Annotated in this window: 54 protein-coding genes, 1 tRNA gene and 1 other RNA gene (1 of these 56 cut by a window edge); 14 read left to right on the top strand and 42 right to left on the bottom strand. The window is 59.4% G+C overall.

Translation table 11 applies throughout. From position 1 onward, the window contains the following. From EPN96_00860 to EPN96_00815, 10 genes are all read right to left on the bottom strand, one after another. A protein-coding gene (locus EPN96_00860) for a hypothetical protein (protein TAL18688.1) crosses the window boundary here: on the bottom strand, positions 1-374 show its 5' end (the start). 865 nt of this gene lie to the left of the window's left edge; 374 of the gene's 1,239 nt are visible here — the first part of the coding sequence; its start codon is at positions 372-374; its stop codon lies off the left edge, out of view. Positions 375-404: 30 nt separating this feature from the next. Further along, the gene (locus tag EPN96_00855; protein ID TAL18687.1) at positions 405-1,901 is read right to left on the bottom strand and encodes a hypothetical protein; all 1,497 of its coding nucleotides are present in this window, start codon (positions 1,899-1,901) and stop codon (positions 405-407) included. A gap of 132 nt (positions 1,902-2,033) precedes the next feature. Beyond that, complete coding sequence (locus EPN96_00850) at positions 2,034-3,635, bottom strand: hypothetical protein (protein TAL18686.1); 1,602 nt, start codon at positions 3,633-3,635, stop codon at positions 2,034-2,036. Next, the gene (locus EPN96_00845; GenBank protein ID TAL18685.1) at positions 3,632-5,383 is read right to left on the bottom strand and encodes a peptidyl-prolyl cis-trans isomerase; all 1,752 of its coding nucleotides are present in this window, start codon (positions 5,381-5,383) and stop codon (positions 3,632-3,634) included. Before EPN96_00845 ends, EPN96_00850 begins: the two co-directional genes overlap by 4 nt. A gap of 325 nt (positions 5,384-5,708) precedes the next feature. After that, complete coding sequence (gene cobO, locus EPN96_00840) at positions 5,709-6,251, bottom strand: cob(I)yrinic acid a,c-diamide adenosyltransferase (GenBank protein TAL18684.1); 543 nt, start codon at positions 6,249-6,251, stop codon at positions 5,709-5,711. Further along, the gene (locus EPN96_00835; GenBank protein TAL18700.1) at positions 6,245-6,541 is read right to left on the bottom strand and encodes a YbaB/EbfC family nucleoid-associated protein; all 297 of its coding nucleotides are present in this window, start codon (positions 6,539-6,541) and stop codon (positions 6,245-6,247) included. Before EPN96_00835 ends, cobO begins: the two co-directional genes overlap by 7 nt. A gap of 40 nt (positions 6,542-6,581) precedes the next feature. Beyond that, positions 6,582-8,258: a DNA polymerase III subunit gamma/tau gene (gene dnaX / locus EPN96_00830; GenBank protein ID TAL18683.1), complete on the bottom strand. Its 1,677-nt coding sequence runs from the start codon at positions 8,256-8,258 to the stop codon at positions 6,582-6,584. A gap of 49 nt (positions 8,259-8,307) precedes the next feature. Then, positions 8,308-8,405, bottom strand: an RNA gene (gene ffs / locus EPN96_00825) — signal recognition particle sRNA small type. Between the two features lie 61 nt (positions 8,406-8,466). Further along, a tRNA-Ser gene (locus tag EPN96_00820) sits at positions 8,467-8,555 on the bottom strand. 26 nt (positions 8,556-8,581) lie between these two features. Next, positions 8,582-9,010, bottom strand: a complete 429-nt coding sequence (locus EPN96_00815; protein ID TAL18699.1) for a nucleoside deaminase — start codon at positions 9,008-9,010, stop codon at positions 8,582-8,584. A 201-nt stretch (positions 9,011-9,211) separates the two neighbouring features. On the opposite strand from EPN96_00815, the gene EPN96_00810 reads away from it, so the two are divergent. Beyond that, positions 9,212-10,720: a hypothetical protein gene (locus EPN96_00810; GenBank protein TAL18682.1), complete on the top strand. Its 1,509-nt coding sequence runs from the start codon at positions 9,212-9,214 to the stop codon at positions 10,718-10,720. Positions 10,721-10,722: 2 nt separating this feature from the next. Here EPN96_00810 and EPN96_00805 read toward each other — a convergent pair whose 3' ends face one another. From EPN96_00805 to EPN96_00795, 3 genes are all read right to left on the bottom strand, one after another. Further along, positions 10,723-11,685 carry a hypothetical protein gene (locus tag EPN96_00805; protein ID TAL18681.1) on the bottom strand — a complete coding sequence of 321 codons (963 nt, stop codon included), beginning with the start codon at positions 11,683-11,685 and terminating at the stop codon, positions 10,723-10,725. Positions 11,686-11,897: 212 nt separating this feature from the next. Then, positions 11,898-12,257, bottom strand: a complete 360-nt coding sequence (locus EPN96_00800) for a hypothetical protein (GenBank protein TAL18680.1) — start codon at positions 12,255-12,257, stop codon at positions 11,898-11,900. Between the two features lie 9 nt (positions 12,258-12,266). Beyond that, entirely contained in the window at positions 12,267-12,467 is a 201-nt protein-coding gene (locus EPN96_00795) for a YtxH domain-containing protein (protein ID TAL18679.1), read from the bottom strand. Positions 12,468-13,003: 536 nt separating this feature from the next. Here EPN96_00795 and mgtE point away from each other — a divergent pair. Further along, a complete protein-coding gene (mgtE, locus tag EPN96_00790) occupies positions 13,004-14,380 on the top strand; it encodes a magnesium transporter (GenBank protein TAL18678.1) in 1,377 nt (458 codons plus the stop codon). A 291-nt stretch (positions 14,381-14,671) separates the two neighbouring features. On the opposite strand, the gene EPN96_00785 is transcribed toward mgtE, so the two are convergent. The 19 genes from EPN96_00785 to rplU form a co-directional block, all read right to left on the bottom strand. Further along, entirely contained in the window at positions 14,672-15,304 is a 633-nt protein-coding gene (locus EPN96_00785) for a transglutaminase domain-containing protein (protein TAL18677.1), read from the bottom strand. Between the two features lie 65 nt (positions 15,305-15,369). Next, the gene (locus EPN96_00780) at positions 15,370-17,127 is read right to left on the bottom strand and encodes a fatty acyl-AMP ligase (protein TAL18676.1); all 1,758 of its coding nucleotides are present in this window, start codon (positions 17,125-17,127) and stop codon (positions 15,370-15,372) included. After that, complete coding sequence (locus tag EPN96_00775) at positions 17,124-17,852, bottom strand: 1-acyl-sn-glycerol-3-phosphate acyltransferase (GenBank protein ID TAL18675.1); 729 nt, start codon at positions 17,850-17,852, stop codon at positions 17,124-17,126. The genes EPN96_00780 and EPN96_00775 overlap by 4 nt, the downstream gene beginning before the upstream one ends. Next, positions 17,849-18,721 (bottom strand): universal stress protein, encoded by an 873-nt coding sequence (locus EPN96_00770; protein ID TAL18674.1) that lies wholly within the window; start codon positions 18,719-18,721, stop codon positions 17,849-17,851. The genes EPN96_00775 and EPN96_00770 overlap by 4 nt, the downstream gene beginning before the upstream one ends. 14 nt (positions 18,722-18,735) lie before the next feature. Further along, a complete protein-coding gene (locus EPN96_00765) occupies positions 18,736-19,617 on the bottom strand; it encodes a phosphoribosylaminoimidazolesuccinocarboxamide synthase (GenBank protein TAL18673.1) in 882 nt (293 codons plus the stop codon). 8 nt (positions 19,618-19,625) lie between these two features. Further along, entirely contained in the window at positions 19,626-20,096 is a 471-nt protein-coding gene (greA, locus tag EPN96_00760) for a transcription elongation factor GreA (protein TAL18672.1), read from the bottom strand. Between the two features lie 208 nt (positions 20,097-20,304). Continuing rightward, a complete protein-coding gene (locus EPN96_00755; protein TAL18671.1) occupies positions 20,305-21,681 on the bottom strand; it encodes a YchF/TatD family DNA exonuclease in 1,377 nt (458 codons plus the stop codon). Next, on the bottom strand, positions 21,678-23,219 hold the full coding sequence (gene metG / locus EPN96_00750) for a methionine--tRNA ligase (protein TAL18670.1): 1,542 nt from the start codon (positions 23,217-23,219) through the stop codon (positions 21,678-21,680). The genes EPN96_00755 and metG overlap by 4 nt, the downstream gene beginning before the upstream one ends. Next, complete coding sequence (locus EPN96_00745; protein TAL18669.1) at positions 23,212-24,324, bottom strand: hypothetical protein; 1,113 nt, start codon at positions 24,322-24,324, stop codon at positions 23,212-23,214. Before EPN96_00745 ends, metG begins: the two co-directional genes overlap by 8 nt. Further along, the gene (holB, locus tag EPN96_00740; GenBank protein ID TAL18668.1) at positions 24,306-25,235 is read right to left on the bottom strand and encodes a DNA polymerase III subunit delta'; all 930 of its coding nucleotides are present in this window, start codon (positions 25,233-25,235) and stop codon (positions 24,306-24,308) included. The genes EPN96_00745 and holB overlap by 19 nt, the downstream gene beginning before the upstream one ends. Beyond that, the gene (tmk, locus tag EPN96_00735) at positions 25,232-25,879 is read right to left on the bottom strand and encodes a dTMP kinase (GenBank protein ID TAL18667.1); all 648 of its coding nucleotides are present in this window, start codon (positions 25,877-25,879) and stop codon (positions 25,232-25,234) included. Before tmk ends, holB begins: the two co-directional genes overlap by 4 nt. Next, complete coding sequence (locus EPN96_00730; GenBank protein ID TAL18666.1) at positions 25,872-26,906, bottom strand: NAD(P)-dependent glycerol-3-phosphate dehydrogenase; 1,035 nt, start codon at positions 26,904-26,906, stop codon at positions 25,872-25,874. The genes tmk and EPN96_00730 overlap by 8 nt, the downstream gene beginning before the upstream one ends. After that, on the bottom strand, positions 26,903-27,298 hold the full coding sequence (gene rsfS / locus EPN96_00725) for a ribosome silencing factor (GenBank protein TAL18665.1): 396 nt from the start codon (positions 27,296-27,298) through the stop codon (positions 26,903-26,905). Before rsfS ends, EPN96_00730 begins: the two co-directional genes overlap by 4 nt. Further along, positions 27,291-27,938, bottom strand: a complete 648-nt coding sequence (gene nadD / locus EPN96_00720; GenBank protein ID TAL18664.1) for a nicotinate (nicotinamide) nucleotide adenylyltransferase — start codon at positions 27,936-27,938, stop codon at positions 27,291-27,293. The genes rsfS and nadD overlap by 8 nt, the downstream gene beginning before the upstream one ends. A gap of 6 nt (positions 27,939-27,944) precedes the next feature. After that, positions 27,945-29,201, bottom strand: a complete 1,257-nt coding sequence (locus EPN96_00715) for a glutamate-5-semialdehyde dehydrogenase (protein TAL18663.1) — start codon at positions 29,199-29,201, stop codon at positions 27,945-27,947. A 227-nt stretch (positions 29,202-29,428) separates the two neighbouring features. Continuing rightward, on the bottom strand, positions 29,429-30,556 hold the full coding sequence (gene proB / locus EPN96_00710; GenBank protein TAL18662.1) for a glutamate 5-kinase: 1,128 nt from the start codon (positions 30,554-30,556) through the stop codon (positions 29,429-29,431). Beyond that, positions 30,553-31,569, bottom strand: a complete 1,017-nt coding sequence (gene obgE / locus EPN96_00705; GenBank protein ID TAL18661.1) for a GTPase ObgE — start codon at positions 31,567-31,569, stop codon at positions 30,553-30,555. The genes proB and obgE overlap by 4 nt, the downstream gene beginning before the upstream one ends. 495 nt (positions 31,570-32,064) lie before the next feature. Further along, a complete protein-coding gene (locus tag EPN96_00700; GenBank protein TAL18660.1) occupies positions 32,065-32,337 on the bottom strand; it encodes a 50S ribosomal protein L27 in 273 nt (90 codons plus the stop codon). A gap of 13 nt (positions 32,338-32,350) precedes the next feature. Continuing rightward, the gene (gene rplU, locus EPN96_00695; GenBank protein TAL18659.1) at positions 32,351-32,662 is read right to left on the bottom strand and encodes a 50S ribosomal protein L21; all 312 of its coding nucleotides are present in this window, start codon (positions 32,660-32,662) and stop codon (positions 32,351-32,353) included. Positions 32,663-33,037: 375 nt separating this feature from the next. Here rplU and EPN96_00690 point away from each other — a divergent pair, with 375 nt between their 5' ends. After that, a complete protein-coding gene (locus EPN96_00690) occupies positions 33,038-33,829 on the top strand; it encodes a hypothetical protein (protein ID TAL18658.1) in 792 nt (263 codons plus the stop codon). A gap of 76 nt (positions 33,830-33,905) precedes the next feature. Next, a complete protein-coding gene (locus tag EPN96_00685; GenBank protein TAL18657.1) occupies positions 33,906-34,373 on the top strand; it encodes a hypothetical protein in 468 nt (155 codons plus the stop codon). A gap of 915 nt (positions 34,374-35,288) precedes the next feature. On the opposite strand, the gene EPN96_00680 is transcribed toward EPN96_00685, so the two are convergent. Next, on the bottom strand, positions 35,289-36,053 hold the full coding sequence (locus EPN96_00680) for a cytochrome c (protein ID TAL18656.1): 765 nt from the start codon (positions 36,051-36,053) through the stop codon (positions 35,289-35,291). 230 nt (positions 36,054-36,283) lie between these two features. Here EPN96_00680 and EPN96_00675 point away from each other — a divergent pair, with 230 nt between their 5' ends. Genes EPN96_00675 through EPN96_00660 form a run of 4 tightly spaced genes read left to right on the top strand, consistent with a single transcriptional unit; the run spans position 36,284 to position 39,212 of the window. After that, positions 36,284-37,213: an ATP-binding cassette domain-containing protein gene (locus tag EPN96_00675; protein ID TAL18655.1), complete on the top strand. Its 930-nt coding sequence runs from the start codon at positions 36,284-36,286 to the stop codon at positions 37,211-37,213. After that, a complete protein-coding gene (locus tag EPN96_00670; protein TAL18654.1) occupies positions 37,213-37,986 on the top strand; it encodes an ABC transporter permease in 774 nt (257 codons plus the stop codon). Before EPN96_00675 ends, EPN96_00670 begins: the two co-directional genes overlap by 1 nt. Before the next feature lie 3 nt (positions 37,987-37,989). Then, positions 37,990-38,667, top strand: a complete 678-nt coding sequence (locus EPN96_00665; GenBank protein TAL18653.1) for an isoprenylcysteine carboxylmethyltransferase family protein — start codon at positions 37,990-37,992, stop codon at positions 38,665-38,667. 41 nt (positions 38,668-38,708) lie between these two features. Next, complete coding sequence (locus EPN96_00660; GenBank protein TAL18652.1) at positions 38,709-39,212, top strand: peptidyl-prolyl cis-trans isomerase; 504 nt, start codon at positions 38,709-38,711, stop codon at positions 39,210-39,212. Between the two features lie 60 nt (positions 39,213-39,272). Here the strand turns inward: EPN96_00660 and EPN96_00655 are convergent, their stop codons facing one another. Next, positions 39,273-39,593: a BON domain-containing protein gene (locus EPN96_00655; GenBank protein TAL18651.1), complete on the bottom strand. Its 321-nt coding sequence runs from the start codon at positions 39,591-39,593 to the stop codon at positions 39,273-39,275. A gap of 28 nt (positions 39,594-39,621) precedes the next feature. Next, on the bottom strand, positions 39,622-39,867 hold the full coding sequence (locus EPN96_00650; GenBank protein TAL18650.1) for an SHOCT domain-containing protein: 246 nt from the start codon (positions 39,865-39,867) through the stop codon (positions 39,622-39,624). 175 nt (positions 39,868-40,042) lie between these two features. Between EPN96_00650 and EPN96_00645 the strand changes: the two genes are divergently transcribed. The 5 genes from EPN96_00645 to EPN96_00625 are packed head-to-tail and all read left to right on the top strand — an operon-like array spanning position 40,043 to position 46,285. Beyond that, positions 40,043-41,170, top strand: coding sequence for a hypothetical protein (locus tag EPN96_00645; protein TAL18649.1), 1,128 nt, complete (start codon positions 40,043-40,045; stop codon positions 41,168-41,170). Beyond that, on the top strand, positions 41,170-42,603 hold the full coding sequence (locus EPN96_00640; GenBank protein ID TAL18648.1) for an NAD(P)/FAD-dependent oxidoreductase: 1,434 nt from the start codon (positions 41,170-41,172) through the stop codon (positions 42,601-42,603). The genes EPN96_00645 and EPN96_00640 overlap by 1 nt, the downstream gene beginning before the upstream one ends. Beyond that, positions 42,590-43,762, top strand: coding sequence for a hypothetical protein (locus EPN96_00635; protein ID TAL18647.1), 1,173 nt, complete (start codon positions 42,590-42,592; stop codon positions 43,760-43,762). The genes EPN96_00640 and EPN96_00635 overlap by 14 nt, the downstream gene beginning before the upstream one ends. Before the next feature lie 16 nt (positions 43,763-43,778). Beyond that, positions 43,779-45,227, top strand: a complete 1,449-nt coding sequence (locus EPN96_00630; protein ID TAL18646.1) for a B12-binding domain-containing radical SAM protein — start codon at positions 43,779-43,781, stop codon at positions 45,225-45,227. Continuing rightward, positions 45,227-46,285, top strand: a complete 1,059-nt coding sequence (locus tag EPN96_00625) for a type III polyketide synthase (protein ID TAL18645.1) — start codon at positions 45,227-45,229, stop codon at positions 46,283-46,285. Before EPN96_00630 ends, EPN96_00625 begins: the two co-directional genes overlap by 1 nt. Positions 46,286-46,288: 3 nt before the next feature. Here the strand turns inward: EPN96_00625 and EPN96_00620 are convergent, their stop codons facing one another. From EPN96_00620 to EPN96_00605, 4 genes are all read right to left on the bottom strand, one after another. Further along, positions 46,289-47,779, bottom strand: coding sequence for a DUF4070 domain-containing protein (locus EPN96_00620; GenBank protein TAL18698.1), 1,491 nt, complete (start codon positions 47,777-47,779; stop codon positions 46,289-46,291). 76 nt (positions 47,780-47,855) lie between these two features. Beyond that, positions 47,856-48,155, bottom strand: a complete 300-nt coding sequence (locus tag EPN96_00615; GenBank protein ID TAL18644.1) for a hypothetical protein — start codon at positions 48,153-48,155, stop codon at positions 47,856-47,858. A gap of 176 nt (positions 48,156-48,331) precedes the next feature. Beyond that, positions 48,332-49,390, bottom strand: a complete 1,059-nt coding sequence (mnmA, locus tag EPN96_00610; GenBank protein TAL18643.1) for a tRNA 2-thiouridine(34) synthase MnmA — start codon at positions 49,388-49,390, stop codon at positions 48,332-48,334. A 16-nt stretch (positions 49,391-49,406) separates the two neighbouring features. Then, on the bottom strand, positions 49,407-50,528 hold the full coding sequence (locus tag EPN96_00605) for a cysteine desulfurase (protein TAL18642.1): 1,122 nt from the start codon (positions 50,526-50,528) through the stop codon (positions 49,407-49,409). A 237-nt stretch (positions 50,529-50,765) separates the two neighbouring features. Here EPN96_00605 and EPN96_00600 point away from each other — a divergent pair, with 237 nt between their 5' ends. Beyond that, positions 50,766-52,427, top strand: a complete 1,662-nt coding sequence (locus EPN96_00600; protein TAL18641.1) for a hypothetical protein — start codon at positions 50,766-50,768, stop codon at positions 52,425-52,427. Between the two features lie 71 nt (positions 52,428-52,498). Here the strand turns inward: EPN96_00600 and EPN96_00595 are convergent, their stop codons facing one another. From EPN96_00595 to cls, 3 genes are all read right to left on the bottom strand, one after another. Continuing rightward, positions 52,499-53,524, bottom strand: coding sequence for a hypothetical protein (locus tag EPN96_00595; GenBank protein ID TAL18640.1), 1,026 nt, complete (start codon positions 53,522-53,524; stop codon positions 52,499-52,501). 3 nt (positions 53,525-53,527) lie between these two features. Continuing rightward, positions 53,528-54,604 (bottom strand): serine hydrolase, encoded by a 1,077-nt coding sequence (locus EPN96_00590; GenBank protein ID TAL18639.1) that lies wholly within the window; start codon positions 54,602-54,604, stop codon positions 53,528-53,530. A gap of 232 nt (positions 54,605-54,836) precedes the next feature. Continuing rightward, positions 54,837-56,255 (bottom strand): cardiolipin synthase, encoded by a 1,419-nt coding sequence (gene cls, locus EPN96_00585; GenBank protein TAL18638.1) that lies wholly within the window; start codon positions 56,253-56,255, stop codon positions 54,837-54,839. Positions 56,256-56,638 lie beyond the last annotated feature (383 nt).

Genomic DNA, 56,638 nt, shown 5'->3' with positions numbered 1-56,638 from the left:
GGGTTCCAGCCGCCGCCGGAGTTGGATCTGCCAGCCGCGTTGGGGCCGGCGACGGTGTGGCTGCCCTGATGGGTACCGGGAAGTATCGCGATGCCGCCGGCGTGGGTGGACGGAGCGGTAATCCTGTCGGAGGGGTTGCGGCTGTGGCACTCCACGCACATGGCGGAAGTGTAGGAATCGAGCACGGAGAGTTTCGTGGTGGCGGCGGTGCCGTCGATGGTGCCGGGAAGAACGGCTGCGTCGCCCACGACCGTTGTGTAAACGGTGGAGGTCCAGCCCTGGGGCAGGCCCGGATCAAAGGGGTTGAGACCCGCTATGGCGGGATAAGCAATGAGAGCGGTTACGCCCGCAACTGCTGCTGCAAGTTTTTTCATTATATATCTCCCTTCTCTTCTCAGTTGCACTTACCAGTTGTGGGCGGTGTTGCCGAAAGCGTGGCAGTCCGCGCAGCCAAGGCCGTCAGCCATCGTCATGTTGCCTGCGTTACCGTACTGGGCGTCCCAGGCGAGAGCGGCGGCGGTGTTGTAACCGGGGTCGATGCCGGCAAGAGCGACGGTCGGATGGTGGCGGTTGATGCCGGCGCCGCCGGCGGGCTGGGGATTGGTGCCGTGGCAGGCCCTGCAGATAAGCTCGGTGGCGGTGTCGACGGTGCCGATCTGGCGGATCGCCATCTGGCCCACTACGCCGCCATGGACGTCGTGGCAGGTTTCGCAGAGAATTTCCTGGTTGGCGCCGACATGAACGGCGGTCAGGTTATCAGCGCCGCTGATGCCGCCGACGGGGTTGACCACGTCGAGGGGGAAGGTGCCGGCCGAGGGAATGTTGGGATGGACGTTGCCGTGAGAGGCGTGATCGTGTTCGTAGGGCTGGGCAGCGGCTTCGTTGGCCGGGTGTCCGAAGTTGGTGTCGCCCACGTTCCAGATCACCGTATTCGCAGCGCCCGCGCCGTGGCAGGAGATGCAGATTACGGAGGAAGCGCCGCCTACGTGCGCGGCGTTGGTCGCGCCGAGGGTAAGGGTGGCTGCGAGAGCGCCGTCATTCTGGTGGGCGCTGTGGCAGGAGTAGCAGCCAAAACGCGTGGTGGCGTTGGCGCCGACCGCGGTCTTGGGCATGTTCGCGACGGTGTCGATCAGATGTCCGCCAGTCACCCAGGCGTCGTTGCTGGCGTTGTTGAACAGCGGCACCGTGAGCTGCGCGGCCACTGTGTTGACTAGGGGGGCCTTGAAGGAGATGGAGCGGCCGGACTTGCCCGGGGCGGCTGCGTAAGCGTCGCCGGTGGCGGAGTAGACGAACTCCGTCGGGTGCGCGCCCTGGTTGGCGATGTTCTGCCAGCGGCCTGCGACGGCGAGTGCGCCGGCGTTCGCGCCCGTGTGGCAGCGGTTGCAGAAAGCCGTGGTGTTGTCGCCGGTAGCCAGCGGGGCATTCAGGAAGGGGGGGTTGGTGCCGTCATGAACCGCGTGGCAGGTGGTGCACTGCATCGAAGCTTCACCGGCGTGCGGCCAGTTGGTGCCGGTAACCGCCGCTACGGTGTCAAGGTTGCCGTAGTTGACGATGTTGGCCTTCATGAGACCATGTGAGGCGGTGAGAACGGCAAGGCCGGAGCCGCCGACGGTGGTCGTGAGGTCGGCGGGGGTGATGAAGCCGGGGGCGTCAACGGCCGCATTCGCTATACGGGTGGCGTCATGGCAGACGAGGGCGCAGAAAACGCCGACGGTGCCCAACCCAGGCGTAGCTACGCTGGGGAGAGTTATCGAGTGGCAGTACGCGCACTTCTGTGTGCTGGTACCAGCGCCGCCAGGATAAACGGTCATGTCGTGATGGGTACCGTCGATGGCGGCCCAGCCTGCCATCGGTGCCAGCATGACAGCGCCGGCGAGCAATGCTTTGAGAGTCCTCTTCATCAGTCTTTCCTCCTTAGACTGTCGGCCCGGTTGATTCAGGGCCGGTTTACTTTACCTGGTTTTTTTGGCCCACTCGGGCCCGAGATACGTCAAAACAGCAATAAATCCTGCTCCCTCCTTTCAAGCTGTTATCTACTGGACGGTGAAAATGCCAATTAAGTCCGACAGTTTGTCGCTGACAAAAACCTTGTTGCCCACCGAAAGCACTCCGGCGGGAGCGTCGATTGCGGATGAGCGGATCTTGTCCTTGCCGGACTCGGTCTGAAGAAAGTACGAGAAGGCAAGATCCTTCGAGTTGAGGTCCAGGGCCTGGATCGCGCCGGATTCGCCGGCCACGACCAGAAGGTGTCCGTCGTCGGTGGTGGAAATCCCCTTTGAAAGCTGGTAGTAACCCGCGCCGGTGCCGCTCTTGTCCCAGCCGTAGAAGTTCTCACCCGCCTCGTTCTTGACGAAGTCGTTCTTGGCGGCGTCGTAGGGGCGGAAGCGGTTTGCCAGGGCATCGAGAGCGATTATACGGTTGTGCTTGGCGTCGTAGACGATAGAGGTTATGCCGTTGATCTTCGCATCGTCCTTGGTGCGGGAACGGGGGGAATGGAGCCTGCCGATGCGGTCGAAATTCGAGTTGTAGATGATGATCTGGCCGAAGACGTTGTCGGCGACCCATATCTCGCCTTCTGCGTCAACCGCTATCCCGGCGGCTGCGGGGACGAGGCCCGCGTCTTCCTTCATGTCGGCCTCGCGGCCTTCGGCTTCGTAGTCTTCCTTGGGGAAGTCGAGGCTGGCCTCGCCGACAAGCGCGCCCGCGGTATTGAAGACCTTGACCATGGAAGCGCCCTGACGCCAAGTGGTCCAGATGTTTCCGTTATCCTGGTCGATGGCGAGTTGGAGGGGCTTTCCCCACTTGCCCACGTAATCGGCGGGGGCGAGAAATGTCATGACGATGTTGCCGGCCATATCCATCGAAAAGAAGTAGTTGTCTCCGGCCACGTAGACTTTCTTGTCGAAAGAATTGTAGACCATGTTGCCGGGCCCGTTGTAGGGGCCGAGGGTGCCGCCGTATGCGTCGCCATCGTGCTTCATGAGCTTTTCGGCGTGCTCGTAAGTGATCCTCTTGGCTACTACAGCCGCTTTCGCTATCGCTATTTCGCGGGTTTCCGACCGGGGAGATTCGACGTTGTTCTTGTCTACGGCGGAGACCTGATAGTAGTAAGTCTTGCCTGCGGTGACTCCAGCGTCGACGTACATGACCTCCTGTATGGAACCCGCCAGACTGAAGGGACCTTCCTTGGTTTCCGATTTGTAGACGTTGTAGAAAGCCGCGCCGTTAACGCGGTCCCAACGAACGTTGAGCTGATCGTTCTGGAAGATGTCGCCGGTGAACTTGGGGGCATCAAGAGGCTTGACGCCCGCGATAACGCTCTGCGGGCTTGCATCGCCCTCTGCGCCGCCGATGACTGCCTTAACGGTGTAGGCGGCGTCCTTGTCCATGGGGACGTTCATATCCATGTGGTTGTTCATGGGAATTGAGGTAAGGAGCTTGCCAATATCGCCGCTTTTTTCACTGCGATACAGGTTGTAGCCGGTAGCGCCGGGAATGGGCGACCACATAAGCATTACGTTGGTTCCCATGCGCATCGGGAAACCGGGCATCCAACTGGGACCGGCCGCCAAAGAGAGGCTGGCGGAACAGATTATTGCCAAGGCAATTAAAAATTTAGCGATGGTTTTGCTCATTGCGAGACGTTCTCCTTTCCACTATTCGGGATAAAGCAATTTTCATACCCATATTCATCAGCAAGTGAATTAATCAGTTCTGACATGGCCTTTGCGCGCCGCTGGGTTTTTATGCGTCCTTCTACTATGGGTTTTATCACCCTTTCAAAGGGCACAGGTGAGGGATTTAACACATCGTACACCTGAACCAGCAGCCAGCGGTCTCCGCCTTCCTTCAGCTCAACGCTGAACGGCTCTTGTGAGCATTGCCCCTTGGACATAGGCTCAATCACGTTGTAAATCTCAGCGGGAATTTCAACTTTGGGGTAACACCCTATCGCACCGGAAGACTCCTTGGCAGCACTTATTCCGCTGACCTTGGCGAGTCCGGAGAAATCTTCTCCCGCCTTGACCTTCACGTTTATCTCTGCGGCGCTCTCCTGGGTATCGAACTCCATGAGGCTTATACACCAGCGCATCGGCTCGGTGAAATCCGCCTGATTCTCCTCGACATATTTCTTCATGTCTTCATCTGTGACGGGCTGCTCCTCAGCATCCCTGGCAATCTTGTCCTTGAGAAGTTTGGAGAGGTTTCTTTCACCCTTTACCCTGATCATCTCTTTTGTCGTATCGGATATGTCGAGGCCGAGACTGTAGGCTTCCTCAGTTACAACCGCCCGCTCGATAAACTTGCTCAGATGATTTGCGATCTTGTCTTCTCCATGACTTGAACTCATGCGCATAAGTTCAGGTACAAGGATATCAAGCGTGAAATCCATCCCCTTGATTTTCGCCACGGGTTCGGTTTTGGGCAATTTACCACTCAGAATGTCCCTGACCTTTTCATTGTCGAAATCGACGTCTTTGCGCTTGTCGACCAGCTCGATTACACGAGCTTCAAAGGCCTCTTTGCGAAGCTTGAAGACGGCTTCCCCACGGTTGTTCGCCAGCCATATCTGCTGAACCTCCTCGGGAGAGTGCTTCTCCTCTACCCGAATAACCAGAAAACCGACATCCTGAAAGAAGGGCTCGAAGACATGACCAGTTTCGGCGTCGAGAAACTTCTGGACGACGGGAGCGGGAAATTTATCCGCGTTCTGCACGGTCATCCAGCGCGTCTGTCCGCCCGTCTGGGCGGACAGACCGAGACTTTCCTTTATTATCAGGGCCTCCATGTCTTCGCCGGACTTGATCCGCTCGTAGACTTCTTTTGCCTTGTCCATTTCCTTTGCGACAAAAATCCTTACTACGACTTCGGGCAAGGCGGGGGGAGACATGGCAAGCAATTCTGCATCGGTAGGGCTGACCTCAACGCCGATGACCTTCTCAGCGTATACGGCAGGCATATACCGCGTGATCATCTCGTATTCTCTGGCGGCGTAATAATTGTCCGAAGCAAGCCCCATGCCCCGGGCTCTTTTGGCTGCAAGATGATTGACAGCTATCTGCTTTATGTTGGCTTCTTTCAAGCTTTCTTCAACATCCTCGAACTGATCCGGGTTTTCGTTACTGGTCGAGTAGGCCCAGATTTTTTTGACCTCTCCGTAGGTAAGAACCTCATCCTTGAACTTGAGGATGGGATCGGTGTCTTTGTACCTGCAAACCTTCTCTTCGGCCGTAGCGGTTTCCGTGACGGCGGTTCCCGCGCATCCTGAGGCCAAAAGCGCGGCCGTTAATATGAAGAACACCGCGCACAAAAGAGCCGGCGTCCTTTTTCCTGCTGAAATTCTCATCTTGAGAGCACCTCCGGTTTTGCCTTTCATCGGCATGTCGTCTTTTGGGTAAAATTACTCCGCGGGCATGGCTCTCCCTGAGAAAAGCTCGCGCCCGAAAACAAAAGAGGGGTATTCCCCTAAGGAATTCCCCCTCTTTATTACTTGGTCTTTTTGGTCTTTACGGCCTTGGCGGCCTTTACGGCCTCCCTGATGCGTTCCTTGCGGACTTTTCTGCGGCGCTTGATCTCTCTTGCTCTTTCGCTGATAGACACTTTTTTACCTCCGGGCAATTAATCTTCTTCTTTTCGTCTGAAAAGGATTAAAGATTTAGTTTTAAATTCATCGGCCGGTGATTATTTTCACGCGGCTGTCAAAGCCATTAAAACTCTATCCCACGCTGGGCTTTTACCCCCTTCGCGTAGGGGTGCTTTATCTCCCGCATCTCGGTCACGAGGTCGGCGGCCTCGATTAGCTCTTCTTTCGCCCCTCTTCCGGTAATGACAAGGTGGACATTCTCGGGCTTTTCTCTTATCAATTCAAGCACCATGTCTATGGAGACGAGACCGAGCGACACCGCGCAATTGAGCTCGTCGAGTATGACCATGTCCCACTTGCCGGAAAGAACCCTCTCGCGCCCCGCCCGGAAGGCTTCCCGCGCCGCCTCTATGTCTTCTGCGGCGGGGGTTTCCTTGCCGAGGCCGACGAAGCCGCGCCCCATCGGGTGCAGCTCGAAGCCGGGGAGAAATTCCGGGGCCCTAAGTTCCCCGTACTTCCAGCTTCCCTTTATGAACTGCACCATCGAGACCCGGAGCCCCTGCCCCACGGCGCGAAGCGCAAGACCCAGAGCGGCTGTGGTTTTACCCTTGCCGTTGCCGGTGTTGACTATGACCAGACCCTTGCGAGACATTCGACGTCCTAGAATTTCGGAAGGTTTAGTCCCATTCCGCCGGTTATCTTGTTCATCTCGGCGGCCACCATCTCCTGGCTTTTCTTTATTGCCTCGCTCACGGCGGCGACGATGAGGTCTTCGAGCATCTCCACGTCGTTGGGGTCTACGACCTCGGGGGATATCTTGAGAGAAAGGATATCCTGCTTGCCGTTGACCTTGCAGGTGACCATGCCGCCGCCCGAGCTTGCCTCGATCGTTTTTTTGGCGAGTTCTTCCTGCATCTGCCCCATCTTCTGCTGCATCTGCTGGGCCTGACGCAGCATGTTTCCAAGTCCCTTCAACTCAAGTCTCCTCAGTTATTATTTACTTTTTGTAGTTTTCGGCTCTGTTCTGGATTTCGCCGCCCAAAAGCGCCTGGACTTTTCTGACTACGGGAGACGAAATGGCCTCCTGCCAGTTCTTTCGTTCGAGGTCCGTTTCGCGCCTCTTCCTGTCGGCGGTCGATTCGCTGCCGCTCGCGACGGTAAGGGAAAGGCTCACCTTCCCGCCCGAAAGCTCCGAGGCTATTCGTCCGAGCTCCTCTTCCGCGTTTTCGGCGGTCGGTCTGTGGTCAGGCTCGACTTCAATCGCGAGGGCGCGCTTCCCCGCGTCCCAATGGACAATCTTCGCGTGCTCCCTGAAAGTCGCGGACGACAAAGGGCCGAGCCGCTTTAAAATCTCCGCCCAGAGGGTTTCGGAGGTATGGACGACATCCTTTTGCGGCTCGGGAGGAGGAGGCTCGACCGCAACTTCCTGGGCGGCGGGCGCGGGGGCCGGAGGCCTTGCAATCTCCGCCCTGGGGGTAACCGCCACGGAAGGCGCGACGGCCGCCGGAGGCGGGCAGGCCGCGACCTGCGGAGTCCTCGCCGCCAGAGCGGCCGCCCGTTGCGGTATCTCCGAGAGATTTATCAGGGAGGGCATTCTGGTCATCTTCAGAAGCGTCATCTCGAAGACGACGCCGGGCCGGGACGCAGAGCGGAGCTTTTCCAGTCCGGCGGAGATCATGTCAAAAAGGGCGTGAAGCTCTTCCCAGGAACACTTGTCGAGGATATCCCGGACCTCGGCTATCTCCTCCGCGGTCAGGTCTACCAGATTCACCGACTCGCGGGAGGTCCTCAGCACCGCCAGGTCCCTGAAAAGGTCCTGCAGATCCAGCGCGAAGCGCTTTACGTCGAAGCCGAACTCCTCCGCCTCGCCCAGCCGCTCCAGCACGCCCGCCCCGTTATGCCCGGTTATGTCTCTCGCGACGGAAAAGAGAAGTTCTCTGTCCACGACGCCGAGCACGTCCATCACGTCCTGATAGGTGACCTTCTGCCCCGCATAGGAGATAACCTGGTCGAGCAGGGACTGGGAGTCGCGTACGCTTCCCTCCGCCTCCCTCGCTATCGCCATCAGGCTCTTGTCGTCGATTTCTATCGCTTCGGAGTGGCAGATGTCTCCCAGAAGACCGCTGAGTTCCTTCGAGGTCAGTCGCTTGAAGTCGAACTGCTGGCAGCGGCTGAGTATGGTGACGGGAACCTTGTGCGGGTCGGTGGTCGCGAAGATGAAGACGACGTGGGGCGGAGGCTCTTCCAGAGTCTTCAGAAGGGCGTTGAAGGCCCCTCCCGAGAGCATGTGGACCTCATCTATAATATAGATGCGGTATTTGCCCTGCGAGGGAGCGTAGCGGACGATGTCGCGGAGCCTCCGGATATCGTCGACGCTGTTGTTGGAGGCGCCGTCGATTTCGAGAACGTCGGGGTGCCTGCCCTCGGCGATTGAAAGGCAGGCCTCGCAGTGGTTGCAGGGCGCGGGAGTAGGCCCCTCCTGGCAGTTCAGGGCCTTCGCGAAGACCCTCGCGGCGGAGGTCTTGCCCACTCCGCGAGTCCCGGTGAAGATATAGGCGTGCGCAATCCTGCCGCCCGCTATGGCGTTTTTGAGGGCCCGCACGATATGCGACTGCCCGCGAATCTGGTCAAAGGTCTGGGGACGCCACTTGCGCGCCAGAACGAGATAGGTCATAGACCCTTCCTGAGGATTTTGTGGTTAACGCAGGAAGACTGGGTCCGGGGATGGCTGGGCTTCCTGCGGCGCCCGAAGTATCCGGCTGCCGCTGCTTCCTTCCGGACCTGACGGGATTCACCGGACTCCGCCGCGCAGGGCCCAGCCATCCCCGGACCCAGTCTTTCACAATTCGGGACCTGTCCGCAAACAAGCCCTTAAAATAAATTGGCGGAGAGGGAGGGATTCGAACCCCCGGTACCCGTAAGGTACAGTTGATTTCGAATCAACCGCCTTCGACCACTCGGCCACCTCTCCGCGCTTAACCGGAATATTGCAGATTGTCAGCGCCGTTCGTTGAAAAAACGGCTCAAAATTTCCGAGGCCTCACTCCGTAGCACGCCCCTCACCACTTTTATAGAGTGGTTGAGGCGGGGATCGTCCGATACGTCGTAAAGACTTCCAGCCGCGCCGGCTTTGGGGTCGTCCGCTCCGTAGACGAGGAGCGGAACCCGTGCCTGCAAAAGAGCGCCCATGCACATCAGGCACGGTTCGAGGGTCACAACCATCACCGCCCCCTCCAGCCGCCACGAACCTAGCTTTTTCGCGGCCTTGCAAAGGGCGATGCACTCGGCGTGTCCAAGCGGGTCGTTTCGCGTCTCGCGCAGGTTGTGCGCCCTCGCAATAAGCTCCCCATCCCTGAAGATCGCAGCGCCCACGGGAACTTCTCCCAGGGCGAAGGCCTTTTCGGCCTCTTCGAGGGCGATGGACATTGCCCCCGAGAGCCAGGGTTCATCAAGATAACATGTAGCAATTCCGGATGCAATCATGCAAGCGCGCCTTCCCGCCATCGGCGAAGGAGAGGAAGATAACACAGGTTCTGGAGCTAAAAAAGAGCCTCCTGCTCCTTGACGCGAAGAGAGCCTCTGTGAGATTGACTAAGGAATACAATTCAATGCAAGGGTAGAAACAAGATGATTATAGATACCGGCGGACGCAAGGGCCGCGCCCTCTTGATGCTGCTGGTTTGCGCGGCTGCCGCCCTGCCCTTTCTGGCGGTGAAATTTGCCCCCGTGACCGACCTTCCGCAGCAGGTATCCCAGCTCCGCCTCCTTGCGGAAGCCTCCGGCGACCCCGCTTCCCCTTACACGGTCGAGTGGCTGGCGCCGAATCACCTCTCCTACGCGCTTCTGGGACTTTGCTGGGCCCTCTTCTCCCCCCTCGCCGTCGGCAGAATCGCCCTTTGCCTTACGGCGTTTATCTTCTTCGCCGGGGTTCACCATCTTGCGATGATACGGAACCGCCCGGTCTCCTCGGCGATCCTCTCTTCCGCCTTCTTCTTCGGTCCGAGCCTCTACTGGGGTTTTTACGGCTTTCTTCTCGGTTTTCCCATGTTTCTTTTTTTTGTTTCGGAGGTCGCCGGGGAAGACTTTGAAAAACGTCCCTTCGGCGAGAAAACCGCTCTGGGTTTCGCTTTATGGGGACTTTTGCTCTTCTCCCACTCCCTCTGGTTCGCCGCCGGACTGCTATGGTTCGGCCTCAGGCTCATTTTCTTCAGGGAGAAGAGGCGCTTTGCCCTGCCGCTCGCCATCGGAATCCTTCCCTTCGCGCTTTTCGCTGGTTACTGGTATCTGAAGTTGCGGGATTCGGGTTTCGAGTCGCCGAGCAAGATGGCGGTTATGCCCTGGGAGAGGCTTGCCCCGTCATGGTTCGCGGAATGGTCCCTCGGAGGGCTGGAAGGTTGGTTCGAGCCGGTCTTTCTCGTGCTCGTCCTTATTTGGATTATCGCAGGGCTGTGGCAAGCTCGTGGAGAGATCAGAAAAAGAGTCGATCCGGAGCTTCTCCTGCCCGCGGGGTTGTTCCTGCTGGCCGCTTTGCTGCTCCCATACGTCAGCTCGAACACCACCCTTTTCGCCCAGCGCTGGCTCTCCCCCGCGCTGGTCCTCCTGCTTCTCGGGCTTCCCGCGCCCTCGATCAAGCCGCTTGCGGGGACGGCCCTTGCGCTTGCGGCCTTCGCCTCTCTCGCCCTCTTCACAACCATCGCCTGGAAAGAGGTGGAAAAGAACGAATACTCCGGCCTCGAAGAAGTCCTCGCGGCCCTGCCGGATAACTCCTCCGTGCTCGGCCTCGACTACCTCCAGCAGAGCAAATATTTAAAGACCCAAAGGCCCTTTCTCCAGACCTTCGCTTACGCGCAGGCGGTCAAGGGGGCCACCCTCAGCTTTTCCTTCGCCGATTACGCCAACAGCCTCGTCTACTACAGCCCCAAGCGGGAAAGGCCCTGGACCCGGCAGTTGACCTGGTTTCCCCAGAACCTTAAAACCGGCGACCTTAAATACTTCACCCACGTCATCGCCGGGGGGACCGAAGAGACGCACGCTTCTCTCCGGAAAACCGGCTATTTCGAGCCCGTCACCGACAGCGGCGCGTGGCGTCTGTACAGATCGAAACTCTGGGGGAGCAGCGGGGAAAAGGGCGAGTAGAGTTAAACGGTTTTTTCGGCGGGCTTCCTGAGCTTCACCATCGCTATGCTCATCGCCAGATAGACCAGATCCGCCGCCAGCTCCACCAGCCGCACCAGCCCCAGCATCGCCAGAGAAGCCTCGGCGGAGAGTATTTTCGTCAGAAACGGCAACAGCACCATCTCCCTTACTCCAAGGCCCGCAGGAGTAAAAAACGCGGCCAGCCCCAGCGCTCCCGCCAGCCCGAAGACGCCCAGCAGGAAGGGGAGGAGGGTTATCGGCGCTTCGGGGTTCAGCGACGCGACCAGTAACCAGTACATCACCCCGCAGACAATCTGGACGATAAGCGACCCCCAGAAGCCTCCCATCACCGCCTTGTAATCCACCCTAAGGCCTTCGGCGAGATGGCTCCTGCCGAGCAGCTTGAGCGCGATGAGCAAAAGGAAATTAAGTACCGGGGGCCAGAGGATGAGAAGCGAGGAGACGGCGACGAGGGCGGCGAACTTCTGGAGCATTGGGTCGAGCGCCAGTATCGAGCCGGAGAGGGCAAGCCCGGCGAAGCCGAAGAGGGCGCACATGAAGATGTTGAGCGAAACCTCCAGCACGCTCGCGAGGATGACCCCTTCATGGGTCGCCCCAAGGGGGGAGAAGAAGACCATGCGAGCCAGAAGCCCCGCCACCTTTCCCGGAGAATACCTCCCTATCCACGAACGGGCGTAGGCGTAGTTGCAGAGGTTCCAGTTTATGCCCCCTCCCGAGATGGTCGAGAGGATCACCCTGAAGGTGCCGGAGATCACGAACCTTGAAAGAATCGACAAAATAAGAGCCGCGAAAAGGAATCGCCACTCCAAGGAGAGCGACAGCAGGGCCTCCACGTCGATCTTGCGGACGTAATCGACGATGACGGCCGCGGTGACGACGTAAAAAGCTGCTACCGCGATACGGAGCGCTATCCGGGCCGTGCTTTTATTCCTCGAATGATCCATTAAGCCTGCTTGTTCGCTTTAATCACTTATTTTCTGTAATAAGCGAAGTAATAGAAGTTATCTCCGTCGTTTCCGAAAGCCCTAAAAGGACGATATCTGCGGGCCGGTTCGGCCGGGAGGCGGAGTTTCATGCCTATCCAGTGAAAACCTGTTTTTCAGGCGATCATTTAATGTTTTAGGGCTTAAAGGTCTATTTACGGATAAGCCCTTAATCAGCGTATGTCGGCGCCGCAGTGGGGGCAGTTGACGACGAGGCCGCTTTTGAGCTTCCCTCCGCACCTGCTACACGCCCAGCCGTAGAAAGTTACGCCCCCGGCGAGGATAAGGACGGCTCCGAGGGCGAGGCGGAACCACGAGGGGTTTTCAGGGCCGCCGAGGAGTATGACGAGGCCGATAATCTGGGTGAAGCAGCCGCCGAATCTGGTGGTGGCGTACCTCACCGCGTGGGCCGCCGGCCTCGGGGTGTCGATTATGACGGTTTCGGCGTCGGGCACGGTGCAGCCGCAGCGGGGGCAGGAGACAGCCGTGGACGAAATCTCGGCGCGGCATTCCGGGCAATTTATGAGCGCCATCGAACCTCCCTAGTCGCTGAATTTTTCTTTTATAGAGTCCATCAGTTCCCTTGTCTTCTCCTTGCCGGTCTCCACCGCTTCCCTCGTTTTCTCCCGGGTTTTCTCCAGACTCTCGTTGATCTCCTTGCTGGATTTTTCCGGCGGCAATTCACAACCCGTAATAAAGGCAAGGACGACTGCAAGGGTCATTGCCGTTGTTATCTTTGCCATGACAGCCCTCCGGCGCGGTAAAGGGTGAATGCTGTTTGACCCGTCCTTCAACGCAAAAGAAGGAAGCGGATTATTTGAATTTGTCCTTCAGGTCTTCCATCGCCTTATCGATCTTTTCGCCCGCCTTTTCAGCCGGGCCTTTCCGGCATCCGGCGAAAAACGCAAGCGCGAGGACGGTCAGCAACAGGGCAATCGCCTTTTTAAACATCAGGAACCTCCCGGTGTCCTATGAATGTAACAGTTTTTTCGGATTTTACGGTAACTCATCCGTTTCCGGCCAGCCACAAAAATTTCAGGGCGCGGATTTCAAAAATTGTGCTCTTGCGCATAATATTTTATAGGTTTAATATCTGCCCCGCTAACGGGCGACGGCCCGCTTTAAGCCCTGACTCATCAAGGAGAAAAAGTTTTTCCATGGACGATTCCAGTAGTCACCCTAGAAAGTTTTCCGACATAACCGCGCTCTAAAAACCCCTCCCGAGGTCAAAACACCCCTCTCACGGCGTTTTCGGAGCGTGTAAAACCGAAAGACGCCGATGAATCCAATTCTCATCCAGGAAATCCGCTTTCATCTCGCGCGCGGTGACAAGAAGGTAATCCAGGAGTTCGCCGAGGATTTTCACCCCGCGATGCTGGCCGAATTCGTCGGCCCCATGAACGCGCCGGACCTCGCCTCCTTCCTCCAGTGCCTTCCTCCGCTTCAGCGCGGCGAGGTTTTCTCCTATCTGGAAGTCCCCGTGCAGGTCAATCTTGCCCACTCCATGCGGCGCGACCAGCTTGCCGAACTCGTCACCAACATGAGTCCTGACGAGCGCGCCGACCTCGTGAAAAAGCTGAAGGAAGAGACTCTCGAAGCCCTCTGGCCCGCACTGGCGTGGGCCGAGCGCGAGGACATAAGAAGGCTTTCGGGATACGCCGAGGGGACAGCCGGGGCTGTCATGACCACCGACTACGTCACCCTCCTCCCGAACCAGACCGCGCGCGAGGCTATAGATTCGATCCGGAGAGAGGCTCCCGACCGGGAGACCATCTATTACGCCTACGTCCTCGGCCAGGACAGAGAACTCATCGGCTCCACCTCTCTCAAAGACCTGATTCTGGCGCGCCCGGAAACGAAGGTCGAAGAACTGATGGTGCCGAACCCCATTTCGGTCCGCCTCTCCGACGACAAGGAGCAGGTGGCCATCACCATCGGCAAGTACGACCTTCTCGCAATACCGGTCGTGGACGACGACGGGCGGATCGTCGGCATAATCACCGTCGACGACATAGTCGACGTCGTGCAGGACGAGGCGACCGAGGACATGCAGAAGGCCGGCGGCATGATGGCCCTCGACGATCCCTACCTGAACACCACCTTCAAAAGGATGTTCTCGAAACGGGCCGGCTGGCTCGCGACCCTCTTCGTCGGCGAAATGCTCACGGCCACGGCTATGGGCTATTTCGAGGGCGAAATAGCGAAGGCGGTGGTCCTCGCCCTTTTCGTGCCCCTCATCATATCGAGCGGAGGCAACGCCGGCTCGCAGGCCTCAACCCTCGTCATACGCGCGATGGCGCTTGGAGAGGTCACCCTGCGGGACTGGTGGAAGGTCTTCTGGCGCGAGCTTTCGGTGGGTTTCGTGCTTGGAGGTCTTCTGGGCGTGATAGGTTTTTCCCGTGTGGTAATCTGGCAGTCGATCTATCCCATGTACGGCGAGCATTACATGCTGATAGCCCTCACGGTTATGACAAGCCTTATCGGCGTAGTCACCTTCGGGACCCTCGCGGGGTCGCTCCTTCCCTTCGTCCTTAGAAGATTCGGCATGGACCCGGCGAGCGCTTCGGCCCCCTTCGTGGCGACGCTGGTTGACGTGACGGGGTTGATTATTTATTTCGGCTCGGCGATGCTGCTGCTGAGGGGGACATTGCTCTAGGTGTCCTGTGCGGTCAGTGGCTTCCGTTTGATATTTAAAGACGAAGGACAAATTTAAGACTGGTTTATTAACGGCACAGGATTTTGTCGCCGGGGCTTCTCGCGACGTTTTTGTGCAGCCTCTCAAGGGGCTTAAGGCCACTGGAGAAAACCGCACCTAAACTTCCGGCAAACTATTTCGGCGAAGGGCAAGGAGTCCGCAGGGCGCGCGGTCGAAGGCAGTATCGTTAATACGCCAAGACCCGCGCCCGAGAAACGACGCGGTCCTTCGGCGAAATAGGAAGCCGGAGGGCTACTTAGACTCGATCATCTGCTGCCTCATAGGCGCCGGTATCGAATGCCGGATCCGGTTAATCTGCGAGAGAATGCCGAAATCCTCGTCGTTAAAGCAGAAAATCTCTTTTATTACGAAGTTGTCGACGAAACCGTTGCCGCAGAACTCCCCGAAGGCGAAGCTCCCGAGAAGGCCGGAGGGGTCCTGCTGCAGGCAGACTCCCTGGTGTTCAAAGTCGATCCAGACATGGTCGGTGGGGCCCTCGGGACTCATCACTATCCCTGTCACGATTCTTATCTTTTCCGCCGGTATCCCCATGCAGCGGTAGATGCTCGCCAGAAGCGCCGCCTTGCCGAGGCAGCTCGCCTCTCCGTCCCTGAGCGCCGTTCCGGGGTTTGACGCCGGAATGTGCCCGGCGTAATCCACTTTGTCCCTGACGAAGAGATACGCCTCCTCGATCGTCTTGAATTCCTTGACCTTCTTGACGATTTCCGGGTGTTCGGGATCTACGAGGGACTGATAGGAGTCGGGGTCCGTAAAGATAAAATCGTGGAAGGGAGCTTTGTCTTTTTCTCCGGCCGAAGCGGCGGAGGAAAAAAAGCACGCCAGGAACAGAAAAAGGAATACATAAAGAAAAAACGTCCTGCTCATAGGCAGTGATTATGACACAGGTGAAATATTGCGCAATCAAAAAGCGTGCAACGATGATTATCCCTTTATCCCTTGATGCGCGAAAAGAAATCCTTCAGAGCGGCAAGGAGGTAGCTCGCAAAGGGCAGGTTCCCCCGCTTTCCCTCGCGCCCGGCGAGCTTTCCTTCCTCGTACCAGTTCTTCAGCATGAAGCGCTGAATCTTTCCGGAGGAGGTTTTTGGAATCGTATGGGGGGCGACGAGGACGACCCTGTCGGGGCGGCAGCCGGTGGCGTTTACGATGGATGTTCTTATCTCCTCCTCCATTCCCTCGCGGGGACGGGCGGTTTCGGCGACAACCACAATCTCCTCGACGCCCCTTTTCGTTTCCCTGGTCGAAAAGACAGCCACCCCTCCCGGCCGGAGACCCTCAACGGCTGCTGCGGCTTCGAGGTCCTCGGCGAAGTAGTTCCTTCCCGCCCTTATGACCAGATCCTTCAGCCGCCCGCAGATGTAGAGGTCGCCGCCGAGGACAAAGCCCAGGTCTCCGGTGTGGAGCCTGCCTCCCGCAAGGGCTTTCCCGGTAGCTTCGGGGTTTTCAAAGTACCCCGCCATCACCGAGGGGCCTTTTACACAAATCTCGCCCCTCCTCCCTTCCGGCAGAGCTTCTCCCAACTCGTTCACTATGCTCACCTCAACCGTGGGAAGGGGCTTGCCCACCGAGACCAGAACCCTCGCCAGAGTTCCTTCGGCGGCTTTGACCGCCCTCCCCTCCCCGTCGAGCAGGGCGCGGTCGAAGCCGAGGATTCCGGCTCCCTCGCCGGGGCCGGAGAAGGTCACCGCCAGGGTGTTTTCCGCAAGCCCGTAGGCGGGCAGGAAGGACTTTGGGGAAAGCCCGTAATCCTTGAATCTGCCGGTAAAGGCGCGCACCGTTTCGGGGTTTATGGGCTCCGCGCCGCAAAGGGCTACGCGCAGGGAGGAGAGGTCGATCCCCTCGATTTCGGAGTCGCGCACCTTTCTCGCGGCGAGGCTGTAGGCGAAGTTGGGAGCGGCGGTCACCGTGGCGCGGTTTTCAAAGATCATCCGCAGCCACCTCGCCGGACGGCGCAGGAAATCCATCGGAGAGGCGCAGTAGAGGGGAAGCCCCCAGTAGAGGGGGGCTATCGCCATCCCTATGAGTCCCATGTCGTGATAGAGGGGAAGCCAGCTTACCCCCGCGTCCTCTTCGCCGAGGCCGAGGACCGAGCCTACGGCGCGGATGTTGGCGAGAAGGTTAGAGTGGGTGAGGGCGACACCCTTCTGGACCCCCGTGGAGCCGGAGGTGAACTGCAAAAGACCCAGCGAGGAACCGTCGAAGGCTGACGGGATAAAGGGGGGTCCTTTCCGAAGCTCCTCCGGCGAGGCCAGAATCAGCGTCCCGCCCGCCTCGACGGGGCCACGGGCGATGGGCAGCATCAACTCTTCGGTGACAAGGATTTTGGCCCTCGTCACCGCCGCGAGCTTTTTCAGATTCTCCTCGTAATCGCCGAGGAGGTTGAGCCTGACCGGCGGGTAGAGGGGAACCGGGACGGCTCCAAGCAGAAGAGCGCCGAAGAAGGTCTCGAAAAAGCCGATGGAGGTGGGAAGGATTATTAAAACCCGGTCTCCGTGAAGAATTCCCCTCCCGGCAAGGGAACCCGCCGCGCGCGCGGCCTTTTCGTAGAATTCGCCGAAGGTGAAGGACTCTCTGGCGCTGTCCTTCTCGTAGAGGGTGAGCCAGCGCTTGTCCCCTGAGAGGTTCGCCCTCATTGTGAGCACGTCGGCCAGGGTTTTCGCTCCTGCCGGACCACCCGCCGCGGTCTTCATTCCGCCGCCCCGCTGTAGAGTTCGCTCACTGCCTTGTGGGCCAGGAACGCCAGTTCCTTGCGGTTTTGCTCCCTGCCGGGGACTATGGGGTCGCCGAAGCGAAGCTCCACTAAAATCTCTCCCGCGCCGAGGACCTTTTTAAGGAGGTGCTCGAACATCGACCCCTCGCCCCAGCGCCAGACCGAGGGATCGGCGGGCCTGAGGTATTTTATCGCCAGCGGAACCACCGGACCTTGGGCTCTGACCACCGCCTCGAAGAGCATGGGCAGGAAGGGCGCAATCTTATCTCCGTCGCCGCGTATTCCCCCCTCGGCGAAGACCAGAGCGCTCTCTTTCCCGGCCAGTATACCGGCGACCTTCATGAGAGTCTGCTGCGAGCGGCGAGCCGAGGTGCGGTCTATGAAGACGACTCTTCCCGTACGGGCGACAAGCCCCGCGAGCAGCCAGCGGGAGACCTCCTCCTTGGCTATAAATCTGCCCGGAAGGACTGAGCCCGCCACGATGGGGTCGAAGTAACTGAGGTGGTTCATTGCTACGAAGGAGCCGGGGGCGGGGATTTCGCCCCTGACTCGCACCCGTATCCGGAAAATCCGAAGGGCGAGGGCGCACCAGTTGCGGGTGGCGAAATGGCGTCCGCCGAGGGCGGTAAAGAGGGCTACCAGGGGCAAAAGAGCGACGAGCGCCGTTAACCCCGCCGCCCACCGGAGCCCCCGGAGGAAGATCACGGCAGTCCGGAGGTTTTCTGCCCGCGAGGCGAGCAGACCAACACGTCGCAGGGAGCCTTGTTGGCGGCTGATCTGGCCACCGAGCCGAGAAAGAGTTCGGTCAGCTCGGTGGTGGCGTGGCTGCTGACGACGAGCAGATCCGCGCCGAGGGTCTGGGCCTCTTCGAGGAGCTTCTTTTTCGGGTCGCCCGCCGATACCGCCACGGCCGCGCCGGGAAGGTTGAGGGCGGCCGCCCACTCGGCGAGTTTCTTTCGCCTCTCGGCGAGGAGGTTGTCTATGTTGGTGAAGAGGTGGTGGAAGCGCCCGGTGGAGACTATGTTGAGCACGGTGTAGTTCGCGTCCGGCTCGCAGATTTTCTGCATGGCCGCCGCGAGGACCGCCGGAGCCTCGTCTGAGATGTCCGCGCCGAGGAGCACCTTGCGGTAGCCGTGCTTCGGGGGTTTTCTCACGATGAGAACCGGCGTGGTCGAACTTCTGAGCACCCTGCCGAGGGTAGCGGCGACGGAGCCGCCGCCCGGATGGGGCCCGCCGACGACTATGTAGGGAGCCCTGCAACGCCTCGCCGTCTCTATTATCTTCTGCGCCGCCTGCCCCTCCTCGACGGAGCCGTGGATGTCTATTCCTTCCGCCGAAGCGCCGGAGAGCAGAGCCGCGAAATCACGCTCGGTCTCGCTACGCGCCTCGTCCACCATCTTCTTGAGGGCGGGAAGCAAAGGCCCCTTCTCCTCTTCGCCCAGAAGGCTCTCCGAGACGTGAAGGAGCCGGACTCCGCAGCCGAGCTTTCGGGCGATCCTTATCGCCGTGGATAAGACCGCCGGAGATATCTCGGAAAGATCGACCGCAGCAACCACCCTCGAAAGATGAGTCATCTGCCTTCTCCGTCTCAGGGTGAGATGAGGATATCGAGAATCTCCGCGTAGCGCCGTGACGCCTCGGCGACGACCTCGGGGGGAAGCGCGGGGCCGGGATCGGTCTTGTCCCAGTCGAGCCCCTCCAGATAATCGCGTATGTACTGTTTGTCGAGGGAATCCTGCGCCTCGCCGACCCTGTAGGAAGCCGCGCGCCAGAAGCGGGAGGAGTCGGGAGTCATGACCTCGTCTATAAGTATCAGCTCGCCGTCCAGAAGGCCGAACTCCATCTTGGTGTCGGCGATGATTATTCCCCGCGAGAGGGCGTACTCGGCGCCGCGCTTGTAGACGGCGATGGCCGCGTCGCGAACCTTTTCGGCCAGTTCCCTGCCGATAATCTCCACGGTCCTCTCGAAGGTGATGTTCTCGTCGTGGAGGCCGATTTCGGCCTTCGTGGAGGGGGTGAAGATCGGCTCGGGAAGCTGCTGGGACTCTTTCAGCCCGGCGGGCAGAGGCATGCCGCAGACTGTGCCGGATTTAGCGTATTCTTTCCACCCCGACCCCGAGAGGTAGCCGCGGACGATGCACTCGACGGGAAGGGTTTTGGCCTTTTTCACCAGCATCGAGCGGCCCCGCAGAATGTCGGCGTACTTTCTCGCCTCTTCCGGGTATTTCGCGGGGTCGGCGGTGATTACGTGGTTTTTTATTATGTCCGAGGTCTTGTGAAACCAGAAGAGGGAGAGGTTGTTGAGCACCTCGCCCTTTCCCGGAATCGGCGTCGGCAAAATCACGTCGAAGGCGGAGAGCCTGTCGGTGGTTACTATCAAAAGGCTCTCGCCAAGGTCGTAGATGTCGCGCACCTTGCCCCTGGAGACCATTTTTAGTCCGGGAAAATCGGTATTGAAGACAGTCGCCATGCGTATCCCTAGTCCCCTATCTCAAGAATTTCATATTCCTTCACGTTCCCCGGCGCGTTGACCACGATGTCGTCGTCCAGAGTCTTGCCGATCAGCGCACGCGCTATGGGGGAGGTCACCGACAAAAGCCCCTTGTGGATATCGGCCTCGAAGGGGCCGACTATCCGGTATACCGAGACGTCTCCGGTGTCGAGGTCTTCGAGCTTGACCCTGCAGCCGAAAAGGACCTTGGTCTTCGGCCCCGGCGTGTAGTCGACGATCTCGGAACTCGCGAGCTTTGTCTCGATGTCGCGTATCTTGGCCTCGATTATACCCTGCTTTTCGCGGGCCGCATGGTACTCGGCATTCTCGGAGAGGTCTCCGTGGGAACGGGCCTCCTTTATCTCCTGAATCACAAAGGGACGCTCCGCCCTCTTGAGCCTGTCGAGTTCCTCGCGAAGCCGTTGAAAACCTTCTCGGGTAATCGGGGTTCTTTCCATTTTGGTCGAATCCTCCATTGGGAGATGCACTGGTCTGTTCAATCCCGGCGCTGAAAAAACTTCGGAAGTTGTTTATAAAACGTCGCGAGAAGCCCCGGTTACAAGGAGACGCGGAGCGAGACGCGAGACAGTATGCGGCAATACGGCGAGCGGAGAGCGAGCACGCGACGCAGTAAATGGGGCTCGCAGCAGTTTTTCAAACAACTTCCTAACCTACTTCGTTGTAGGGCCGCTCGCGGAACTTCACACCCGTTTTCGCAGCTACTTTCGCGCAAAGCGCGATATCCACTCCGGGCAGGGCGACCGCGGTCGCCGTCACGTCCTTTATCTTTTCGGCGCTCTTTTTCAGAAAATCAAGAAGCGAAGGATACGCGCCCCTTAGCGCCGGGCGGCATATCCTCTCGTACTGCTCCTCGTCGGGGGCGTTGAGGCTGACGCTCAGGGCGTCCACGGCTCCCGCCAGCTCCCCTGTCACGTCCCTGCCGTGATAGAGGTTGGCGAGGCCGTCGGTATTTACCCGTATCTTCCTCACGCCGAGCTTTTTAAGCTCCCAAGAGATTTTAATCACCTCGTCGAGCCTCGTGAGCGGCTCGCCGAAGCCGCAAAAGACTATCTCCGCCCACTTACCCGGCCCCCCGCGCTCCTGCACCGCCTGCAAAACCTCTTCAACCGAGGGCTCGCGGGTGAGGGTGAGATCGTGGCCCTTTACCGTGGCCGAGCGGTGCTTGGGGCAAAAGACGCAGGCATTGGTGCATCTGGCCGTTATGTTGAGATAGAGCGAATCCCGTATCGGATACGCTATCTCGGGGGCCGCCGCCTCTCCCACTCCGAAAAGCTCCCGGCTGGCCGCCGTCGTGATCCGCGAAACATCCTCAAGGGTCAGCCCCTTCAGCTCGGCCACCTTGCGGGCGGTATGAATTATGTTCGCGGGCTCGTTTTTCTTTCCCCGGAGCGGCTGCGGCGAGAGAAAGGGGCAGTCGGTTTCGAGGAGGAGCTTCTCGACGGGGACGCTTTTCACCACCTCCCGGAGAAGCCCGTTCGAGGGGTAGGTGACGGTGCCGGGTATGGAGATGTAAAACCCCAGCGCCAGAACCTCTCTGGCGAAGTCTACCCCCCCTGAAAAGCAGTGCAACACCCCCCGAAGCCCCCGCCGGGCCTCCTCTTTCAAGACTTCCAGAGTCTCGGCGTGCGCCTCCCTGTCGTGTACGACGAGGGGAAGTCCGATTTCACGCGCCCGCGCAGCCTGCGCCCTGAACCACTTTTTCTGCGTTTCGCGCGGCGAGTGATCGCGGAAAAAATCCAGCCCGGTCTCGCCCCAGCCAACGACCCTTTCACTCTTCGCGAGGGTTGAGAGGTCGTCCAGCGTCGCCTCGGTCATCGCTACGGTGTCGTGCGGGTGGACGCCGGCCACGGCCCAGACGTCGTTCTCCCTCTGGGCGAGGGCGACCGCCTTCCGGGAATCGGGAAGGTCCACGCCGACGGTGATGAAAGCACCGACGCCCGCCTCCCTGCCCCGTCTCAGCACTCCGTCTACATCCTCCACGAGCCCCTTGTAGGTGAGGTGCGCGTGGGTATCTACGATCACGTAAGCTCTATCCTCGGAAAGAGGGCTTCTCCCTTGCGGACCTTGAGGCCGCCGGGCAGCCCTCCCCAGTGCTCTATCTCGCTGAGCTGCCCTTCCGAGGCGGCTCTGCCGAGGCCGAGCCTCGCCCAGATCTCGTCGCCGGTTTTGGGCATGAAGGGGAAGACAAGAAGGCCGATGGCGCGGAGGGACTCGCACATGTTGTAGAGCACCTCGTCGAGCCTCTTCGCCTTTTCCGGGTCCTTCGCCAGCGCCCATGGGCCGGTGGTGTCCACGTACTTGTTTACCAGCCGCACGAAACCCCAGACGGCGAGGAGCGCCTTGTGAAAGGCCAGTTCGTCCATCGAGGAGCGCATCTCGGCAAGGGCGCTTTTCAGCGTTTCGACAAGCTCGACGTCCTCCGGCGCGGTCCCGCAGCCGCCGAGTTCCGGCACCACCCCGCCGCGATACTTGTCCACCATAGAGAGGACGCGGGAGACGAGGTTGCCGAGGTCGTTGGCGAGATCGGAGTTGATGCGGTGGACAAGCGCCTCGCGGCTGAAATCGCCGTCGAGGCCGAAGGGAACCTCCCGGAGGACGAAATAGCGTATCGCGTCCACGCCGTACTCGTCGGCCATCGCGCCGGGATCGACGACGTTGCCGAGGGACTTGCTCATCTTCTTGCCCTCGACTGTCCACCAGCCGTGGGCGAAGACCTTCTTCGGCAGAGGAATCCCCGCGCTCATGAGAAAGGTCGGCCAGTAGACGGTGTGGAAGCGCAGGATGTCCTTGCCGACGACGTGCACGTCGGCGGGCCAGAACTTCGCATAGTCGCCGCCCTCGTCGGGATATCCCACCCCGGTGAGGTAGTTGGTCAGGGCGTCGAACCAGACGTAGATAACGTGCTTCGGGTCGCCGGGAACGGGAATGCCCCAGGAGAAGGTCGTCCTCGATATCGAGAGGTCGCGAAGCCCCTCCTTGACGAAGGAGACTATCTCGTTTCTCCGGCTCACCGGCTGGATGAAATCGGGGTTTCTCTCGATGTGCTGGAGGAGCTTTTCTCCGTATTTGGACATGCGGAAAAAGTAGCTGGGCTCGGAGAGCTTCTGGGTGGGTCTGCCGCAGTCGGGGCAGGTCCCCTCGATGAGCTGGGTCTCGGGCCAGAAGGCCTCGCAGGGGGTGCAGTACCAGTCCTCGTACTCGCCGAGGTAGATATCGCCCTTCTCCTTCACCCGGAGGAAAAGCTCGCTCACCGCCTTCTTGTGGTCCTCCTCGGTGGTGCGGACGAAGCGGTCGTTGGTGATGCCGAGCTTCTCCCACAGCGACTTGAAGCGGACCACGACGCGGTTGGCCAACTCTATCGGCGTCTCCCCGCGCTCGTCGGCGGATTTTTCGACCTTCTGGCCGTGCTCGTCGGTGCCGGTGAGAAAAAAGACCTCGAACCCCTCGGAGCGCTTGAAGCGGGCCAGCGCGTCGCACGCCACGGTGGTGTAGGCGTGGCCTATGTGGGGCACGTCGTTGACGTAGTAGATAGGCGTCGTGACGTAAAAACTCTTAGTCATTTTTATTCTCCCGCGCGCCGGGCGGCCTTCTTCTGCGCCTGCGCCGTTTGCCCTTGCCGTGACCTCCCGGCGGCGCGGCCGCGGATTCCGGCTCCGCCCCCTCCTCTGCCGGTGGATTTTGCGTTTTTTGGGGCTCGCCCCTCTCGGGCTGGCGGGAAGGTTCCCGCCTCGGCTGGGTTTCAGCCCTCGGAGCGGGAGCGGGCGGAGCCGGAGCGGGCTGCACTTTCCCGGCCTCCGTTTCCTCGCCCTCGTCGTGGTCGTCGCCCGAGTCGTCGGCGCCGGGGACGCCGCCCTGGCTCAGCTTGAATTTCTTGTACTGCTCAAGGTCCACCTCGGTCTCGCCGTGTTCGCCGTAGATGACGAAGTTTCCGTCAAGCGCGTTGCGGCGTATGACCTTGCCCTCGCCCTTTTGCGTCATCACCTTCTTTCCCACCTTCGGCATGCCCCGGCTGAGGTCCTCGTACATCTGGTGCTCGTAGGAAAGGCAGCAAAGAAGCCTGCCGCAGATGCCGGATATCTTGGCGGGGTTGAGGGCGATGTTCTGGCTCTTGGCCATGCGCACGCTTATCGGGGCGAAATCGGTGAGCCACTGGGCGCAGCAAAGCTCCTTGCCGCAGCAGCCGACGCCGCCGATTATCTTTGCCTCGTCGCGCACGCCGACCTGGCGCATCTCGATGCGGGTGTGAAAGAGCCTCGCGAGGTCGCGGACAAGCTCGCGGAAGTCCACGCGGCCCTCCGAGGCGAAGTAGAAGATCATCTTCGAGCGGTCGAAGAGGGATTCCACGGTGAGGAGCTTCATGGGAAGCTCTTTTTCGCGGATAAGGGTCTGGCAGTGCCGGAAGGCGTCCTTTTCGATGCGGACGTTCTCCTCCTCCCGCGCTATCTCCTCGGGACCGGCCAGCCGAAGGACCTTCTTCAGAGGCTGGGGGGGCGTTCCGGTAAGCTCTCTTGGCCCGGTTACGACCTTGCCGAGGGCGAGCCCCCTCTCGGTCTCCACGATTATCCGGTCCCCGGACGAACATTCCGCCTCGGGTGCTTCAAAGGTATATACCTTGCCGGCGCGCCGGAAGCGCACTCCAACGGTTTTCAAATCGTCACTTCCCATCCCTCTTTACCCGCCATTAAAAAGAGGGCGTCGAGGGCAAGCTGCAAGTTTGCGTTTCTGTCAATGAGGGCTCTTACGGCGAAGAGGCGCTCAAGAGATTGAAGGGCGTTTTCATCCGTTTTGGCCCTGGCGTGTAGATTTCTTTCAAGGCAGTCGAGGCGAAGGCCGAGGTTCTCCTTGTCCTTCGACCACTTTTCAGAGGTTTCAAGGCGCTCGATGGGAGTCATCCTTTCGAGGTTTCCGGCCACAACTTCGGCCTCCTCGTCGAGTTTGACCAGCGTCTCCGGGTCTTCCGCCAAAGCGGCCCCCGGCGACCCTCCCGAGAGCGCCGCCATTCTCTTCGCCGCCTCCGGCTTTATCCCGCGTTCTGACAATAAGGCTTCCACGGCCCCCTCGGGGAGAGGGTCGAAGCGGAGCGGCTGGCAGCGCGATACCAGCGTCGGGATGAGCTGGCTTCGGTGGTGGGCCAGCAAAAAGAGGAAGGTTTCCTCGGGCGGCTCCTCGACGGTCTTCAAAAGAGCGTTGGCCCCTTCCCTGCTCATCCGGAATACGTCGCGGATTATAACAATCTTGCGGCCCCTTTCAAAGGCTTGATAGGAAAGGGCCTCAAGGAGCTTTCGCACCTCGTCCACGGAGATCGCCTTTTCCCCCGGAGCCAGGAGGTGGAGGTCGGGGTGGCTTCCCGCCTCGATTTTCCTGCAGCCGTCGCACCGGCCGCAGAAAGCTGCGTTTTTCATCGCGCCGGGGTCCCGGCAGAGGAGCACCTTGGCCGCCGCGCGCGCGGTAAGCTCTTTGCCTATGCCGTCCGGCCCCCAGAAGAGGTAGGCGTGGGGAACGCGCCCCGACCGGAGCGCCCTCTCCAGCACCCTCTTCGGGCGCTCGTGGCCGGTGATTCCTTCAAAACCGCTCATTTTTCGCCGCCGAAGAGGTCGGAGACGCCGAGCCAGACCTTTTTTGCGACCTCCTCGACCGAGCCGCGGCAGTCCACGCGCCTGCACCGCTCAGGATTCCGGAGGCAGATCTCCGCGTAGCCGCTCCTCACCCGGAGGTGAAAATCGAGAGCCTCCTCCTCGAAACGAAGCTCCCCGGTGCCCCTGCCGTTCTCCCGCTCCAGCGACCGCCGAAGGCCGATCTCGGGGTCGAGATCGAACCAGAGGGTCCGGTGGGGCTTAAGGCCGCCGGTGGCGAGCTCGTTCAGGGTGTTTATCACTCCGAGGTCGATGCCCCTGCCGTACCCCTGATAGGCCAGAGTGGCGTCGGTGAAGCGGTCGCAGAGGACTACCTTCCCTGCATCGAGCGCGGGGCTTATCACCTTTTCGACGTGGTGGGCGCGGTCGGCGGCGTAAAGGAAGAGTTCGGCGCGGGAAGAGGGAGGGTCGTCCGTGCGCCCCACCAGGGCCTTGCGGATGTATTTACCCAGCTCGGTTCCCCCGGGCTCGCGTGTGAGGACCACCTTTTGGCCCAGCGACCGCAGCCTTTCGGCCAGAAGCAGGGACTGGGAGGTCTTGCCGCCGCCCTCCCCGCCCTCGAAGGTTATGAAAAGTCCTTCAGACATCTTCCCCGGCCTTCTCAAGGTCCCAGAACTCCCGGCGCATCGGCCTTCCCATCAGTTCCTCGACGGCGGCCCTCGGGCATTTCTCTTCGTGGAGAACCTCCCAGACCTTGCGCACTATCGGCATCTCCACTTCGAGCTTTTCGGCGAGGGCTTTGGCGGAATCGCAGGTCTTAATGCCCTCCGCTACCGAACGCATCGAGCCGAGTATCTCGGGAAGGCATTCCCCCTGCCCGAGGCGCATCCCCACCATCCGGTTGCGGGAAAGGTCGCCGGTGCAGGTGAGAACGAGGTCGCCGAGCCCCGAAAGGCCTAGGAAGGTAAGGGGGTCCGCGCCCATCTTCGCGCCGAGCCTCCCCATCTCCGCCACGCCCCTCGTGATGAGGGCGGCCCTGCTGTTGTAGCCGAAGCCGAGGCCGTCGACTATGCCGGAGGCGAGGGCGATGACGTTCTTGAGCGAGCCGCCGAGTTCGACGCCGACCACGTCGGTGAGGGTGTAAACGCGGAAGAAGGGCCCCGAGAGCGCCCTCTGGAGTTTGTCGGAGAGCTCCGGGTCCTTGCAGGCGAGGCTGAGCGCGGTCGGCATGCCGAGGGCGGATTCCCTCGCGAAGGAGGGTCCCGAAAGGGCGGCGATGCGCGGCGAATATTCCTGGCCGAGAACGTCTTCCAGCACCTCGTTCATCAGCATCAGCGTCCCCACCTCTATGCCCTTGGAGGCGCTTACAATGGGAGCGCCATCCGGCATGAAAGGCTTCGCCTTTTCCATTACGGAGCGCACCGCCTGAGAGGGGCTGACGCTCACCACTATCCCGGCCCCCTTGAGCGCCCATTCGAGGTCGGTGGAAGCGACCACGCCGGGGTGAATCGGCACCGAGGGGAGGTACTGCCGGTTCTCGTGAAAAGTATTCAGGGAATCGGCAACCTCGGCCTCATAGGACCAGAGGCGGACCTCGTTTCCCGAGACGGTCAGAACCTGCGCGAGCGCGGTTCCCCACGCCCCCGCCCCGATTACGGCTACCCTGCACTTCATTCCTCTTCCTTCCCTGCAAGCGGTCTGGGCTTTAGATACCCGGCGGGTATTGTAACCCTCTGCGCGTCCGACCAGAGCCCTTCGAGGTCGAAGACCTTCCTAGACTCCTCGTAAAAGACGTGGACGATGAACGAGCCGAAATCCAGAAGCGCCCACTTGCCCTCGCGAAGCCCCTCCGAGCCGACGAGTTTCACTCCCTTTTCTTTCATTTCGGAGCGGATCGCCTCGGCGATCGACTTTACCCTGCGGTCGGAAGAGCCGCTTATGAAGATGAAGTAATCCGCGTAGCTGGTCAGATTCGACACGTCCAGCACCACGGGTTCCGAGCCCCTCTTTTCGATGGCGGCCCTTACGCTCTCAAATACGTTTTCCAGAATGGTCTTGTCAGCCATTATCCTCTCCGGTGCCGGAGCCCTGGCGTCCCTCGATGAGGGCGCGGACGCCCTCGGGGACCAGATAGCGGACCGAACGTCCTTCCGCCAGCGCCTGCCGGATTAATGTAGACGATATATCAAGGGGTGTAACGGGAATAAAGCGTATCTCCCTGCCCGAAAGATGGCGGTAGCCGGTGGGGAGGGGTTCAAAATCGCCCGCGAAGGCGGGAGGCGGCGGCGGGCAGGCGTTCCACGGGGGCCTTCCCATTACCGCAATGTCGGTAAGGCTGAAAATTTCCCTCGCGCTCTTCCAGGTATCCATCTCCACGAAGGCGTCGGCCCCGACGATGAACCAGAGGCGCGCCGGGGCAAGATTCCCGCCGAGAATCGCCCTGAGGGTGTCCACCGAGTAGCTCGGCCCCTCGCGCCGAAGCTCGATCTCCGAGACCTCGAAGCGAGGGTTGTCGGCTATCGCCGCCCGCACCAGACCGAGCCGCCTTTTTGCGTCGGAGACGGTATCGGGAACCTTGTGCGGCGGGGTCTTGGCGGGCACGAAAATTACGGAGTCGAGGCAAAGCGCCTCGCGCACCTCCTCGGCCGCCCGAAGGTGGGCGAGGTGGATGGGATTGAACGTCCCGCCGAAGAGGCCGACCTTCAAGGGATGCTACTCCCTTACCTGCCCCTGGCCGTAGACGATGAACTTGGTCGTGGTGAGGTCTTCGGCCCCCATCGGCCCGTAACTGTGAATCTTTGTCGTCGAGATGCCCACCTCAGCGCCGAGGCCGAACTCGTAGCCGTCCGAAAAGCGCGTCGAGGCGTTGACCATCACCGTGGAGGAGCCCACCTCCTCCAGAAACCGCTGGGAATTGGCGTAATCGGAGGTGATTATCGACTCGGTGTGAAGGCTCGACCAGCGGTCGATGTGCTCTATCGCCTCGTCCAGAGAGTCTACGACCCGGACGGAGAGGATAAGATCCACGTACTCGGTGTCCCAGTCCTTCTCGGTCGCGGGAACGGCGTCGGGAACTATCGCCAGGGTGCGCCTGCACCCCCGTATCTCGACTCTCTTCTCCCTGAGCTTTCCTATGATGTGGGGAAGGAAGGTGCGGCTGAGGCCGGAGTGGACGAGGAGGGTCTCCACGGCGTTGCAGACGCCGGGGCGCTGGGTCTTGGCGTTTATCACTATTTTTTCCGCCATGTCGAGGTCGGCGGAGAAATCCACGAAGATGTGGCAGACCCCCTTGTAGTGTTTTATCACCGGGATTCTGGAGTTTTCCGAGACGAAGCGGATGAGCCCTTCTCCGCCCCTCGGGATGATGAGGTCTATGTAGTCTTCGAGCTTTAAAAGCTCGACCATCGCCTCGCGCTCCACCGTCCGGACGACCTGAATCGCCCCCTCGGGTATTCCGGCTTCGGCGGCGGCGCGGCAGAGGACTTCGGAGATGGCGCGGTTGGAGTTGATCGCCTCCTTGCCTCCGCGCAGGATAACCGCGTTGCCGGATTTCAGGCAGAGGGCGGCGGCGTCGGCGGTGACGTTGGGCCTCGCCTCGTAGATTATCCCGATAACGCCGAGGGGAATCCGCTTCTTGCCGATAAGGAGGCCGTTGGGGCGCTTCCACATCCTGGTCACCTCGCCAACCGGGTCGGGCTGGGCGGCGACCTCGCAAAGTCCCTTCGCCATCTGGTCGATCGTCTTGTCAGAGAGGGTGAGCCTGTCCACCATCGCCGGGGCCAGGCCGGATTCCTTCGCGGCGGCCAGATCGAGGCGGTTCGCCGCCTTGAGTTCCTCTCGCGCCGCCAAAATGGCGTCCGCCATGGCAATCAGGGCCTTTTCTTTCTGCAAGGACCCCATCCGGGCGAGCTTTCTCCCGGCTTCGCGGGCAACTTTCGCCATTTCCAGCATATCGTCTTTAAGAGCCATTACAACTCCTTTAGATTATCAGTTCAGCCAACAAAACAGACTTTGAAAACGTCGCGAGAAGAGTTCTCCATGCTTTCGGATCAAAATTTACTACACATTCTTACGGCAACTATTTCGGCGAAGGGCAAGGAGTCCGCAGGGCGCGCGGTCGAAGGCAGTATCGTGAATACGCCAAGACCCGCGCCCGAGAAACGACGCAGCCATTCGCCGAAAGAGGAAGCCGGGACTCAGCCGAGCACCACGAGATCGTCGCGGTGGACGACCTCATCACTGTAATACTTGTCACCAAGTCTTTCAACGCTCTCGGTCGTGGAAAGTCCCGCGATTTTGCGTATCTCCGAGGAGGAGTACCGCGTCAGCCCCTTCGCCACGACTTCGCCGTTTTCGTTGGCTATGGATACTCCGTCATTTCTGGAGAATTCCCCGCTGACGGCCACGATTCCCTTCGGCAGGAGGGACTTTTTCTTCACCGTTATCGCGCTCGCGGCCCCGGTATCTATTACGATGGCGCCCTTGGTCTCGACAGTGTAGGCGATCCAGTGTTTCTTGCGGTTGAGGCAGGACTGGCCGGGGATAAAGAGGGTTCCGATGTTTTCGCCGGAGAAAATCTTTCTGAGGACGCCCCGAATCTTGCCCGAGGCGATTACCGCGTAAGCCCCGGCGTGCTGGGCGCGCATGGCGGCGGAGAGCTTGGTGGACATCCCGCCGGTTCCCACCTTGGACTTCGATTTTCCCGCAAGCCCGAGTATCTCGCCGTCTATCGCTTCAACGCAGGGGACGAGCTTCGCGTCGGGAAACTCCTTCGGATCCTTGTCGTAGAGCCCCTCCACGTCGGAGAGGATTACGAGGCAGTCCGCCTCGACGAGGTTGGCGACGAGAGAGGAGAGGTTGTCGTTGTCGCCGAATTTTATCTCCTTGACCACCACGGTGTCGTTTTCGTTTATCACCGGGACGACGCCGCGCGAAAAAAGCTCGGTCAGGGTGTTGGAGGCGTTCTCGTGGCGGGAGCGGTTGCGAAGGTCCTCGCCGGTGAGGAGAACCTGCCCCACCACCATGCCCCTTTCGCCGAAGACCTCGCGGTAGGTCCACATAAGGTCTAACTGGCCGACCGCCGCGAGAGCCTGCTTTTCGGGAATGGTCGCCGTGCGCTCGGAAAAACCAAGCCTCCCGCGCCCCGCAGCGACCGCGCCGGAGGTGACTATAACGACCTGCTTCCCCTGCTCCTTCAGCCACTTCACGTCGTCGGCGAGCTGCTCGAAAACCTCGCGGCGAAGGTTGTGGTTCTCGTCGGTGAGCACCTGGCTCCCGAGCTTTACGACTATCCTCTTTAGGGTCTGCGGCAGGGCGGCGCTCATCCGGCCTCCTCTTCGCGAAGTTTCATGACCAGCTCGCCGGTCATGTTGACCAGTTCCGCAAGCCCGTCTCCGGTGACGGCGGAGATCGCCCAGAGCTCCTTCACCCCCGCCTCTTCGGCGAAGCGCTTCCGAAGCTCGGGCAGGCCTTCGCGCACCTCGGTGACGTCGGTCTTGGTTATGACCACCCGCTCCGGCTTTACGGAAAGCTCCTCGCTGAAATTAACCAGCTCGCGCCGCAGGGTGAGGTACTTTTCCACCGGGTCATGGCCGTCGGAGGCGTCGACGAGGTGAAGCAGAAACCTCGTCCGCTCTACGTGCTTCAAAAACCGAAGGCCGAGCCCCACGCCTTCGCTTGCCCCCTCGATAATCCCCGGAATGTCGGCGACCACGAAAGAGCTTTCCCGGAAGGGGACGACGCCGAGGTTGGGGATGAGGGTGGTGAAGGGGTAATCGGCGATCTTGGGGCGGGCGGCGCTGATGCGGGAGATGAGGGTGGACTTGCCGGCGTTGGGAAAGCCCAGAAGCCCCACGTCGGCCATCAGCTTCAGCTCAAGCCTCACCTTCACCTCTACGCCGGGTAGACCCGGCTGGGCGTAGACGGGCACGCGGTTGGTGGAGGTGGCGAACTTCGAGTTCCCCCGGCCTCCCTTGCCCCCTTCGAGGAGTACGTAAGGCTCGCCCGGTTTCGTGATGTCGGACATCAACTCGCCGGTCGCCGCGTCGAAGACCATAGTCCCGACGGGGACGCGGATAATTACGTCCTCTCCCATCTTGCCGTTTTTATTGGTGGACATCCCCGCCTCGCCGTCGCTGGCGCGGATCATCTTCTTCTGGCGAAAATCCAGCAGGCTCTGCATGCCCGAATCGCCCAGAAGGACCACCGAGCCGCCGTCGCCGCCGTCGCCGCCGTCGGGCCCCCCTCTCGGGACGAACTTCTCCCTGCGGAAGGAGACGGCTCCCCGGCCTCCTTTTCCGGAGCCAAGAAGTAATTCGACCTCGTCAACAAACCTCATACGGCTTCCTCTTTCGGCGAAATGGCCGCGTCGCTACTCGGGCGCGCTCCTCGCCGTATAAACGATACTGTCTCGTCGCGCCCCCTGCGGGCTCCTTGCCCTTCGCCGAAACAGTTTGCCGTAGCACGGCGACTTGGCATTGAGAATATCATTATAAAGGCTTAGCCCTTTCATGTCGTCAAAAAGATAAGAATTTACCGGCGCGGTTTTTTGTTCCCGGCGAGAATCCCGCAGCGAAAGGCGATATAAAACCTTGCTTTTCATTTGGCTTTGGATTTTTTCGTCAGGCGAGGCGCCGCCGAGCAAGGACGCGAAGACAGTATCGTTTATACGGCGAGCGTCCGGCGCAGGCGGCAACGCTGCATGGCGGAAAAAGCCGAAGACAAAACAACCGGGGGCGGAAAGGATGTGCCGAACTTCAAGACGCAAAAAGGCCCGGCGGGCGCAAACCCGTCCGGGCCGATAAATTTTGCCTTGGACCCTCGGGAAAGCGCCTTAAGCGGCGGTCTCCGGGAGAGGGGTCACGTTTACGTAGGTGCGCCTGTCGCGGCCCTTGGTCTCGTACTGCACCACTCCGTCCACGAGGGAGAAGATGGTGAAATCGGTGCCGAGGCCCACGTTCTTGCCGGGGATTATCTTCGTGCCGAGCTGGCGCACGATGATGTTGCCCGCGAGAACCGCTTCGCCGCCGAAGCGCTTGACGCCGCGCCTCTGACCGGCTGAGTCGCGTCCGTTTCTTGAACTGCCGCCTGCTTTTTTATGAGCCATGAGATATTCTCCCTTACGCCTCTATGGAGTCCACTTTGATGCCGGTATAGTACTGGCGGTGGCCCGTCTTCTTTCTGAAACCCTTGCGGCGCTTCATCTTGAAAACGATAATCTTCTTCAAACGGTCCTGCTCGACGATGGTGCCGGTGACCTTGGCCCCCGCGACCACGGGCGCGCCGATCTTGAGATCGCCGTCCCGGGAAACGAGAAGAACGTCGTCGAAGACCACCTTTTCGCCTACTTCGCCGGAAAGCTTTTCCGCCTTGAAAAAATCGCCTTCGGAGACGACGAACTGCTTTCCGCCGGTGCGTACTACTGCGTACATGACAAATCCTCCAAAAACCCCGCGCGCGGGGGTGCTGTCTGTGAAGAGCGAGGAATATATTAGATAGCCCGCCCGCTGTCAAGGGACTATCTTTTCCATCGCCGTCAAAAGAGAAGACGCCCGAAGGACAACGCCCGTCATGCCGCCCGATTCGCCGCCGCCTGCTCAAATTCCACCCCTGCGGCCAACCATTACTATAGAACTATAGAAAAATCCTCTTTGGAAGAGTATGAAGGTTAGAGTGACTGTGAATTTCAGGAGGGGAGATTCACGGGGCGCTGGCCTGGATTTACCCGAAGGGATGGCGGACGAATGAGCATGTTTAAATTTGTTGGGTATCGCTTCGTTCCTCCCAACCCACGGACTGAGTGAGCGTTGGCTTTGAAAGACATGAATCCTATAACGAGAAAAATCTTGCGTTTGTCTGCGGGCTTGATTTTGTCAATGTCACTGACTTGCACGCTAGCTGCGAGTAATTCTAATCATTATGAAGGAGAATATAAGAATTTATCTATTGGAGATTATTTGCGAGAAGATTACGTAAATACTCTAAAGGCGGAGCTTTCTGCTTCTAAAGCTGCGGAAAACACTAAATGCAAAGAAGGAATACAAGACTCTGACTATTTAGCATATTGTAATTGCAGAATGCTTATAATTAATAAAAAGACAAGTGAAAAAGCATATTTGTACGTATCTGATTTTAATGATGCGGCCGGTGACACTGTTATATATTCTGATGGCAAAATAGCTGAGCAGAGTGCTGTTTACGGAAATGAAAAAATCAATGTCGTGGATAACAATTCTGTGCCAGTACATTTTGCCATAATAAATTCTAGGGAATTGTATTATGGGCGAAAAGGATTTGAGCCTTTTAAGTATATATTTGTTGATGGTGCCATTAAGTATGTTACTAATATTATATTCTGCGGCAACTATATTGACACTATGGGAAGAACATACGAATTTAAAAATAATGGGACTGCTTATTGGCTAAATGATAATTACAATTATCAAACTTCTTTTATCGAAGATATGGTGTATCTCTGGAAAGAAAACCATTTTGAAGCTGCGAAAAAATATTATTATAATCGAAGCGAGAAAAATTTAGATATTTATTCTGATAATTTAAAAAAGAACTTAGTTGTATCATTAACAAAAATTGATTAACTCGGTTGTACAAGCCGTGTAGCCGGGTGGATTTGGTATCGCTTTGCTCCACCCAACCCACATACTGGGAATTAAAATGAACGGTAAAATCTGTCTAGAATGGTGGAGTTGGCGGAGGATACGAGTCCATTTTGATATAGGCAAAAGGGCCTTCAACCTTTCTATTTGGCCATGCAATCACATGAAAAAAGGATGGGCTTGGAAATATCAGGGTATATGGTATGCGCTTCATATCTCTGAAAAAGACCACCTGGTTTTACATGCTGGCAGCAAGTTTTGGGATATCAGAGAGGCTATCCATCTGTCTGTTGTCAGGGCGAACTCGCATCGCATATTCAAAATTGAAACATCTTCGGAAGCATTTAAAGTCCAATACCGCTCACCCTCTGACCGTCTCTGGAACCGTATCGATGTATCCTATGACGGTTTAGACGAAGAATTTGATGACTTTTTTGTGATGGTGACAAGAGTTTGGGAGAACCCAACTTTGATGCAGTCGTTAACTAATTCATGGTCCGGCAAGCCGGGTAGCAACTGTGTTTAGCCGCGGTCGGTTTGAGCAAAGCTAAAAACCGGCAAACATCAATGTAATTATATAGTTGCGGGGCTATCCGCCCCGCGCCCGGACCCCATCTTCTTTTAGCGCCAAAAGAAGATGGGGGAGAAGAAAGGCGCGCCCCCTTTCCGCCAAGGCGCTCGTTCGTCGCTCGGCGAGCGCGCAAATCGCCACGGGCTCATGGCGCGCTCGGAACACCCTCGCTCCCTCACTCGCTGGCGCCGGAGGGCGTGGGGACGAAAAGGAGGCTCGAACAAAAGCGAAATCTTTTTGAGCTTTTGTTCTCGAAGGTAGATTTTCTGCACATATCTCAAATAGCTATAAAACAAATTACCTTCGAGCACACGAGATCAAATAATCTTTCTCGTGTGCGAGCCATCCTTTCGTCCTCCCCGTGGCCCGTAGGTGACGCAGGGAGCGGAGGCGGAAAGGGCGGCGGGGGGGTCTTAGTGAGCGTAGCGAACGAGTGCCCCAGGCGTTACCATCGGCCGGGGAGGCGTCGTCACAGAGTGCCGCGATTCGCCCGAGCCGCTAGAAGCGAAGAGCCCGAATAGCTTGCCTCTCTTCGGGCGATGAGCAACAACGCGGCTCGGGATGAAGCGTGGCACGAATGCAGCATCCCTGGCCGATGGTAACGCAATGCCCCGCCGCAGCGACCGGTCGCTCGTAGAGCGAGCGTCTCCTCCCGGGCCGATTTCTTGGGTACTTCTTTCTAAAAGAAGTACCAAGGGGTGTGGGGCAGAGCCCCACAACTATAGAATTACATTAATGTTTTGTCGGATTTTCGCTTCGCTCAATCACGCCCTACACACTAAAAAAATCCGGCCCCCTGCTTTGGGCGAGGGGCCGGAGTAGTTTACCTTAACGGCGGCGCTCTTCAGGGCGCAGGCCGGTAATTATTTATCAGTTCTCGTTCATGTAGGCGGTCATGGCGGCGATCTCTTCCGCCGTCATTACAAACCCCTTGTGACCGGCGACGCCGGGGGTCGGGAACCTGGTCCCCATCATGTTTCCCATTCCGGAAAGGTCGGGGGCGCTTCCTGTCATGTCCATCGAGCCGAGCAGGTGGCAGCCCGAACAGTCAGCGGTGTAGAGGCTGGCCCCGTCGGCGGCGGGCGGGGGATTGCCGGCGGGAATGTAGTTGGGGTCGGGGTTCATCCCCATGGAGCCGGACATCATCGAGCCGCCGGGGTTTCGTATCGACATCTTCTGCTGGTTCGTCAGCATCCGGTCTTCCATCGTGCTGCCGCTGAGCCTCTTGTTGTCGCCGTGACAGTTGTAACAGTACTGGTCGTAAAGCATCGTCGCCCCGGTCATCGTCCACTCGTGGGCGTGAGGTGTGCCGGAAAGCGGGTCGGAAGAGGTTGTGACCACCGTCATGCCGTTGTTCATGTCTATCATCTGTTCGGCGGTAAAGGCGACTACGTGAGAATGGCCGTCAACCTCGTCCGAGCGGTACTGGTAGACGGTATCGGCCGGATCGGCCGTCACGTCGGTAAAGGGAACGGTCACGGCATGCTGGTGGTTGAGGGTGACTTCGGAAGCCAGCACAGACCCGTCTACAGTGGCGGTAGAGCCCCCGGAGCCGCCGGAACCGCCTGTTCCGCAAGCCGTGAGGGTGAGCGCGAAGAGGGCCGCGAGGGCAGAACTGAGCAGGTATTTTTTCATCGGATTTCCTTCGGAATTTCCCACTATGTGAGCGCTTCATCGGGATGACGAAGCATGGTTAAAGAAAACTTAACTGCTTTTTAGATGTCCGTCCGAGAAAAAAGATACAGCCGGTATGCTTCAGAAATATTTTTCTCTAGCGGCCTGGTGGGGGAAAGGGCACAGGCGGGTGGGTCGAAGCGATACCTTCCCTCCTCCCCTTCCTCCCCGCTTTGGTGTAAACTCCCCTGATGGAAGAAAAAACGGCGAACGGACCGGCTCTGGAAGCCAGGGACCTTGTTAAGGATTACGGCGGCTTTCGCGCCGTGGACGGTCTGACCTTCAGCGTGAACCGCGGGGAGTGCTACGGCATCCTCGGGCCGAACGGGGCGGGCAAGACCACCACCGTGCGGATGATCTACGGCTACATGAAGCCTACCGCCGGGTCGCTTCGCGTCCTCGGGATCGACGTAATTGAGGACAGGCGGGCGGTGGCGGCGAGGGTGGGGGTCTGCCAGCAGGAGAACAACCTCGACCCCGACCTTACGATTCTCGAAAACCTCCTCATCTTCGCCAGCTACTTCGACATCCCCCGGAAAGAGGCAATAAAACGCGCCGAGGAGCTTTTGTACTTCATCGCCCTCGAAAAACGGCAGAACGACCGCGTCCCCTCCCTCTCGGGCGGCATGATGCGAAGGCTGGTAATGGCCCGCTCGCTCATAAACACCCCCGACCTTCTCATCCTCGACGAGCCTACCACCGGCCTCGACCCGCAGTCCCGCCACCAGATCTGGGACAGGCTCCGCGAGCTGAAGGCGCGGGGGATTACGATTCTGCTCACCACCCACTACATGGACGAGGCGGAGCGGATCTGCGACAGGCTGATTATAGTCGATTCGGGAAAGCTGCTGGTGGAGGGGGCTCCCAAAGACCTGATTTTGAAGCACGCGGGCAGGCAGGTCGTAGAGGTGGCGGAGCCCGACGACGCACTACGGGAATTCGTCCGGGCAGAAAAGCTTATGGCGGACGACCTCGGCCACCGGATGATTATCTACGGCAGCGACGGCGACACCGCCTTTCATAAGATAGTCGAGAATTACTGCACCGGCGGGTGCAGCCTGCGCCTCTCGACGCTTGAGGACGTTTTCCTGCGGCTGACGGGAAGGGAGCTGCGGGACTGATGGATATCTCAAGAAGGCTCTGGCGCGTCTGGCAGAGAAATTTCGCCGTCTACAAGCGGACCTGGCTGATAAGCTTCCTGCCGAATCTCTTCGAGCCCGCCTTTTACCTGCTGGCCTTCGGCCTCGGGCTCGGCGCGATGGTGGGCGCGGTGACCTACCGGTCCGAATCGGTCTCCTACGTCCGCTTCATCGCTCCCGGCATAGTGGCGATAGCCGTGATGCAGAACTCCTTTTTCGAGAACACCTACGCCTCTTTCGTCCGCATGTACTACCAGAAGACCTTCGACGCGATGCTGGCGACCCCGCTCTCTCTGGGCGACGTAATCGCCGGGGAAATTTTCTGGGGTGCGACCAAATCGCTGATGGCGGGGGTGGCGATGACGGCGGTCCTTCTGCCCTTCGGCCTTGTGAGCGTCGAGGGCGCTCTCCTCATCATACCGGTCTCGATACTGGGTGGAATCGCCTTCGGCTCGATAGGGATGTTCTTCACCGGGATAACGCCGACGATAGACGTCTTCAACCTCCCGGTCTTTCTCTTCATCACTCCGATGTTCCTCTTTGGCGGCACCTTCTTCCCCCTCGAAAACCTGCCTCCGTGGGCCGCGAAAATAGCTTACGTACTTCCCCTCACCCATCTGGTGGAACTGGTGCGCGGCCCCTTCCTCGGGAAGGTAGAGTCCAGGCTCATTTTCAGCGTTATTTACCTTCTCCTCTTCTCGGCCCTTCTCTTCCCCCTCGCGATCCACAAGATGCGAAAAAGGCTGATAAAGTAAAAAATGGGAGAAAAGACGCCGGACAAGGAATTCTGCTTCGACCCCTTCGGCTGGGCGGGGTGTCTCATCGGCGAAAAATCGCTGCACAACCTGATCCGCGTCTTCATGGCGCTGGTATGCCTCGGTTTCGCCGCTTTCCGCCTCCGGGAGTACGGGGACTACATCTTCAAGCCTCTCTGGTTCGCCGAGTCCTTTCTTTTTATAGTCCTCGCGCTCTCCTACGCGAAGAGGGAGCCGCCCGTAGACCGCGCGAGGGGAGTGAAGAGGATTATCGTCCCGCTCATAGGCGGCCTTATGCCCTTCGCGCTGCTGCTCAGCCCTCCGAACCCGGCGATATGGCAAAGGGAATGGGCGTCTCTGGCGGTTTTGGGGTTCATGACTGTCTCCACAGCCTTCACCGTCTGGGGGATGTGGACGCTGGGCTCCTCCTTCTCCATCACCGTCGAGGCCAGAAACCCCGTCTTTCGCGGCCCGTACCGGTACGTGCGCCACCCGATCTACCTCGGCGAGATATTGTCCGCCGCCGGTGTGGCGATCTGGCGCTTCTCCGTCCTCTCCGCCGCCGTCCTCGTCCTCTTCGCCGCAGTGCAGCTCTACCGTTCGCGCAGGGAGGAGGAGGTTTTGGCGGCGGCTTTTCCGGAGTATAAAAAAGTTTTGGAGAAGTCTTGCTGGCTCTGGTAAAAGGCCGGGAATAGAAAATCAAATTCCACAAGGAGATAGAAATGGCAAACCCCAAGGTTCTGATCAAGACAAACTTCGGCGACATAACCGTCGAGCTGGACGAAAAGGCCGCGCCGAAGACGGTTGACAACTTCCTCACCTACGTCCTCGACGGCTTTTTCAACGGCACTATTTTTCACCGCGTCATCCCCGGCTTCATGATTCAGGGCGGCGGCTTCACCGCCGATTTCGTCCAGAAACCCACCCGCGCCCCGATAAAGAACGAGGCCGCCAACGGCCTTCTCAACAAAAAGGGCACCATCGCGATGGCGAGGACAAGCGACGTGGACAGCGCCACCGCGCAGTTCTTCATCAACACCGCCGACAACGCTTTTTTAAACCACAAGCGCAAGACCACCGACGAATACGGCTACTGCGTCTTCGGCTGGGTGACGGAGGGAATGGACGTTGTAGGGAAGATCGAGAAGGTCGCCACCACTCAGAAGGGTATGCACTCCGACGTGCCCGCCAATCCGGTGATAATCGAATCGATAGAGCCCGTGTAATAGAAAAAGGGGGCGGCCCGGAGAAGGCCGTCCCCTTTGTGTTTTTCTGATGCGGCAAGTCTACTGCGGTTTTATGAGCAGGCTGTTTTTGACTTTCTTTACGCCGGGAACCTTTTCGGCGATGCCGATAGCCTCGTCTACCTGCTCCTGAGTGTTCACGAAGCCGCTGAGCTGTACCACTCCCTTGTAGGTTTCCACGCTTATCTGGTAGAGACTGATCAGCTTGTCGCCGGCGATCTCGGCCTTTATCTTGGCCGTTATCACCGAATCGTCAACGAATTCGCCGGTGCTTTCCTGAGTCTGGGTAGACGCGCACCCGGCGATGAAGAGGGGGAAAACGAAACAAAAAACCATGAAGAGGCAAAAGGCGATCTTTCTCATTTTTTTCTCCTTGTCCGGCTGTTGCGCTTTATTCCGTCAGTTCCTTTTTCATCCGCTCGTATTCTTCCTGCGTTACCTCCCCCTTCGCGTAGCGCTTCTTCAGTATGTCGAGCGCGCTCTCCCCAGGCATTTGTCCCATTGGGTGAAAGCACTTCCCGCCCCACATGCGGCGGACGACGGCGACTATCGCGAAGATAATGATAACCCAGAAAAGCACCAACAAAAGACCGCCGCCGAATCCCGCGCCGCAGCCCCACATATGACCTTCGTACATAGCTTCACCTCTTTCGGATAAGGCCTCACGGCCGGAACGTCGGATTAAAGCGTAATCCCGGTTTGGACCGAAGCAAGACCGGAGGAAGTTTTTAGGCGTATTTTTTGAAGTTGGGAAATCCGAGGCTAGAATTAAGAGTGACGTGTATATCTTTAGCGGAAGGATTTAAGCACCGATGCAGCAGGAAGCAGTCAGGGAAACAGTATGTGATTTTCACGAGATAGCGCCGAGGGTATTCGTTCTTGAAGTCAGGGGGGCTCTGGGAAGAGACCTCGACCCCCGCCTTTTCGACGCCGTGGCCAAAATCAGGGGGCTGGGGGGCGAAGCTGTCGCCCTCGACTTCTCCGGGGGGGAAGGACTCGACGGCGCGGGGCTTCTTTGCCTCTTTCGCCTGGGATATTTCGCAAATCATAAAAATCTCTCGCTCGCGGCTTTCGGAACCGGCGGCGAGAGCCGCAACATCCTGCTGCGCCTCGGGCTGGGTGAGGTGATCTCCCTTTTCTCGACGGAGCAAAACGCCCTTCGCGCTCTGGGCGTCAGCGCCCCCGAAAACTCCGTCGGCGAAGATTCCCATGAAATCTGCGTTGCGGGCGAGTGGCTGACCGGGTTCGGCCGGGTGAGAGAGGCGGAACTTCCACCCGGGGACCCCGGCCTCAACGTGCTGGGCCGCAATATGCAACTGCCCGTCAACGGCTATGGAAACCTGATGCAAAAGCGCTATTCGCTACGGCTCTGCAAGGAGGGGCTGGCGCTGGAGGAGGTGGCGACCGCCCTTCGTACGCGCATCGGGGAGTTCTGGCCGGAAGGGAACCTCATTAATTTCCGGGAAACGGGAATAACGCCCGGAGCGGTGGGGACAATCCGCCTCACCATGCCGGGAAAAGCGCCGCTCGCCACGGGCGTCCGGGTGGTCCACGCGGGTCCGTCCTCCTTCACCTTCGCCCCCCTCGAAGGCCACATGGCCGCCGGTTTCATTAACTTCTCGGCTTTCGAGGAAGACGGTTGCCAGGTGATACGAATCTGCTCCCTCGCGCGCACCGGCGACCCGGTTTTCGACGCGGGGTTTCGCCTCTTCGGCCACACCTATCAGGAGAAGTTCTGGAAAGACACCCTCACCCGCGCCGCCTCGGCTTTCAGGGTTCCCGCCGAGGTCACGACGGCAAAGGAATGCGTTGACCCGAGCACGATTGCGGCGGGGTGGGCCAACACCTTCAGAAACGCGGCGATTCTAACCCCCTTCGGCCTCTTCTTCCGGTGGGTCCGCTCCCTTTTTTGCTGCGACAAGAATTGCGGTCGCTCCTGATGAAAAAAACCTTACCTCCTGTTTCTGTGGTGGGCTCGGGCCCGAACGGCCTTGCCGCCGCCGCCCATCTGGCGCTGGCGGGGTTTCCCGTAACGGTCTACGAGGCCAACGCCACTCCCGGAGGGGGTTGCCGCTCGCGGGAATTCACCCTTCCCGGCTTTGTCCACGACGTATGCTCGACCGTGCATCCTCTGGGGATAAGCTCTCCCGCCTTCCGTCCCCTGAAACTGGAGGAAGCGGGGGTGGAGTGGCTGACCGCTCCCCTGACCCTTGCGCACCCCTTCGACGGGGGCGAGTGCGTCTTCCTCACGGGGAATATTGAGGATTCCGCGAAAAGTCTGGGCTCCGACGGCGGAGCGTACCGTTCACTGATGGCTCCCTTCGTCCGGGAGTGGGAACACCTCCTCCCCGGCCTTCTGGCCCCCGCCTTCTCTCCGGTGGTCCCTCCGGCGCTGGCGCGCTTCGGCCTCAAGGCTCTCCGAAGCGCCCGGGGGCTCGCGGAAAGCCGTTTCAAAACGAAAGAGGCGAGGGCGCTCTTCGCCGGAATAGCCGCGCACGCCATGATTACGCTCGAAGCGCCGGGCTCCGCCGCTTTCGGCCTCGTGCTCGGCGTATCTCTCCACGCGGTCGGCTGGCCGGTAGCCCGCGGAGGCAGCCACAAAGTCACCGACGCCCTGCTTCAGAGGATTAAGGAAAACGGCGGCGAAATAATCACGCGAAAAGCCGTAAAAACCCCCTCGGATATCGAAGGCGGCGGGCCTCTGGTGCTCACTTTCACCCCCAGACAGCTCCTTTCCTTCGGGGAAAAGGAACTCCCGGCCGGTTACAGGGAAAAACTACGCGCTTTCAGGTACGGCGGGGGGGTGTGCAAGGTGGACTGGGCGCTTTCCGAACCGATTCCGTGGAGAAACGAGGAATGCAAAAGGGCGCTTAGCGTCCACGCCGGGGGGACGCTGGAGGAGATAGCGGCGAACCTAAAGATGGTGCATGAGGGGGGGTATCCCGAAAAGCCCTTCGTCATCGTCGTCCAGCCGACGGTCGCGGACCCTTCGCGTGCGCCCGGGGGAAAGCACGTGGGGTGGGCTTACTGCCACGTCCCGAACGGCTCGGATTTCGACATGACCGGGAGAATCGAGGCGCAGATAGAGCGCTTCGCCCCCGGCTTTCGCGACGTCATCCTGGCCCGCCACACCCTGACGGCGAAAAATATGGAAATTTACGATCCGAACTACGTCGGCGGCGACATCGGCTCGGGGGCGAACAATCTCATGCAGACGCTCTTTCGCCCCGTCGTGGGGCGCTCCCCGCACCGGATTCCCGTACCGGGGTGGTACCTGTGTTCCGCCTCCACCCGTCCGGGCGGCGGCGTACACGGCATGTGCGGCTACCACGCCGCCCGAAACCTTATCGAGGATTTCCTTGGCAAAAATTGATTTTTCTTCCCGGCGGCGCATTTTAATCGCGGGCGGCGGCTTCGGGGGACTGGCCTGCATGAGGAGGCTGTCGGAGTTGCTGCCTTCGAGCGGCTACGACATTTGCCTGCTTAATTCCTCTCCTTACCACGCGCTGAAATTCCGCTTTCACGAAAGGGTGGCCCTTACCTGCCCGAGGGAGCACGTGCGCGCTTCACTGAAACTCCTCGCCTTCGCGTCCCGCGCTCGCTTCATACGGGACGATCTGCTGGCGGCGGACTTCGAGAGGAAGTTTCTTGCGGGCAAAAAGGGTGAATACCCTTACGACATACTGGTGCTGGCGCTGGGCGCAGGGGCTGAATTTCACTCCATAAAGGGGGTAGAGGAGCACTCCCTGAACGCCTACTCCCTGGATGGCGTCGAGCGCTGCGCGAGAGCGGTGGCGGGACTGCTTTGCTACAAAAACGGTGAAATTTCAAGGGTCGTCGTCTGCGGCGGCGGGCTGACGGGAGTTGAGGTCGCCGCGCAGCTTCGGGTCAAGGCAGGCGCGAGGCGGCTGGAGATAACCATCGTGGAAGCCGGGGAGAGGCTGGTGCCCTTCGAGTCCTTTCCCTCCGAGAGAGAGCGCGTAATCAGATACCTTAAGCGGGCAAGGATAAATTCGGTTACAAACGATCCCGTAGCCGAGGCCGGGGAGTCCTCGCTACGCCTCGCCTCCGGCAAAAAGATCGAGGCGGACCTGATTATCTGGTGCGGCGGCACGAGAAGGGCGCCCCTTCGCGGCGCGGGGGAAGGCGCCTTTCCCGTCAACGGGTTTTTGCAGAGCGAAGAGCACCCGGAGGTCTTTTCCACAGGCGATTTCGCCTCGGTGGAGGAGGGAGACAGGTTCTCCAACCTCTTAAGCGCGCAGCGCGCCATCTACCAGGGCAAACTCGCCGCCGAAAACATCGCGCGAAAAGAAAGCGGCGAGGTGCTGGGCGAGGCGTCCTATCGTCCGTCCGGTGAAGTCACGGCCCTTGGCGATTTTGACGGAGTCGGCGAACTGAAGGGGTTCGTCGTCACCGGGATTACGGCGGCGGCCCTGAAACGGGCCATAGGGGTCAAGTACCTGATCGAGTTGTACAGCGGCCTGCCTCTGGCGGCGGTTCGCGCGCTGGCCTACCCGTTTCGGCAAACCTGAAGGCGGGGGTTTACATTTGGACATCCTGATGGTCAGCACAAACAGGGCGAACGAGCCGGTAACGGTAATGCCTTACGGCGCGTGCATTACCGCCAGGGCCGCGAAGCGGGCCGGTCACAAGGTCCGCTTTCTCGACCTGATGTTCGCCGCTGACCCGGCCCGCGCCCTCGAAAGCGCCCTCGCCGGGTTCTCCCCCGAGGTCGTTGGTCTCTCGGTGCGGAACATCGACAACAACAGCCTTCTGGATTTGAAGGAGTACTTCCGGGAGCTTCCCCCACTCATGGAAATCATCCGCCGCAGCTCCCGCGCCAAAGTGATTCTGGGGGGCGCGGCGGTGGGGGTGATGGCGGAGCCGCTGCTCCGGCTTACCGGAGCTGACGGGGCCGTCACCGGCGACGGGGAATGCGTCTTCCCAAAGCTCCTCCTCGCGCTGGAGGGCGGGAAATCCCCTGAAAATATTCCCGGCGTGGCGTGGCGGCACGGGGACGAGATAAAAACCAGCGCCGCCGTCTGCTATCCCCTCGACCCGGAGCTTGTAGACCCCGGCTGGGAGGAGTGGATCGACCTGCCCGCCTACCGCTCCCGCATGGCCCCCGTCCCGGTCCAGTCCAAGCGGGGCTGCCCCTTCGGCTGCGTCTACTGCACCTACGGGATACGGGAGGGCAAGGAGTACCGGCTTCTTCCCCCGAAGGCCGTGGCGACGGCGGTAAAGGGGCTGGCCCAAAGGGGCATGAGGGATATAGAGTTCGTGGACAACGTCTTTAATTCCCCTTACGACCACGCCCTCGAACTTTGCGCCGAACTGGCCTCGGCGAACCACGGGGCGAGCATCCAGAGCGTCGAGCTAAACCCCTCCTTCGTGGACGGCGAACTCCTTTCGGCGATGGAAGCGGCGGGTTTCACCGGCATCGGCGTCACGGCGGAGAGCGCGGCGGACCGGGTCCTTCAGGGGCTCGGCAAGGGGTACGGCGAGGAAAGGCTGGGCCGCGCGGCGGAGGCGATCCGCAAATCCGGACTCCCCTGCTTCTGGATCTTCATGCTCGGCGGGCCGGGGGAAACGAGGGAGACGGTGGAGACGACCTTTACCTTCGCGAAGAGGGTCCTTCGCCCGAGGGACGTGGCTTTTTTCAACTTCGGCATAAGAATCTATCCGGGTACAAAGCTTGAGTCCATCGCCCGGAGGGAGGGAGTGCTAGAAACGCCCGCGAAAGAGATGCTCCCGGCCCATTTCTATTTCTCGCCGGAGGTGGAGCGCGGCTGGGCGGCCTCCCGGCTGAACGAGGTAGCGGCGGAGAAGATGAACATCCTGAATTCCACCTCGCTGAGCCACCCGTGGCTGCCCGCGATAAGCAGGCTCTGCAACCGCCTGCCGCTGCCCCGCCCGCTCTGGCGTCACACCCGCCTGATACGCACGGCCCTGAAGCTGCTCGGCAACGACATACCTCAAAAAAGGACGGTTCAGTGATGACGGCGGTGAAAAATCCGGCCCGCATAGCCTCGGTGGCGACCGCTCTCCCCCCCTACAGGGCGGATCAGGAGACCGCAAGCAGGTATTTCCGCCGCCACTACGGGGAGAGGCTCAGCCGGGGGAGCCTGGCCGTGCTCGACAAGGTTCTCGGCCACGGCTCGATTCGCACCCGCCACTTCGCCGTGGAAAATCCCGACTGCCTCGTTGACGAGGACCCGGACCTTCGCGTGGAACGCTACACCCGCTGGGCGGTTAATCTTTCGGCTGAGGCGGCCCGCAAGGCTCTTTGCGGCGCGAAAACAGACGCCGAAGATATTTCCGCCCTCGTCGTCAACACCTGCACGGGGTACCTGTGCCCCGGCCTGACCAGCTACCTGATTGAAAACCTTGGCCTTCCCCGCGACGTAAGGGGTTACGATCTGGTCGGAAGCGGGTGCGGCGGGGCGCTCCCCGCGCTCGGGGTCGGGAGGGGGCATCTGGCCTCCTCCGGCGGGGCGGCGCTGCTGGTCTCCGTCGAGATTTGCAGCGCCACCTTTCAGGTGGGAGACGACAGGAGCCTCCTCGTCTCCAACGCCCTCTTCGGCGACGGAGCGGCCGCCGCCGTCCTGCGCGACGGGCCGGGGGGACTTGAAATAATCAACTCCGCAAGTTGCCACATGCCCGAGGAGCGCGACAAGATCCGCTACGTCTACCGGGGAGGGAAGCTTCACAACCAGCTTTCGCCGGCGCTTCCGGGCGTAGTCGCCGGTGCGGTGGCGGATGTCGTGGAAGATATGCTCGGGCAGGCGGGAGTTACAAAAGGTGAGGTCGCCCACTGGGCCTTTCACACGGGCGGAGACAAGATACTGGGCGAGATACGCGAAAGACTCTCTCTTCGGGAGGAGGCGATGGCCCCCAGCAGGAGGGTTCTGGAGCGCTGCGGGAACATCTCCTCGCCCACAGTCTGGTTTTCGCTCAGGGACATACTCGATGGCGGCGTAAAGCCGGGGGAGCTTATAGCGATGGTCACCTTCGGCGCGGGACTTTCGGCGCACGGGTGTCTCCTGCGGGTCTGAGCTTCAGCACCCCTCCTTAAGGACGTTTCTTTCGCAGACTATCCTGAAGTGGTGTCCGTATATCGCGAGGGTGACCGCCACCGGCAGCATGCGCGGATGTGTCAGCGTCGTCCACGCGATGAGCTTCCAGTAGTGAAACCTCTCTTTCCCGACCAGCCCCAAATGGAATACCGACCTGAAAAAAGCCATTTTGTGCTGAAAATCCAGCTTCGCCTGAATCCGGGGCAGCCGGTATTCCCTGAGAAATACGCCGAGCCTCCGGTAAAAGTGCTTCGGGGAGTAAAGGTTTTCCAGCAAATCGCGGTAGCCGGTTTGAAGCTTCTCTATACCCATCAGGGGGACTATGTTTGTGGAAGAGGCTACGTTGTCTCCGTGGCACTGCCCCTTTAGCCTTCCCTCTCTTTGCAGCCTTTCGTATAGCCGCGTTCCGGGTATCGCCTGCAGCATCCCCACCATCGCGGTCACGATGCCGCTTTTCTGAATGAACTCCCTCTGGAGACGGAAGATGTCGGGAGGGTCGCTGTCGAAACCGACGATGAACCCCCCCTGCACCTCAAGCCCGGAACGCTGCAGGTATTTTACGTCCCTGAGGAGGTCGCGCCTGCAATTGTTGAGTTTTTTCGCCTCGGCAAGGCTCTCTTCGTGGGGGGTTTCAATTCCGATGAAGACCATGTTGAAACCCGCCGCGACCATCATGTCAACCAGTTCAGGGTCGTCGGCCAGATCTATCGAGGCCTCCGTGAAGAAGCTCAGCTGCCGGTGTTCCCTCTGCCAGCGAATCAACGCGGGCAAAAGCTCGTTTTTCAGCTCATGCTTTTTGCCGATGAAATTGTCATCGACGAAAAAGACGCTGGCCTTCCAGCCCAGACGTCTCAGCGAATCGAGCTCGGTTATTATCTGTTCGGTGGATTTGGTGCGGGGTTTGTGGCCCAAGAGAGCCGTTACGTTGCAGAACTCGCACCGGAAGGGGCACCCGCGCGAGTACTGGATGCTCATGGCGGCGTAGTCTCTCGGGTTTATGAGTCCCCAAAGGGGCGCGGGGGTGCGGCCGAGGTCGGCGTAATCGGCGGAGGAGTAAAGGCGTCCGGCCCTTCCTTCGGCGAAGTCCGAAAGGAACGCCGGGAGGGTAAGCTCTCCCTCGTTCAGTACGAGGTGGTCTACTTCGGGGAATTCCTCGGGAGTGACGGTAAAGAGCGGTCCTCCGGCTACGACCCGCACTCCGTTTTCCTTGAGGAGCCTGATCACCTGCCGGGCGGACTCCTTTTGTACCGTCATCGCGCTTACGAGGGCGACGTCCGCCCATTCCAGATCTTTTTTTTCGAGCTTGCGGACGTTGAGATCCACCAGACGCTTGTTCCATTCGGAGGGCAGGAGGGCGGCTACGGTCAGGAGTCCGAGGGGAGGGTTTGCGGCCTTCCTCCCGACGAATTTTACGGCGTGCTTGAAACTCCAGAAGGTTTCGGGAAACTCCGGGTAGACAAGCAATGCGTTGATGTCAGTCTTCATGGCAGGCTAAGCGGTACAATACTCCGTACGGGTTTTATCCTGACGATCAGGCTCGGGGAGATTTTTAGAATTTGTAATAATTCGCGTTAAGGTAATGAACCACGGCTTCCTTCTGCTTGTCCGTCCAGTTGGTCTCAGCGGCTTTCGCACACTTTTCGACGCCTTCCTTCAGCTTTTCCAGGCTCTCAATCTTCCGCATCTCTTTGGAGTAGATATCGCCGTTGTGGCAGGTGTTGCAGTTTTTCTCCACCAGCGCCATTCCCTCATTGAAGAGCTCGTCCGGGGCGGCTTCCGCACAGAACGCGAGAGAGGAAATGAAGAGAGAGACCAGAAACGCAACCGTCAGGTTCATGAAAGCTTTCATGTCTTTTTTCTCCCCTTCCAAATGCACTTATAAAAAATCATATGTAAATTTTAATACCGTAAGGGGATTAGGCAATACCCAGGTGAAAAAATAACGGAAAAAGAGCGAAAATACTCCGTGAAACAGGGTTTGCGGCAGGATGGGGAAGGGTTTTGAAAAGACTCCTGGAAAGGCGGTCATTCGCCGAAAGAAGAAGCCGGAGCCTTTATCCAGCCCGAACCCAAAACCCTTTCGCCCTCGTAAAAAACCGCCAACTGGCCGGGAGTGACGGCGAACTGGGGAGAGGCAAGCTCGACGCGAAAGCCTGAGCCTTCGGGGGTAACCGTGCAGGGGGTAATCTCTCCCGTGGACCTCGTCCTGGCCGCGCAGTCGAATGTCTTTCCGCCAATTTCCGGGTCGAGCCAGACCGCGCCGGTGACGTGAAATTCCCGGCTGAAGAGGTCCTCCCTCCGGCCGAGCATCAGCCGGTTTCCTTCGAGGTCTTTTTTGACCACGTAAAGCGGGGCGGTCGAGGATACGGAAAGCCCCCTTCTCTGTCCGAGGGTGTAGGCGTGCAGCCCCTCGTGGGTTCCGAGGCGCTTGCCGGTAAGGTCGGTAATCTCCCCCGGTTCGGCCCTTTTCACCCTTTGTGCGAGAAAACCCGCAAGACCGCCCTCGCCGGTGAAGCACAGATCCTGGCTGTCGGGCTTTCCCGCCACCGGCAGCCCCCGTCCGGCGGCCAGTTCCCTGATTTTAGCCTTCGTGTAGCCTCCGAGGGGGAAGCGCAGGCGCGAGAGGTGTTCGAGGGAATCGGGAACCACGAAGTAGGACTGGTCCTTCGAGTGGTCAAGGCCGCGCCAGAGCTGCGGGAGTCCGCCGGGCCCGGCGGTTATCCTCGCGTAGTGGCCGGTGGCGACCGCCTCGCAGCCGAGTTCCCCCGCCTTCCTCGCCAGCCAGTCGAACTTGAGCTTTCGGTTGCAAAGGACGCAGGGATTGGGGGTAAGCCCCTCCCGGTAAGTCTCGACGAAGGGGTTTATGACCAGTTCCTCGAAGACCTCGCGGGCGTCGATGACGAAATGGGGAATTTTAAGATTTCTGGCGACGCGCCGGGCGTCGTCGGCGTCGTCCACGGAGCAGCAGCGCGAGTCCTCCCAGACCTTGAGCGTCAGGCCGACCACCTCGTGCCCCTCACTCGCCAGCAAGAGCGCCGCGACGGAGGAATCGACCCCGCCGCTCATGGCTACGGCGATTCTCATCTTGATAAGTATTCCTTTAGAAAACCATGCGGGAGAGAACGAGTTCGAGGGCCTTTAAAAACCTCTCTATGTCCTCTTTCGTCGTCGTCCACCCCATGCTTACCCTAAGGCTCCCGAGGGCGTTGGCTTCGCCGAGACCCATCGCGAGGAGGACCGGGGAAGGCTTTACCGCGCCGGAGGAGCAGGCCGAGCCCGCCGACACAGCGACCCCTTCGAGGTCGAGGGCGGGGACGAGAGTGGCGCCCGTAAGGCCGGGGAAGGAGAGGTTGAGGGTGTTTGGGAGGCGCTTTTCGGGGGAAGACGGTCCGTTGACGGCGGCTTTGGGGTAGAGGCGAAGAACCTCCCCCGCCATAAGGTCGTAAAACACCCGGCAGCGCTCCGAGAACCCCTGAAGGTCGCTCTTTGCCGCGCGGCAGGCCGCCGCCAAGGCCGCTATACCCGGCACGTTCTCGGTTCCGCCCCTGCGCGAGCGCTCCTGCGAGCCGCCCATTATAAGCGGCTCGATTTCGACGCCGCTTTTGACGTAAAGCGCCCCGGTGCCCTTGGGAGCGCCGATCTTGTGGCCCGAAAGGCTTGCGGTGGAGCACCCGGCTTCACGGACGCCAAGCGGAGACTTTCCCCACCTCTGCACCCCGTCGCAGTGGAAGGGTATCGAGAGGGCCGCGCACTTCTCGCCGAGTTCGCCGATCTTCTGGTGAGCGCCGGTCTCCTGATTGGCCGCCTGAAGGCAGACAAGCCCCTCTTCTCCGGTCAGGCGGTCTATGTCGATTACGCCGTCCTGTGAGACGGGAAGCCAGTTTCCCTTCCACCCGGAAGCCTCAAGCTTTTCGAGCCTGCAAAGAACGCTGGGGTGCTCAAGTTTCGATACGGCGAAAGCGCGCTTCTTCGCCGCCAGGGCGAAACTCGCTATGGCGAGGTTGTTCCCCTCCGCGCCGCCGCTGGTGAAGACGACCTCCTTCGGGGCGCACCCCATAAAGGCGGCGACCTCCTCGCGGGAGTTTTCGAGAAGCTCCTTCGCCTCCCTCCCCTCCCTGTGGATGCTCGAAGGGTTGCCGAAGCGCTCCAGCGCCGAAAACAGCGCCTCGCGGGCCTGTGTCCTAAGGGGGGCCGAGGCGTTCCAGTCAAGATATGTTCTCATGTCAAAATCCACTTTCGCTGCGTGCCGGTTTTTTTAAAGATGCTCTAACAGTTTACCTTATCCGGGAGCGCCGGGAGAAGTTGCTTTATGTAATCGGGAGGTTGAGTAAATTGCGCCGTGGAAATCTCGCCCCGGGGCCTCGCTCATTCGGAAATTGTAATTATCCCTTATCATTTCTGTAAAGCGAACGATAAGGAATACATCGGCGGCGGACGCTTCGCCGGAAGCCTTTGGAAATTGAATTTCAGGATTGTCTTCGAGGAGGGTTTTTCCATGGACAGAAAAGCCAAACGTTTTTTCGCCTTCCTGGCTGCGTTCCTCCTTTCGGCGGGAGTCTCCTTCTCCGCCGGGCCGCCGCAGTCCCTCTGGTCGATCGACGCCAACTCCCCCGCGTACCTCTGGGGCCATTTCTTCGACGTAGACCCGACCCCCGACGGCGGAACGATAAGCGTCGGCCAGGTTTCCGTGGAAACCATCCTGGAATTCGACGTTCTGGTGCTGAAGACCGCAGCCGACGGAACCGAAGAGTGGCGCGCCGTCATAGGCTCTGAACTTTCGGATGAAAAGATGTCGATCACTCCGACGCCTGACGGCGGCTACCTTGTCGCCGCGACCGCGTGGGCTCCCTACGAAGTACATCTCCCCTACCCCGGCGCGGTCTACCATTCCTACTACAACGCTTTTATTGTCAAGCTCGACGGCCGGGGCAATGAACTCTGGCGCAAGTACTTCAACCCCGGAGTTCTCGCCAAGGCCATCGATATAGTTTCAACCACCGACGGAAGCTACGTCATAGCCGGTGAAGTCTGGCTGGAAGAACCCTTTTCCTCCACCTTCCCCTGCCTTCTGAAGCTCGATCCGAACGGAGAACCGCTCTGGAGCACGCAACTTCCCGACCTCGTCTGGGGATTCAACACAAACGGCAAGGTGCTGCAAACCTCCGACGGCGGTTACGCGGCAGCCTTTCCCGGAGACTGGGGCATTGAACTTCTAAGATTCGACCCGGCCGGCAATCTGCTCTGGAACCAGCGCCACATGGTTAACGCCTACCAGAACCCCGTGGACGGGTTCATGGAAAAAAGTGGCGGCGGCTTCGTCATCTCCGGCGGCGGCGGGCAGATTCCCAACTCCGACATCTACTGGTGGAGCATGGCCTGGGTTTCCTACCGTACCGATACCGACAAGAACGGCAACAAGACTGCCGAGATTATAGTCGAGGAGGTAAACACCACCCCGCGCTCGGCTTTCGCCACCACCGACGGCGGCCTCCTCATCGGCACGGGCAACTCCTACCGCAAGGTTGACGGAACCGGAGCCGAGCAGTGGGTCCTGCTCCACCAGTTCCCGGAATTTTCCTTCAGCTATCCGATACCCGGCGAAAGGTACATCTACGACCTGGCCGAACCCACCGGCGGCGGCTACCTTCTGGCGGGAACTATCGGAGCCGTGCCCCAAAACGGCGTCTCCTGTTACAACATGTTCTCTCCCTACCTCGAAATGCTCGGGCCGGATCATGAAGCGATAACGGAAGAACCCTCCGTTATCAACGTCAACGTCTCGGTGATCGGGGCGAAAAGAGGAAAGATAAACCTCTCCAACAACCGCACGGTTCACCTCGTCGTCTACGGCTCGCAGGTTTTCGACGTAGCGGACCTCAATCTCGAAACCGCCACCTTCGCGGGGCTACCGCCCTTCCGCAAGGGTAAGGACAACGCCATAAAGGCGCGTTACAAGGACGTAAACCGCGACGGCTATCCCGACGTGGTGGTGGATTTCAAGGCCGCGAAAACACCCCCCGAAGGCAGCCTTCTTTTCCTTTGCGAAACCGTGGACGGTGGCCAGGTCACCGGAGACTCCGGCGTCACCGCCGTGGTTAAGGTCTGCAAAAAGAAAAAATAGCCCGCATGCTGCGATAACAAAAAAGCCCGCATCGCGCGGGCTTTTTTGTTTAAACTACCCCTCGCCAGCACCTACATGGCGCCGCCCTTGGTCTTCACATGCTTTTCCACTTTGCCGTAGATAAAGCCGGAGACCTCGGCGATGGCCTTAATCTGGGTCTTTGGGTCGGAACCCTGGGTCATGACCGCGAGTACGTAGGGAAACCCGGGGTAGTAGATTATCCCCGCGTCATAGACCTGCCAGAGATCGCTATTGTCATCATCCTCTTTGGTCCGGTTTATGCTGAAGTTGTGGGAAACGGTAGTACCCCGGGGCGCTCCGGCAACGAGGGCGTCCTTGTAGATGTTCTCCGACATTATCGTGAGGGTGGTTTCGCTCATCTTTTTCGTAAGGTAGGAGGCGTTGTAGAGAAGGCGGAAAAACCTGCTCAGAATTTCAGGGGTCATGGCGACCTCCGAAACAAAGGGATCGCCGGAGCTTATACTGAGATCGGTGAAAACCGATTCGAGCAGCTTTTTGTCCACGTATTCGTCCAGGATGTCGGCGGCGACGGGGTCGTTGTTCTCCAGGGCGCGCTCGACGAGGTCGCCGACGGTATATTCTCCGGGTTTCATCCGAAACCCGCGCGGCAGGGGCCAGAAATCATCGTAGCTGGACTCCTTGCCCGTGTACGTGATTTTCCTGTCGAAGAAGGTGAGGTTCTTCTCCCCCTCTTTCAGGCAGGCCAGCGAGAGGGCGAGTTTATAGCGCAGCGGCGAGGCGAGCGCGAGATCCTGCTTTGAGCCCACCCAGGGGCCGTTATGCAGGTCGCGAAAGTAAACCGCGACCTTTGAAACGCCCAGCCTGGCTTCGAGATTGCGCGTGAGGAGGTCCAGTTCGCTCTTGAAATAGGCTATTTCGCGTTTCTGGGCGGGGTTTTCGCCCACGTCGCACTCGATCAGCGGGTGTGTGAGGGCCGCGCTGCCCTTGCGAACCGAACTCCCCTCCTCTACGGCTGTGTTTTTCGAGGGTCCGGCTTTGTAACCGATGGCCAGCCCGACGCCGAACGCCGCCGCGATAACGATAATAACGAGTAAAAGCGTTTTTTTATTGCTCAAGGATTACTCCGAAAGATTTTTCCGGGCGGGGATCGAATCAGCGTTCGCTATTCTGAACGAATCGGTTTCGCTTGCCGACAGCGCGACCTTTTCCGATACCTTGTCGTAAACGAATCTCGATATTTCCTGTATCGCCGTCTCCAGCTCTTTGTAATGCCGGTCTCCCGCCGTCATCACGCACAAAACGTAGGGGTTCCCCTTTGCGTACACGATGCCGCAGTCGTGAAGCTGCAGGGGCTTTCCCGCCTCGGTCTGCTTGTACATCTCGCCGAATTTGTGGGCGACGGTCACGCCCTTGGGCAATCCGGCGACTATGCCCTTATCAAACTGACACTTCGCGAGGAGGGTAAGCGCTTTTTCGCTCATCTCGTCGCTCAGGTAGGAGGCGTTGTAGAGTATGCGGAAGAACCTTCCGTAGGCTTCGGGCGACATCCTGCACTGGTATATATCGCAGTTGAAACCGAAATCGTAAAGGACGTTGTCAACCATGGTCGAAGTGACGGTGTTGTAAAGAAGCCAGGTCGCGGCGTTGTCGGAATAGGAGATTGTGTAGTCGAGCAGTTCGGCAACCGTGTATTCCTTGCCGGTTTCGAGGGTTTTGGCGGGCGGGTAGTGGCACTCCCTCATCCAGGCGGCGGGAAGACCGGGGAATTTTACCTTCCTGTCGAAAAACTTCGGGTCCAGCTCGGCCATCTTGAGGCAGGTGATGAGCAGGGGAACCTTTGAAAGGCTGGCCGGGATGAACTTCTCATCCTGATTTACACCTATGGACAGGCCGTTTTCCAGGTCGCGGAAATAGACCGCCACCCGCTTCACGCCCTCTCTCGCCTCGATTTCGGCGACTTTAGCGCGAAGCTCGGTGTTGAAGTAGCGGATTTCCGGCTTCGCTTCTCCCTTTGCGGACTCTTCGCACTCAAGCAGGGGGCCCGTCAGTCCGGCGGAAGAGAGGCGGATCTCGTAAACGTTCCGGGCGGGTGAAATTTCCCCTCTGGGCGCAACGCTTTTGCCGGCCGCGAATCCCGCGAGGAGCGCGGCTGCAACCCCTGCAAGGGTGACCAACAATACTTTACTTCTTGACATACTGCTCTCCGGGTTTTTTTACAAATATACCCGCCCATTTTGTAAAATTGCTTTTTAAGGGGGGAAATATTTTTGACGCCGTCAAAAAAAGATTTTCTTCTGGTATCAAAGACTTGAGGCGCTTTTATCGATTCTTCCGGGAAAATACTTTAGATAAAAAATCTAAAAAATGGATTCAACCGAAAAGCCCCATAAACGGCGCTTCGCGAAATACCAGGCCTCAGCGATTTTGTTACAGGATGGGAGAGACAAGCCGGGCTATGCGCTCGACGACGTGGACGAGCCATCCCCTTTTGGAAAAAACCTCCGGATCGATCTCGCGGCTCTGCTCCAGGTCTTCCAGAAACCGCTTCTCAAGCTCCGCAGCGAAACATTCGTCGTAAACAAGCGCGCCGAGCTCGAAATTGAGGCGAAAGCTCCTCATGTCGAGGTTCGCCGAGCCGATGAAACCCCACTTGCAGTCAACGACCATGGTCTTGGCGTGCAGCATCGAGGGCAGGTATTCGTAGATGCGGACGCCGGAGCGAAGCAGCGCCGGGAAATAGGAGCGTCCGGCGGGGCCGACAAAGGGAACGTCGCAGTTAGCCGGGACGAGTATGCGCACGTCCGCCCCGCGCAGCGAGGCGCACTTGAGGGCGCGCATGGCGGGCTCGTCGGGTATGAAATAGGGGCTCGTCAGGTAGATTTTCTCCGCCCCCTGGCAGATTCCGCCGAAGTAAAGGAGGGCGCTGGCGTTGTCTTCCTGGTCCGGCCCGCTCGGCGTGACGGCCACCACCGCGCCGCAGACGGAAGGGTGTTCGGGAACGGCTGGCTCGGAAAGCGCCTCCTCCGTCGCGAAAGACCAGTCCTCGGCGAAGATGTCGCAAAGATCGGCCACGGCGGGGCCCTCTATGAGGAGCTGCAGGTCCCTGAAAAAGGCCGACCCCTTCCTTCTCGCGAGATGGATGTATTCGTCGCCGACGTTCATCCCGCCGGTGAACCCCAGCCTGCCGTCGACGACGACGAGCTTGCGGTGGTTTCTAAGGTGGACCGACCAGCGCCGCCGAAGGGGATTTATCGGCAGGAAGGTCTCCGCCTTTACGCCTGCGGCGATAATCGGCGCTATGTAATCCCTGTCGATGGAAAAAGAGCCCACGGCGTCGTAAAGGAGCCGCACCTCCACCCCCGCACGGGCCTTTTCGGCGAGGAGTTCAAGAAAGCGAAGTCCCGTGGAGTCTTTGCGTATGATGTAGTACTCCACCCAGACGAAACGTTTCGCCCCCTTCACCGCGCTCTGGAGCTCCTCGAAAGCCTTGTCGTTGTCGGCGAGAAGCTCGACCCTGTTGCACTCGCGGGGAGGGAAGGAGGTAAGGGTCGCGGCGAGGGAGAAGAGCTGCTCGAAAAGCGCGGGGGATTCGCCTTCGAGCTTTCTGCGCGAGGCGTCGCGCACCGTCATCGCGGCCAGCCGCTTCCTTCGCGAGGTGCGCCTGACGTAAGGATTGGCGAGGAGGAAAAATGCGATGGCGCCGACGCCGGGGAAGGCAAGTATCGCGAAGATCCACATCAGCGTCCGTTCGACGCCGTGACTCCTCCACACGGCGCGGAAAATCGCCACCGCGTTGAGGAGGGAGATGAGGATCCATACAATAGTGTTAAATATTTCCCTGTCCATGCACCCCGCTTTGGTCTTTGAAACAACGGATTCGCAACCTTTGTATTCATTTTACACCGGAGAGAAAACTTTGCGGGTAAAATCGCTTTTGCGATCCGCCCGAAGCGCCCGCGGCATGGAACAAACCGGCGATGCGTGATGCTATCACAAGGTAGAATTTCTACACGTATTCTTAGAGATAGTTGTAAATAGACTACCTTCGAGAACAAAAGCTCAAAAAGATTTCGCTTTTGTTCGAGCCTTCTTTACGTCTTCCCTCCGTGGCCCGTAGGTGACGCAGGGAGCGGAGGCGGAAAGGGCGGCGGGGGGGTCTTAGTGAGCGCAGCGAACGAGTGCCCCCTCACGCCCCCGCCGTAGCGACCGGTCGCTCGTAGAGCGAGCGG

It is taken from the genome of bacterium (assembly GCA_004322275.1).
Classification (GTDB): Bacteria; Desulfobacterota; Deferrisomatia; order Deferrisomatales; family BM512; genus SCTA01.
This window is presented reverse-complemented; position numbering and strand designations above follow the sequence as displayed.

Excerpts from the sequence above, each read along its gene's own strand:
- EPN96_00855 (TAL18687.1), bottom strand. The coding sequence starts at position 1,901 with ATGAAGAGGACTCTCAAAGCATTGCTCGCCGGCGCTGTCATGCTGGCA.
- EPN96_00850 (TAL18686.1), bottom strand. The coding sequence starts at position 3,635 with ATGAGCAAAACCATCGCTAAATTTTTAATTGCCTTGGCAATAATCTGT.
- EPN96_00845 (TAL18685.1), bottom strand. The coding sequence starts at position 5,383 with ATGCCGATGAAAGGCAAAACCGGAGGTGCTCTCAAGATGAGAATTTCA.
- EPN96_00835 (TAL18700.1), bottom strand. The coding sequence starts at position 6,541 with ATGCTGCGTCAGGCCCAGCAGATGCAGCAGAAGATGGGGCAGATGCAG.
- dnaX (TAL18683.1), bottom strand. The coding sequence starts at position 8,258 with ATGACCTATCTCGTTCTGGCGCGCAAGTGGCGTCCCCAGACCTTTGAC.
- EPN96_00815 (TAL18699.1), bottom strand. The coding sequence starts at position 9,010 with ATGTCCATCGCCCTCGAAGAGGCCGAAAAGGCCTTCGCCCTGGGAGAA.
- EPN96_00810 (TAL18682.1), top strand. The coding sequence starts at position 9,212 with ATGATTATAGATACCGGCGGACGCAAGGGCCGCGCCCTCTTGATGCTG.
- EPN96_00805 (TAL18681.1), bottom strand. The coding sequence starts at position 11,685 with ATGGATCATTCGAGGAATAAAAGCACGGCCCGGATAGCGCTCCGTATC.
- EPN96_00800 (TAL18680.1), bottom strand. The coding sequence starts at position 12,257 with ATGGCGCTCATAAATTGCCCGGAATGCCGCGCCGAGATTTCGTCCACG.
- EPN96_00795 (TAL18679.1), bottom strand. The coding sequence starts at position 12,467 with ATGGCAAAGATAACAACGGCAATGACCCTTGCAGTCGTCCTTGCCTTT.
- mgtE (TAL18678.1), top strand. The coding sequence starts at position 13,004 with ATGAATCCAATTCTCATCCAGGAAATCCGCTTTCATCTCGCGCGCGGT.
- EPN96_00785 (TAL18677.1), bottom strand. The coding sequence starts at position 15,304 with ATGAGCAGGACGTTTTTTCTTTATGTATTCCTTTTTCTGTTCCTGGCG.
- EPN96_00780 (TAL18676.1), bottom strand. The coding sequence starts at position 17,127 with ATGAAGACCGCGGCGGGTGGTCCGGCAGGAGCGAAAACCCTGGCCGAC.
- EPN96_00770 (TAL18674.1), bottom strand. The coding sequence starts at position 18,721 with ATGACTCATCTTTCGAGGGTGGTTGCTGCGGTCGATCTTTCCGAGATA.
- EPN96_00765 (TAL18673.1), bottom strand. The coding sequence starts at position 19,617 with ATGGCGACTGTCTTCAATACCGATTTTCCCGGACTAAAAATGGTCTCC.
- greA (TAL18672.1), bottom strand. The coding sequence starts at position 20,096 with ATGGAAAGAACCCCGATTACCCGAGAAGGTTTTCAACGGCTTCGCGAG.
- metG (TAL18670.1), bottom strand. The coding sequence starts at position 23,219 with ATGACTAAGAGTTTTTACGTCACGACGCCTATCTACTACGTCAACGAC.
- EPN96_00745 (TAL18669.1), bottom strand. The coding sequence starts at position 24,324 with ATGGGAAGTGACGATTTGAAAACCGTTGGAGTGCGCTTCCGGCGCGCC.
- holB (TAL18668.1), bottom strand. The coding sequence starts at position 25,235 with ATGAGCGGTTTTGAAGGAATCACCGGCCACGAGCGCCCGAAGAGGGTG.
- tmk (TAL18667.1), bottom strand. The coding sequence starts at position 25,879 with ATGTCTGAAGGACTTTTCATAACCTTCGAGGGCGGGGAGGGCGGCGGC.
- EPN96_00730 (TAL18666.1), bottom strand. The coding sequence starts at position 26,906 with ATGAAGTGCAGGGTAGCCGTAATCGGGGCGGGGGCGTGGGGAACCGCG.
- rsfS (TAL18665.1), bottom strand. The coding sequence starts at position 27,298 with ATGGCTGACAAGACCATTCTGGAAAACGTATTTGAGAGCGTAAGGGCC.
- EPN96_00715 (TAL18663.1), bottom strand. The coding sequence starts at position 29,201 with ATGGCTCTTAAAGACGATATGCTGGAAATGGCGAAAGTTGCCCGCGAA.
- proB (TAL18662.1), bottom strand. The coding sequence starts at position 30,556 with ATGAGCGCCGCCCTGCCGCAGACCCTAAAGAGGATAGTCGTAAAGCTC.
- obgE (TAL18661.1), bottom strand. The coding sequence starts at position 31,569 with ATGAGGTTTGTTGACGAGGTCGAATTACTTCTTGGCTCCGGAAAAGGA.
- EPN96_00700 (TAL18660.1), bottom strand. The coding sequence starts at position 32,337 with ATGGCTCATAAAAAAGCAGGCGGCAGTTCAAGAAACGGACGCGACTCA.
- rplU (TAL18659.1), bottom strand. The coding sequence starts at position 32,662 with ATGTACGCAGTAGTACGCACCGGCGGAAAGCAGTTCGTCGTCTCCGAA.
- EPN96_00685 (TAL18657.1), top strand. The coding sequence starts at position 33,906 with ATGAACGGTAAAATCTGTCTAGAATGGTGGAGTTGGCGGAGGATACGA.
- EPN96_00680 (TAL18656.1), bottom strand. The coding sequence starts at position 36,053 with ATGAAAAAATACCTGCTCAGTTCTGCCCTCGCGGCCCTCTTCGCGCTC.
- EPN96_00675 (TAL18655.1), top strand. The coding sequence starts at position 36,284 with ATGGAAGAAAAAACGGCGAACGGACCGGCTCTGGAAGCCAGGGACCTT.
- EPN96_00670 (TAL18654.1), top strand. The coding sequence starts at position 37,213 with ATGGATATCTCAAGAAGGCTCTGGCGCGTCTGGCAGAGAAATTTCGCC.
- EPN96_00665 (TAL18653.1), top strand. The coding sequence starts at position 37,990 with ATGGGAGAAAAGACGCCGGACAAGGAATTCTGCTTCGACCCCTTCGGC.
- EPN96_00660 (TAL18652.1), top strand. The coding sequence starts at position 38,709 with ATGGCAAACCCCAAGGTTCTGATCAAGACAAACTTCGGCGACATAACC.
- EPN96_00655 (TAL18651.1), bottom strand. The coding sequence starts at position 39,593 with ATGAGAAAGATCGCCTTTTGCCTCTTCATGGTTTTTTGTTTCGTTTTC.
- EPN96_00650 (TAL18650.1), bottom strand. The coding sequence starts at position 39,867 with ATGTACGAAGGTCATATGTGGGGCTGCGGCGCGGGATTCGGCGGCGGT.
- EPN96_00645 (TAL18649.1), top strand. The coding sequence starts at position 40,043 with ATGCAGCAGGAAGCAGTCAGGGAAACAGTATGTGATTTTCACGAGATA.
- EPN96_00640 (TAL18648.1), top strand. The coding sequence starts at position 41,170 with ATGAAAAAAACCTTACCTCCTGTTTCTGTGGTGGGCTCGGGCCCGAAC.
- EPN96_00625 (TAL18645.1), top strand. The coding sequence starts at position 45,227 with ATGACGGCGGTGAAAAATCCGGCCCGCATAGCCTCGGTGGCGACCGCT.
- EPN96_00615 (TAL18644.1), bottom strand. The coding sequence starts at position 48,155 with ATGAAAGCTTTCATGAACCTGACGGTTGCGTTTCTGGTCTCTCTCTTC.
- mnmA (TAL18643.1), bottom strand. The coding sequence starts at position 49,390 with ATGAGAATCGCCGTAGCCATGAGCGGCGGGGTCGATTCCTCCGTCGCG.
- EPN96_00605 (TAL18642.1), bottom strand. The coding sequence starts at position 50,528 with ATGAGAACATATCTTGACTGGAACGCCTCGGCCCCCCTTAGGACACAG.
- EPN96_00590 (TAL18639.1), bottom strand. The coding sequence starts at position 54,604 with ATGTCAAGAAGTAAAGTATTGTTGGTCACCCTTGCAGGGGTTGCAGCC.
- cls (TAL18638.1), bottom strand. The coding sequence starts at position 56,255 with ATGGACAGGGAAATATTTAACACTATTGTATGGATCCTCATCTCCCTC.